The organism is Mycobacterium sp. IDUB_21 (assembly GCF_055419425.1).
On sequence record NZ_JBVAXQ010000021.1, the window covers coordinates 1 to 54740 of the forward strand.

51 protein-coding genes and 1 tRNA gene are annotated in these 54740 nt (G+C 67.5%); 17 read left to right on the top strand and 35 right to left on the bottom strand.

What is annotated here, in order from left to right:
• Window positions 1-199 precede the first annotated feature (199 nt).
• Window positions 200-1453, bottom strand: coding sequence for a UDP-N-acetylglucosamine 1-carboxyvinyltransferase (gene murA, locus ACZYY4_RS22100; RefSeq protein WP_463812198.1), 1254 nt, complete (start codon window positions 1451-1453; stop codon window positions 200-202).
• A gap of 99 nt (window positions 1454-1552) precedes the next feature.
• On the opposite strand from murA, the gene ACZYY4_RS22105 reads away from it, so the two are divergent.
• The gene (locus tag ACZYY4_RS22105; protein WP_463812199.1) at window positions 1553-2143 is read left to right on the top strand and encodes a cob(I)yrinic acid a,c-diamide adenosyltransferase; all 591 of its coding nucleotides are present in this window, start codon (window positions 1553-1555) and stop codon (window positions 2141-2143) included.
• A 24-nt stretch (window positions 2144-2167) separates the two neighbouring features.
• On the opposite strand, the gene ACZYY4_RS22110 is transcribed toward ACZYY4_RS22105, so the two are convergent.
• The 21 genes from ACZYY4_RS22110 to argS form a co-directional block, all read right to left on the bottom strand.
• Complete coding sequence (locus ACZYY4_RS22110) at window positions 2168-2611, bottom strand: DUF2550 domain-containing protein (protein ID WP_463812200.1); 444 nt, start codon at window positions 2609-2611, stop codon at window positions 2168-2170.
• A gap of 13 nt (window positions 2612-2624) precedes the next feature.
• Complete coding sequence (locus ACZYY4_RS22115) at window positions 2625-2990, bottom strand: F0F1 ATP synthase subunit epsilon (protein WP_463812201.1); 366 nt, start codon at window positions 2988-2990, stop codon at window positions 2625-2627.
• Between the two features lie 67 nt (window positions 2991-3057).
• Window positions 3058-4488, bottom strand: a complete 1431-nt coding sequence (atpD, locus tag ACZYY4_RS22120) for a F0F1 ATP synthase subunit beta (protein WP_463812202.1) — start codon at window positions 4486-4488, stop codon at window positions 3058-3060.
• Between the two features lie 33 nt (window positions 4489-4521).
• Window positions 4522-5448 (bottom strand): F0F1 ATP synthase subunit gamma, encoded by a 927-nt coding sequence (locus ACZYY4_RS22125; RefSeq protein WP_463812203.1) that lies wholly within the window; start codon window positions 5446-5448, stop codon window positions 4522-4524.
• A 7-nt stretch (window positions 5449-5455) separates the two neighbouring features.
• The gene (gene atpA / locus ACZYY4_RS22130; protein WP_463812204.1) at window positions 5456-7105 is read right to left on the bottom strand and encodes a F0F1 ATP synthase subunit alpha; all 1650 of its coding nucleotides are present in this window, start codon (window positions 7103-7105) and stop codon (window positions 5456-5458) included.
• Window positions 7106-7165: 60 nt separating this feature from the next.
• Window positions 7166-8503, bottom strand: coding sequence for a F0F1 ATP synthase subunit B/delta (locus tag ACZYY4_RS22135; RefSeq protein WP_463812205.1), 1338 nt, complete (start codon window positions 8501-8503; stop codon window positions 7166-7168).
• An 8-nt stretch (window positions 8504-8511) separates the two neighbouring features.
• Window positions 8512-9045 (bottom strand): F0F1 ATP synthase subunit B, encoded by a 534-nt coding sequence (locus ACZYY4_RS22140; RefSeq protein WP_463812206.1) that lies wholly within the window; start codon window positions 9043-9045, stop codon window positions 8512-8514.
• Between the two features lie 9 nt (window positions 9046-9054).
• Window positions 9055-9300 carry a F0F1 ATP synthase subunit C gene (locus tag ACZYY4_RS22145; protein ID WP_064923065.1) on the bottom strand — a complete coding sequence of 82 codons (246 nt, stop codon included), beginning with the start codon at window positions 9298-9300 and terminating at the stop codon, window positions 9055-9057.
• 62 nt (window positions 9301-9362) lie between these two features.
• Window positions 9363-10127, bottom strand: a complete 765-nt coding sequence (gene atpB / locus ACZYY4_RS22150; protein WP_463812207.1) for a F0F1 ATP synthase subunit A — start codon at window positions 10125-10127, stop codon at window positions 9363-9365.
• A 2-nt stretch (window positions 10128-10129) separates the two neighbouring features.
• Complete coding sequence (locus tag ACZYY4_RS22155) at window positions 10130-10585, bottom strand: ATP synthase subunit I (protein ID WP_463812208.1); 456 nt, start codon at window positions 10583-10585, stop codon at window positions 10130-10132.
• Window positions 10586-10700: 115 nt separating this feature from the next.
• Window positions 10701-11879, bottom strand: coding sequence for a glycosyltransferase family 4 protein (locus tag ACZYY4_RS22160; protein ID WP_463812209.1), 1179 nt, complete (start codon window positions 11877-11879; stop codon window positions 10701-10703).
• A complete protein-coding gene (locus ACZYY4_RS22165; protein WP_463812210.1) occupies window positions 11876-12535 on the bottom strand; it encodes an L-threonylcarbamoyladenylate synthase in 660 nt (219 codons plus the stop codon). Before ACZYY4_RS22165 ends, ACZYY4_RS22160 begins: the two co-directional genes overlap by 4 nt.
• The gene (prmC, locus tag ACZYY4_RS22170) at window positions 12532-13389 is read right to left on the bottom strand and encodes a peptide chain release factor N(5)-glutamine methyltransferase (protein ID WP_463812211.1); all 858 of its coding nucleotides are present in this window, start codon (window positions 13387-13389) and stop codon (window positions 12532-12534) included. The genes ACZYY4_RS22165 and prmC overlap by 4 nt, the downstream gene beginning before the upstream one ends.
• Window positions 13386-14462, bottom strand: a complete 1077-nt coding sequence (prfA, locus tag ACZYY4_RS22175; RefSeq protein ID WP_463812212.1) for a peptide chain release factor 1 — start codon at window positions 14460-14462, stop codon at window positions 13386-13388. Before prfA ends, prmC begins: the two co-directional genes overlap by 4 nt.
• A 72-nt stretch (window positions 14463-14534) precedes the next feature.
• A complete protein-coding gene (gene rpmE, locus ACZYY4_RS22180; RefSeq protein WP_463812213.1) occupies window positions 14535-14783 on the bottom strand; it encodes a 50S ribosomal protein L31 in 249 nt (82 codons plus the stop codon).
• 151 nt (window positions 14784-14934) lie between these two features.
• The gene (rho, locus tag ACZYY4_RS22185; protein ID WP_463812214.1) at window positions 14935-16950 is read right to left on the bottom strand and encodes a transcription termination factor Rho; all 2016 of its coding nucleotides are present in this window, start codon (window positions 16948-16950) and stop codon (window positions 14935-14937) included.
• Between the two features lie 264 nt (window positions 16951-17214).
• The gene (thrB, locus tag ACZYY4_RS22190) at window positions 17215-18174 is read right to left on the bottom strand and encodes a homoserine kinase (RefSeq protein WP_463812215.1); all 960 of its coding nucleotides are present in this window, start codon (window positions 18172-18174) and stop codon (window positions 17215-17217) included.
• Complete coding sequence (thrC, locus tag ACZYY4_RS22195; protein WP_463812216.1) at window positions 18174-19256, bottom strand: threonine synthase; 1083 nt, start codon at window positions 19254-19256, stop codon at window positions 18174-18176. The genes thrB and thrC overlap by 1 nt, the downstream gene beginning before the upstream one ends.
• Complete coding sequence (locus tag ACZYY4_RS22200) at window positions 19253-20587, bottom strand: homoserine dehydrogenase (RefSeq protein WP_463812217.1); 1335 nt, start codon at window positions 20585-20587, stop codon at window positions 19253-19255. The genes thrC and ACZYY4_RS22200 overlap by 4 nt, the downstream gene beginning before the upstream one ends.
• A gap of 2 nt (window positions 20588-20589) precedes the next feature.
• Window positions 20590-21954 (bottom strand): diaminopimelate decarboxylase, encoded by a 1365-nt coding sequence (gene lysA / locus ACZYY4_RS22205; protein WP_463812244.1) that lies wholly within the window; start codon window positions 21952-21954, stop codon window positions 20590-20592.
• Window positions 21955-22004: 50 nt separating this feature from the next.
• Window positions 22005-23657: an arginine--tRNA ligase gene (gene argS, locus ACZYY4_RS22210; RefSeq protein ID WP_463812218.1), complete on the bottom strand. Its 1653-nt coding sequence runs from the start codon at window positions 23655-23657 to the stop codon at window positions 22005-22007.
• Between the two features lie 113 nt (window positions 23658-23770).
• On the opposite strand from argS, the gene ACZYY4_RS22215 reads away from it, so the two are divergent.
• Window positions 23771-23843: transfer RNA gene (locus ACZYY4_RS22215), tRNA-Arg, on the top strand.
• 190 nt (window positions 23844-24033) lie between these two features.
• Here the strand turns inward: ACZYY4_RS22215 and ACZYY4_RS22220 are convergent.
• Window positions 24034-24330 carry a HigA family addiction module antitoxin gene (locus ACZYY4_RS22220; RefSeq protein WP_463812219.1) on the bottom strand — a complete coding sequence of 99 codons (297 nt, stop codon included), beginning with the start codon at window positions 24328-24330 and terminating at the stop codon, window positions 24034-24036.
• A 13-nt stretch (window positions 24331-24343) separates the two neighbouring features.
• The gene (locus ACZYY4_RS22225; RefSeq protein WP_463812220.1) at window positions 24344-24625 is read right to left on the bottom strand and encodes a type II toxin-antitoxin system RelE/ParE family toxin; all 282 of its coding nucleotides are present in this window, start codon (window positions 24623-24625) and stop codon (window positions 24344-24346) included.
• A 160-nt stretch (window positions 24626-24785) separates the two neighbouring features.
• Here ACZYY4_RS22225 and ACZYY4_RS22230 point away from each other — a divergent pair, with 160 nt between their 5' ends.
• From ACZYY4_RS22230 to ACZYY4_RS22245, 4 genes are all read left to right on the top strand, one after another.
• On the top strand, window positions 24786-25556 hold the full coding sequence (locus ACZYY4_RS22230) for an emopamil-binding protein (protein ID WP_463812221.1): 771 nt from the start codon (window positions 24786-24788) through the stop codon (window positions 25554-25556).
• A gap of 94 nt (window positions 25557-25650) precedes the next feature.
• The gene (locus tag ACZYY4_RS22235) at window positions 25651-26568 is read left to right on the top strand and encodes an LLM class F420-dependent oxidoreductase (RefSeq protein ID WP_463812222.1); all 918 of its coding nucleotides are present in this window, start codon (window positions 25651-25653) and stop codon (window positions 26566-26568) included.
• Between the two features lie 446 nt (window positions 26569-27014).
• Window positions 27015-28145 (top strand): PPE family protein, encoded by a 1131-nt coding sequence (locus tag ACZYY4_RS22240; RefSeq protein WP_463812223.1) that lies wholly within the window; start codon window positions 27015-27017, stop codon window positions 28143-28145.
• 15 nt (window positions 28146-28160) lie between these two features.
• Window positions 28161-29255 (top strand): PPE family protein, encoded by a 1095-nt coding sequence (locus ACZYY4_RS22245; protein ID WP_463812224.1) that lies wholly within the window; start codon window positions 28161-28163, stop codon window positions 29253-29255.
• A 13-nt stretch (window positions 29256-29268) separates the two neighbouring features.
• Here ACZYY4_RS22245 and ACZYY4_RS22250 read toward each other — a convergent pair whose 3' ends face one another.
• The gene (locus tag ACZYY4_RS22250; protein WP_463812225.1) at window positions 29269-30714 is read right to left on the bottom strand and encodes a DUF4185 domain-containing protein; all 1446 of its coding nucleotides are present in this window, start codon (window positions 30712-30714) and stop codon (window positions 29269-29271) included.
• A 139-nt stretch (window positions 30715-30853) separates the two neighbouring features.
• Window positions 30854-31750 (bottom strand): LLM class flavin-dependent oxidoreductase, encoded by an 897-nt coding sequence (locus tag ACZYY4_RS22255; RefSeq protein ID WP_463812226.1) that lies wholly within the window; start codon window positions 31748-31750, stop codon window positions 30854-30856.
• 46 nt (window positions 31751-31796) lie between these two features.
• Here ACZYY4_RS22255 and ACZYY4_RS22260 point away from each other — a divergent pair, with 46 nt between their 5' ends.
• Window positions 31797-32186 carry a VOC family protein gene (locus tag ACZYY4_RS22260; RefSeq protein WP_463812227.1) on the top strand — a complete coding sequence of 130 codons (390 nt, stop codon included), beginning with the start codon at window positions 31797-31799 and terminating at the stop codon, window positions 32184-32186.
• 83 nt (window positions 32187-32269) lie between these two features.
• Here ACZYY4_RS22260 and ACZYY4_RS22265 read toward each other — a convergent pair whose 3' ends face one another.
• The 5 genes from ACZYY4_RS22265 to ACZYY4_RS22285 form a co-directional block, all read right to left on the bottom strand.
• On the bottom strand, window positions 32270-32743 hold the full coding sequence (locus tag ACZYY4_RS22265; protein ID WP_463812228.1) for an Rrf2 family transcriptional regulator: 474 nt from the start codon (window positions 32741-32743) through the stop codon (window positions 32270-32272).
• 107 nt (window positions 32744-32850) lie between these two features.
• Window positions 32851-33579, bottom strand: a complete 729-nt coding sequence (locus ACZYY4_RS22270) for a 3'(2'),5'-bisphosphate nucleotidase CysQ (RefSeq protein WP_463812229.1) — start codon at window positions 33577-33579, stop codon at window positions 32851-32853.
• The gene (gene cysC / locus ACZYY4_RS22275) at window positions 33576-35429 is read right to left on the bottom strand and encodes an adenylyl-sulfate kinase (protein ID WP_463812230.1); all 1854 of its coding nucleotides are present in this window, start codon (window positions 35427-35429) and stop codon (window positions 33576-33578) included. Before cysC ends, ACZYY4_RS22270 begins: the two co-directional genes overlap by 4 nt.
• Window positions 35429-36367, bottom strand: coding sequence for a sulfate adenylyltransferase subunit CysD (gene cysD, locus ACZYY4_RS22280; protein ID WP_463812231.1), 939 nt, complete (start codon window positions 36365-36367; stop codon window positions 35429-35431). The genes cysC and cysD overlap by 1 nt, the downstream gene beginning before the upstream one ends.
• Window positions 36368-36501: 134 nt before the next feature.
• Window positions 36502-36993, bottom strand: coding sequence for a beta-class carbonic anhydrase (locus tag ACZYY4_RS22285; RefSeq protein ID WP_463812232.1), 492 nt, complete (start codon window positions 36991-36993; stop codon window positions 36502-36504).
• A 161-nt stretch (window positions 36994-37154) separates the two neighbouring features.
• Here ACZYY4_RS22285 and ACZYY4_RS22290 point away from each other — a divergent pair, with 161 nt between their 5' ends.
• The 7 genes from ACZYY4_RS22290 (at window position 37155) to ACZYY4_RS22320 (ending at window position 44677) form a co-directional block, all read left to right on the top strand.
• Window positions 37155-38132: an ABC transporter permease gene (locus tag ACZYY4_RS22290; RefSeq protein WP_463812233.1), complete on the top strand. Its 978-nt coding sequence runs from the start codon at window positions 37155-37157 to the stop codon at window positions 38130-38132.
• 5 nt (window positions 38133-38137) lie between these two features.
• The gene (locus tag ACZYY4_RS22295) at window positions 38138-39013 is read left to right on the top strand and encodes an ABC transporter permease (protein ID WP_463812245.1); all 876 of its coding nucleotides are present in this window, start codon (window positions 38138-38140) and stop codon (window positions 39011-39013) included.
• Window positions 39010-40839, top strand: a complete 1830-nt coding sequence (locus ACZYY4_RS22300) for a dipeptide ABC transporter ATP-binding protein (RefSeq protein WP_463812234.1) — start codon at window positions 39010-39012, stop codon at window positions 40837-40839. Before ACZYY4_RS22295 ends, ACZYY4_RS22300 begins: the two co-directional genes overlap by 4 nt.
• Window positions 40840-40910: 71 nt before the next feature.
• A complete protein-coding gene (locus tag ACZYY4_RS22305) occupies window positions 40911-42557 on the top strand; it encodes an ABC transporter family substrate-binding protein (RefSeq protein ID WP_463812235.1) in 1647 nt (548 codons plus the stop codon).
• Between the two features lie 162 nt (window positions 42558-42719).
• The gene (locus ACZYY4_RS22310) at window positions 42720-42902 is read left to right on the top strand and encodes a hypothetical protein (protein WP_463812236.1); all 183 of its coding nucleotides are present in this window, start codon (window positions 42720-42722) and stop codon (window positions 42900-42902) included.
• A 10-nt stretch (window positions 42903-42912) separates the two neighbouring features.
• Window positions 42913-43170 carry a hypothetical protein gene (locus ACZYY4_RS22315; RefSeq protein WP_463812237.1) on the top strand — a complete coding sequence of 86 codons (258 nt, stop codon included), beginning with the start codon at window positions 42913-42915 and terminating at the stop codon, window positions 43168-43170.
• 49 nt (window positions 43171-43219) lie between these two features.
• Window positions 43220-44677 carry an FAD-dependent monooxygenase gene (locus ACZYY4_RS22320; protein ID WP_463812238.1) on the top strand — a complete coding sequence of 486 codons (1458 nt, stop codon included), beginning with the start codon at window positions 43220-43222 and terminating at the stop codon, window positions 44675-44677.
• A gap of 284 nt (window positions 44678-44961) precedes the next feature.
• Here ACZYY4_RS22320 and ACZYY4_RS22325 read toward each other — a convergent pair whose 3' ends face one another.
• Window positions 44962-47619: an AAA family ATPase gene (locus ACZYY4_RS22325; protein WP_463812239.1), complete on the bottom strand. Its 2658-nt coding sequence runs from the start codon at window positions 47617-47619 to the stop codon at window positions 44962-44964.
• Complete coding sequence (locus ACZYY4_RS22330) at window positions 47616-48761, bottom strand: metallophosphoesterase family protein (RefSeq protein WP_463812240.1); 1146 nt, start codon at window positions 48759-48761, stop codon at window positions 47616-47618. The genes ACZYY4_RS22325 and ACZYY4_RS22330 overlap by 4 nt, the downstream gene beginning before the upstream one ends.
• A gap of 237 nt (window positions 48762-48998) precedes the next feature.
• Between ACZYY4_RS22330 and ACZYY4_RS22335 the strand changes: the two genes are divergently transcribed.
• Entirely contained in the window at window positions 48999-49505 is a 507-nt protein-coding gene (locus ACZYY4_RS22335) for a SixA phosphatase family protein (protein WP_463812241.1), read from the top strand.
• Window positions 49506-49530: 25 nt separating this feature from the next.
• Here ACZYY4_RS22335 and ACZYY4_RS22340 read toward each other — a convergent pair whose 3' ends face one another.
• Window positions 49531-50076 carry a DUF3558 domain-containing protein gene (locus ACZYY4_RS22340; RefSeq protein WP_463812242.1) on the bottom strand — a complete coding sequence of 182 codons (546 nt, stop codon included), beginning with the start codon at window positions 50074-50076 and terminating at the stop codon, window positions 49531-49533.
• Window positions 50073-50570, bottom strand: coding sequence for a DUF3558 domain-containing protein (locus ACZYY4_RS22345; RefSeq protein ID WP_463812246.1), 498 nt, complete (start codon window positions 50568-50570; stop codon window positions 50073-50075). The genes ACZYY4_RS22340 and ACZYY4_RS22345 overlap by 4 nt, the downstream gene beginning before the upstream one ends.
• 172 nt (window positions 50571-50742) lie before the next feature.
• Here ACZYY4_RS22345 and ACZYY4_RS22350 point away from each other — a divergent pair, with 172 nt between their 5' ends.
• Complete coding sequence (locus ACZYY4_RS22350) at window positions 50743-52482, top strand: ABC transporter ATP-binding protein (RefSeq protein WP_463812243.1); 1740 nt, start codon at window positions 50743-50745, stop codon at window positions 52480-52482.
• Between the two features lie 11 nt (window positions 52483-52493).
• Window positions 52494-54365 (top strand): ABC transporter ATP-binding protein, encoded by a 1872-nt coding sequence (locus ACZYY4_RS22355; protein ID WP_463812247.1) that lies wholly within the window; start codon window positions 52494-52496, stop codon window positions 54363-54365.
• The last annotated feature ends 375 nt before the right edge of the window (window positions 54366-54740 follow it).

Genomic DNA, 54740 nt, shown 5'->3' on the forward strand with positions numbered 1-54740 from the left:
GGGCGCCGAAGGCATGGCAAAAACAACAACAAACAAAAACCACCAAACACACTATTGAGTTCTCAAACAACACGCCCGGTTTTCAGGCAACCCCGCCACTCTACTCGGGCGTCGGAGTTGAGTCAACTCCGACGTTTTCGGGGCTACCGGAAGGTCTTCCAGACTGCTCGGCGATCCGCATGCGGTGCGCCGGCCTGTCCTATCTTACACGCTCGATTTCGGCGCCGAGACCGGCCAGGTACTCCACGAACAGCGGGTAGCCCCGGTCGATGTGATAGACGTCGTGAACCTCGGTCTCACCGTCTGCGACCAGGCCCGCAAGGACCAGACCGGCGCCGGCCCGGATATCGGATGCCCATACCGGCGCGCTCGAGAGCTGCGGCAGACCGCGCACCACCGCATGGTGGCCGTCGGTGCGGGCATCGGCGCCCAACCGGATCATCTCCTCGACGAACCGGAACCTGGCCTCGAAGACGTTCTCGGTGATCATCGAGGTACCGTCGGCGATGGCCGCCAGGCCGATCGCCATCGGCTGCAGATCGGTGGGGAAACCGGGGAACGGCAGGGTCGCGACGTTGACGGCCTTGGGCCGGTCGTACTGCACCACCCGGAAGCCGTTGTCGTGCTGGGTGACGGTAGCCCCCGCGTCGTGCAACTTGTGCAGGACGAGCTGCAGGTGGGCCGGGTCGACACCGGTCACCGAGATGTCGCCGCGGGTCATCACCGCCGCGATGGCCCAGGTCGCCGCGACGATCCGGTCCCCGATCACCTCGTGCTCGGTCGGGTGCAGACGCGGCACCCCGGTGATCTTCAGCGTCGGTGAGCCCGCACCTTCGATCTTGGCGCCCATCTGGTTCAGCATGTGACACAAGTCGGCGACGTCGGGCTCGCGCGCGGCGTTGTGGATGGTCGTGACGCCCTCGGCCAGCACCGCCGCCATCAAGATGTTCTCGGTGGCGCCGACGGAGGGAAATTCCAGCTGGATCTCGGCGCCGCGAAGGGCGTCGGCATGGGCGACTACACAGCCGTGCTCGATATTGCAGGTCGCGCCCAGTTGGCGTAGGCCGGCCTGATGCATGTCGAGAGGGCGGGACCCGATCGCGTCACCACCCGGTAAGGCGACCTTCGCCCGTAGGCAGCGGCCCACCAACGGCCCGAGCACGCACACCGAGGCGCGGAACTGACGCACCGCGGCGAAATCCGCGTCGTACTTGGGTTCGTCCGGCGAGGTGATCCGCACCGTTGTCCCGTCGAGCTCGACGTTGGCGCCCAGTCCGCGCAGCACCTCGGCCATCAATGGCACGTCGAGAATGTCCGGGCAGTTGGTGATGGTGCTGGTGCCCTCGGCCAGCAACGTAGCGGCCATCAGTTTGAGGACGCTGTTCTTAGCGCCCCCGACGGCCACTTCACCGGACAACCGATTGCCGCCGGCAACCACGAAACGCTCACCCACGCGGGTCAGTGTAGTGAGGACCTGACCTGATCCCGACCGAATCCCGACGCTGACCGAAGCCCGGCTCACCCGGCTGGCGCGCCCGGTACGGTTTGGGCCATGGCAGTGCATATCACTCGCGTGTACACACGTACCGGCGACGACGGCACGACGGGTTTGAGCGACTTCTCCCGCGTTCCCAAGACCGACCCCCGCCTGGTGGCTTACGCCGACTGTGAGGAGGCCAACGCCGCGATCGGTGTCGCGATTGCGCTCGGCAAGCCCGGCGACCGGGTCGGTGCGACGCTGCTGCACATCCAGAACGAGCTGTTCGACACCGGCGCCGACCTGGCCACTCCCGTGGCGGAGAACCCCAAATATCCCCCGCTGCGGATCACCCAGGACTACATCGACCGCGTCGAAGCGTGGTGCGACGAATACAACGAGCAACTGCCCGCGCTGAACTCGTTCATCCTGCCGGGTGGTTCAGCGCTCTCGGCGCTGCTGCACGTGGCCCGCACCGCGGTGCGCCGCGCCGAGCGGTCGGCGTGGGCAGCGGTCGACGCGGATCCGACCGGCGTCTCCGTCCTGCCGGCGAAGTACCTGAATCGCTTGTCGGACTTGATGTTCGTGCTGTGCCGGGTGGCCAACGCCGACGGTGACGTGCTTTGGAAGCCCGGTGGTGATCGCACCGATCGTCCCGGAAAATAGTCGACACCAACCGGTTTCGGCTGCTCAGTAACTGTGCCGGCGGGATCGTGGGGAGGGACGCGCCTCCAGCCAGGACAGGAATGCGGTCCGCGCACCGCGGTCCAGGGCTATCTCGAACCCCGCCCGACGGTCCTGGGTGGTGTCCCACAGTTCCAGGACCACGATGGCGTCAGTCATGATGTCGAATTCGTCACCGCGTGGCGCGCGCCGCGAGACCACGTCCACGCCGCGGCGGGACAGCCGGCGGTCCGGCCACAGTCGCACACTCGAGAGCCGGTAGAAGGCGGCTTCACCGCCGCGATAGCGGATCATGCCATGCCGCCAACCGTGCCCGCCTACGGCCGGTAGGTCACGCATGATCGCCGCGGTGCCGCCTTGACGGAGTTTCCACAGCCGGTAGCTCAACGCCATAACGGCGCAGAAGAGCACGGCGACCAGCACGGCCATGCAGATCATGGGCGTGCTCATCGGTTCATGCCCGCTAGTCGATCACACCCAGGGCGCGAAGCCGAGCCCTGCCCTGTGCTGCCATCTTGGGGTCACTGGATTGAGCGTCGTGCCGCGCCGTCGCCTCATCGATCTCCGCGGCGAAGTCGACGGATTCGGCCAGAATGCTGACGCCCTCCTCGGTCACCGACAGGAAACCGCCGTGCACGGCCAGTCGCAGCTCGGCCTCCTCGACACGGTCCACCCGCACCATCGCGTCGTCGACGAGTTCGGCGACCAGGGGGATGTGCCCCGGCATGATGCCGATTTCACCGACGGTGGTCCGGGTGAAGATGAACGTCGCCTTGCCCGACCACACCTTGCGATCGACCGCGACGATGTCGACGTCAAGCTCAGCCATTACCCACCGCCTTTCGCCCTCATAGGACGCTCTTCGCGCAAGCGCTCACCGGCACCAACACCCCGGGTCACAGCTTGGCGCCCAGGCTCTCGGCCTTCTTGGCCAGGTCGTCGAGACCACCGATCAGGAAGAACGCCTGCTCGGGCAGGTGGTCGAAGTCGCCCTTGGTCAACCGGTCGAATGCCTCGATGGTCTCCTTGAGCGGCACCGTCGAGCCGGGCTGGCCGGTGAACTGCTCGGCCGCCATCATGTTCTGGCTCAAGAACCGCTCGATACGCCGGGCCCGACCGACCAGCTGCTTGTCCTCCTCCGACAGCTCGTCGATACCGAGAATCGCGATGATGTCCTGCAGGTCCTTGTACCGCTGCAGGATCCGGATGACCTCCTGGGCGACGCGGTAGTGATCGTCGCCGACGATGGCCGGGTCCAGAATGGTCGAGCTGGACGCCAGCGGGTCCACCGCCGGGAAGATGCCCTTGGAGAACACCGCACGACTCAGCTCGGTGGTCGCGTCCAAGTGCGCGAACGTGGTCGCCGGCGCCGGGTCGGTGTAGTCGTCGGCGGGCACGTACACGGCCTGCATCGAGGTGATGGACCGGCCGCGGGTCGAGGTGATCCGCTCTTGCAGCTCACCCATCTCGTCGGCCAGCGTGGGCTGGTAGCCCACGGCCGAGGGCATCCGGCCCAGCAGGGTCGAGACCTCGGAGCCGGCCTGGGTGAACCGGAAGATGTTGTCGATGAACAGCAGCACGTCCTGGCCCGCCTCGTCACGGAACCACTCGGCCATGGTCAGCGCCGACAGCGCCACCCGCATACGAGTGCCCGGCGGCTCGTCCATCTGGCCGAACACCAGCGCGGTGTCCTTGAGCACGTTGGCGTCTGCGAGCTCGACCCACAGGTCGTTGCCCTCACGGGTGCGCTCACCCACGCCGGCGAACACCGAGGTGCCACCGAAGTTGCGGGCGATGCGGTTGATCATCTCCTGAATCAGCACGGTCTTGCCCACACCGGCGCCACCGAACAGGGCGATCTTGCCACCACGCACGTACGGGGTGAGCAGGTCGACGACCTTCAGCCCGGTCTCGAGCATCTCGGTGCGCGGTTCCAGCTCGTTGAAGGGCGGCGGCTTGCGGTGAATGCCCCAGTGTTCGAAGTCTTCGCCGTAGCCCGGCTTGTCCAGGCAGTGGCCCAGCGCGTTGAACACATGGCCCTTGACGTCGTGACCGACCGGCACCGAGATCGCGGCTCCGGTGTCGGTCACGTCGACACCGCGCACCAGGCCGTCGGTGGGCTGCATCGAGATGCAGCGCACCAGGTTGTCACCCAGGTGCTGGGCAACCTCGAGGGTCAGCGTCTTCGCCAGTTCCTCGAAGGTGATCTCCGCGTGCAGCGCGTTGAACAGCTCGGGCACCGCGCCCCGAGGGAACTCGACGTCGACGACGGGGCCGGTCACGCGCACCACGCGGCCGACGGTTGTCTTGTCAGCGGTAACAGTCATTATCTTCTTCGCTTCCTAGTGCTTAGCGGGGGCTTACCGGGCGGCGTCGGCGAGGGCGTTCGCACCGCCGACGATTTCGCTGATTTCCTGGGTGATCTGGGCCTGGCGCTCGCGGTTGGCCTCCAGCGTCAACGCCTTGATCAGGTCGTCGGCATTGTCGGTGGCCGACTTCATGGCGCGCTGACGCGAAGCCAGTTCCGATGCCGCCGAATCCAGCAGCGCCGCGTACACGCGGGTGGTCAGATACCGCGGCAGCAGCGAGTCGAACAGCGCGGTGGCATCCGGCTCGAAGGAGTACAGGGTCCGGGGACCGCTCTCGTCCTCGCCGACGTATTCCACCAGCATCGGCGCGATCCGCCGGGCCTCGGCCGACTGCGACAGCATCGAACGGAAGTCGGTCGACACGATGTGCAGCTCGTCAACGCCGAGCACCCCGTCGGAACCCGGGTGGTTGCCCTCGTCGTCGACGCCGGACATGAATGCGTTCACCAGTGTCGAGGCGATCGTGGCGGCGTTCTCATACGTCGGCTGCTCGGAGAAACCGGACCACGAGTCGGTGACCGCCCAGTTGCGGAAGCTGTAGTAAGCCAGCGCCTTCCGGCCGACGACGTAGAGAACCGGGTCCTTGCCCTCGGACCGCAACAGCGAGAACAGCTCCTCGGCCCGACGGAAAACGTTGGCGTTGTACCCGCCACACAGACCGCGGTCACTCGACACCACCAGCACACCGGCCCGCTGGGGCTCGGCGCGCTCGACCAGCAACGGGTGGTCCAAGGCCGCCTCGGCAGCCAACGTCGTGAGCATCCGGGTGATCTCATCGGCGTAGGGCCGCGCCGTCTCGAGCCGGGCCTGCGCCCTGCCGATACGCGAGGTGGCGATCAGCTCTTGGGCCTTGGTGATCTTCTTGATCGACCCGGCTGAGCGGATTCGCCCGCGTAGTTCGCGAAGTGTGGCTGCCATGGCGGCGTTACTTCTTCTTCGCCGGCGGGGCCTTGCGGACCTGCACCGCTTCCTTGCCGAGCTTGTCCTCGTCGAGTGCCTCGACATGTTCCTCGGGCACCACCGAGCCGCCACCGGTCGCGGCGAAGCCCTTCTTGAACTGTCCGATGACCGCGACCAACTTCTCGTTGGCCTCATCGGAGAGCTTCTTGGACTCGCGAATCCCGGTCAGGATGTCGTTCTCCGAGGCCCGGATGTGGTCCAGCAGTTCGGCTTCGAAACGACCGACGTCCTCGACAGGCACGGAGTCCAGGTGCCCCTCGGTACCCAGGAAGACCGCGATCACCTGCTCCTCGACCGACATCGGCGCGAACTGCGGCTGCTTGAGCAGCTCAACCAGCCGCGCACCCCGCTCCAGTTGCGCCTTGCTGGTGGCATCCAGGTCGGAGGCGAAGGCGGCGAACGCCTCCAGCTCGCGGTACTGCGACAGGTCCAGACGCAGCGACCCGGCCACCTCTTTCATCGCTTTGATCTGCGCGGCGCCACCGACACGGGACACCGACACGCCGACGTTGATGGCCGGCCGCACACCCTGGTTGAACAGGTCGCTCTCCAGGAAGCACTGGCCATCGGTGATCGAGATGACGTTGGTCGGGATGTAGGCCGAGATGTCGTTGGCCTTGGTCTCGATGATCGGCAGGCCGGTCAGCGAACCGCCGCCGAGCTCGTCGGAGAGCTTCGCGCAGCGCTCCAGCAGCCGGGAGTGCAGGTAGAACACGTCGCCCGGGTAGGCTTCGCGGCCCGGCGGGCGGCGAAGCAGCAGCGAGATGGCGCGGTAGGCCTCGGCCTGCTTGGTGAGGTCGTCGAAAACGATCAGCACGTGCTTGCCCTGGTACATCCAGTGCTGGGCGATCGCCGAGCCGGTGTAGGGGGCCAGCCACTTGAAGCCGGCGGAGTCGGACGCCGGAGCGGCGACGATCGTCGTGTAATCCATGGCGCCGCCCTCGTCCAGCGCGCGGCGCACGCTGGCGATGGTGGTGCCCTTCTGGCCGATCGCGACGTACACGCACCGGACCTGCTGGTTGGGGTCGCCGGTCTCCCAGTTCTTGCGCTGGTTGAGGATGGTGTCAACGCAGAGCGCGGTCTTGCCGGTCTTGCGGTCACCGATGATGAGCTGGCGCTGGCCGCGGCCGATCGGGGTCATGGCGTCGACGGCCTTGACACCGGTCTGCAGCGGCTCGGTGACGCTCTGACGCTCAACCACCGAGGGTGCCTGCATCTCCAACGGACGGCGCGTCTCCGCTTCGATATCGCCGCGGGCGTCGATCGGCTGGGCGAGCGGGTTGACCACGCGACCGAGGAAGCCGTCACCGACCGCTACCGAGAGCACCTCACCGGTGCGCTTTACCTGCTGGCCCTGCTCGATGCTCTCGAAGTTGCCCAGGATCACCACCCCGACGTTGTGCTCATCGAGGTTGAGCGCCACGCCCAGCACGCCGCCGGGGAATTCGAGGAGCTCCTGGGTCATCACCGAAGGCAGGCCTTCGACGTGTGCAATGCCGTCGCCGGCGTCGATAACGGTGCCGACCTCCTCGCGCGCGGTGTCGGCGCTGAAGGAGCTCACGTACTCCTCGATCGCCCCCTGAATGTCGTCAGAGGAGATTGTCAACTCTGCCATGGCGTTTCGTCTTCCTGCCTTCGAAATTGGGTTGTGGGCTCTTGGACCGGTAGGTCTTGGTCAGTCGGGCAATTGCGTCTTTGCGGCCGCAAGGCGCGACGAGAGCGCTCCGTCGATCACCTCGTCGCTGACCGAGATCGACAATCCGCCCAGCAATGCCGGGTCGACACCGACCTGCACACGCACCGGGTGGCTGTAGATCCGGCTCAGCACGGTGTTCAGCCGGGTGCGCTGCGCGTCGGTGAGTTCGGCCGCCGCACCGACATCCGCCACCACCTCGCCGCGACGTGCCACCGCGATCTGGGCGAGCTCGGTGATCGCCTGGTGTGCGGACTGACCGCGCAGCAGTGCGACGGTGTGCTCCAGCAGCGCGGTGGTAATCGAGTTGGCGCCGCTGCCACCGCCAATGACGTTGCGCAGCAGCTCGATCCGGCCTGCGGCCGCCGTCCCGGTGTCACCGAGCAAGGTGTCCAGTCGGGGTTGGGCGTCGAGGATGCGGGAGAACCGGAACAGCTGGTCCTCCACCTCATCGAGCTTGCCCCCGCGCTCGGCAGACAACAGCAGCGCCTGACGGGCGACGTGTTCGACGGCACCGATCAGGTCGGCCTCGTTGGACCACCGGGCCGTGGCGGCACCGGTCACCAGCGTCAGTGCCGGAGTATCGATCTTGCCCGAGAACAGCCGCTGCACCAGGCGAACCTTCGGTGCGGCGTCTTCGTCCGGCACGGTCAGGTGCCGGGTCACCACCCTCTCGCGCTCCAACAACTCCGTGACCGCAGTCAGGTCACCGGCCAGCGCGGACAAGCCCTGCTCGTCCAGGCCGTCCGCCACCTCGCTGAATTTGTCCAGCAGGCCGTTGAGGGCGTCCCGGCTCGCGGAGCGCATACGGGCCAGAATCGGCGATTCGACCTCGACCGCTTTCGGCGCCATCGCGTCAAGCTCGTCGAGGAATCGGTCGACGGTCGCGGCCTGCCGCTGCGGGTCGGCGACGTGCTCGCGAACCAGCTCGGTCGCCCGCTGCACTGCTTCCGCGCCGAGGCCGGACCGCAGCTCGCGAATCAACTGGGCACGCATCAGACCGACCTGCTGACCGCCGGCGGACTTGACGCGCTCGGCCTCGACGCCGGCCTGGCCGCGCAGCTGCTCGGCGATCCGCTCCGCATCGGTGCGCGCTTCGGCGGTGACCCGCTGCGCCTCGGTCTCAGCATTGGCCAGCGCGGTGGAGTGCGCCTGGCCTGCCTCGGTCAGCCGGGCGGCGGCCGCCGCAGCCTCCTCCAGCTGCTTGCGCACCGACTCCTGCTGGTCGGCCATCAGCTTGCGCACCGGCGGAACCACGAACTTGATCAGCAGCCAGACAATGACGGCAAAGCCGACCAGCTGCCCGATGAATGTCGACATCTTGGTTGCTACCGCCCCGTGCTCGCCGCGGTGGGTGCCTCGACCTCGACACCGAGAATCCGACTGGCCAGGGTGGCAGACAGAGCCGCCACCCGGGCCTGCAGCTGTTCATTCACCGCATCGCCTTCCTGCTTGAGTTGGTCGGTGGCAGCCTGCAATGTCGAGGCCACCTCCGCCTCCGCGGCCGATCGCTTCTCGTCGACGACCTTGCGGCCCTCGGCTCGAGCGTCGTCACGCGCTGTCGATGCTTCAAGGCGCGCAGCCGCCATCTGCTTCTCGTAGTCGGCGTCGGCAGCTGCGAACTGCTCGGCTGACTCCCTGTTGTCGGCGAGCGTCTTGGTGACCATGTTGTCGCGCTCCCGCAACACCTTCATGATCGGCGGCACCACGAAGGTGCCGATCACACCGAGCACGATCAAGAAAATGCCCAGCACGACGAAGAAGGTGCCGTTGGGGATGAGGAAGTTGCTGCTTTCGCCTCCCTCGGCTCCCTCGGCGACCTGGCGGGTCGCGGCCAGGACGACGACGCTCATGTCACCCATACGAGCGGACTACTTGACCGGAGTGGCGAAGACGAACAGTGCCATGAACGCCAGGTTGATGAAGTAGGCCGCCTCGACCAGACCGACCGTGATGAAGAACGGGGTGAACAGCCGGCCCTGAGCTTCGGGCTGCCGAGCGATTCCGGAGATCAGCGCGTTACCCGCGATACCGTCACCGATACCGGCACCGATCGCGCCGCCGGCCATGATCAGTCCGCCGCCGATGAGGGCACCCATTGCGATTTGGGGGTCCATTCCTTATTCCTCCTTGCTAGCTGGTAGTTCTCTACCAGGTCTCTGTTTTGGTGTCGGGCTTGCTAGTGCTGCTCTTCGTGGTCTTCCATCTCCATGGCTTGCGAGAAGTACAAGATGGTCAGCAGCGCGAAGATGAACGCCTGGATCAGGCCGACGAACAAGTCGAACGCTTTCCAGATCGCGTTGGGGGCCCAGAGTATGTAGGGCGGGAAGAGCGCGATCAGGCCGACAAGGATGCCGCCGGCGAAGATGTTGCCGAAAAGTCGCAGGGACAGCGAGATCGGCTTGGCGATCTCCTCGACCAGGTTGATCGGCGCCAGGATGGCCACGTGGCCCTTGAGCACCCGCAACGGGTGGCCTACCAGGCCACGACGCCAGAACCCGGCCAGGTGATAACAGAGGAACACGAACAGCGACAGCGCCAGCACGTAGTTGATGTCGGAGGCCGGCGGTGCGAACAGTTCCTTGGCGCCTCCGGCCTCACTGGCGTACTGCACGGGAAACACGCCCAGCCAGTTGGACACCAGAATGAACACGAAGATCGTGACCGCCAGCGGCAACACGAACGGTGCGATCCGCATCCCGATCGCGCCTTCGATCTGGTTGCGCATCTGAACGGTGATCGCCTCGAAGAACAGCTGCACGCCGCCGGGGACCCCGGTCGAGGTGACCTTGACCCGCAGGTAGAGCGCCAGCGCGATGACGATCACGGCAGCGATCGCACTCGACAGGATGGTGTCGACATTGACGGTCCCGAGCAACGGCCAGACGGCCGTTTCATGGTGGCCGACCTCGATGGCGGCCTCAGCCAGGGTGGTCTCGATCATCGCTACTGTGCAGTCCCTTCCGCGCCTTCAGCATCTGAGTCTGTCGCTGCCGCGCTACGCAGCTTCTTCATTACCGGCACTGCGGTCGTGGCGACCAGCAAGACCTCGAACAGCGCCAGCCCGAACAGCACGCCCAATCCCTCGGGCCGGAACAGGTAGGCGATGACCAGGCCGACGACCGTGATGATAAGGAGCCGGGTGGCGGAATTCATTGCCATCTTGGACTTGAGCGGGTGGTCTGCGGCGGTGATCGACTGCACCGAGCGGCGGATCAGCAGCGCATTGAGCAAACCCAGGCCCAGCCCGATCCCGAAGAACGCACCGAACATCACGTGACCCAGCTGCGCCGCGGCGAGCGACGCCACCGCCGTCAGCACCAAACAGGTGACCAGCAGCCGACGTGGCTGAAACACCACCGACGGCAACACCAACGGCGCGTCCTGCGCTGGTGTCGTCACCGCCTCACCCCAATCTTGACTTGCTCTGCGTCACTGTCGTGCAGTCGCCCGCCGAGCGTATCGGATGCCCGATCGCGCTGCGGAACCACCTACAACACCATCCTAGACGGTGCTACTACCGCGCGTCGTAGGGGTCGTCTTCCAGGCTGTCCTCGCGACGCAGCAGCGGGATGAGCGTAACGACAATCGCGATCAGCATCGCACCCAGCATCACCGCGCCGGTGTAGCGCGGGTCGAAGAAGATGGTGCCCGCGGCGCCGAACGCGACGATCGCCACCCACAAGTAGATCAACAACACCACCCGGCGGTGGGAGTGGCCGATCTGCAGCAACCGGTGGTGCAGGTGCATCTTGTCGGGGCTGAACGGGCTGCGCCCTGCTCGTGTCCGACGGATGATCGCCAGCAGCATGTCCAGCGCGGGCACACACACCACGGCCGCCACCAGCAGGAAGGGCGACAGCAGCGCGAAGACGTCGCGGGCGCCGTAGGCGCTCTGCGAGATCGGCCCGGCGGCGGTGGTGGACGCGGCGGCCAGCATCAGACCGATCAACATCGACCCGGAATCGCCCATGAAGATCTTGGCGGGATGGAAGTTGTGCGGCAGGAATCCCAGACAGGCCCCGGCCAGCACCACCGAGATCAGCGCCGGCGGGTAGAACAGCACGTCGCCACCGTGGTCGGACAGCAGGCCGACGGAGAACATGCAGATCGCCAGCGCCGTGATCAGACCCAGCCCGGCCGCGAGCCCGTCCAGCCCGTCGACGAAGTTCATCGCATTGACCACCGATACGGTCAGCGCCAGGGTGAGCAGAATCGACGACACCTGATCGAGCACCACGGTGCCGACACCGCCGATCGGGATGTACAGCACACTCCACGCAACGCCCATGGTCACCAACACGCTGGCCGCGGTGATCTGGCCTGCGAACTTGGTCAAGGCGTCCAGGCCCCACTTGTCGTCGAGCAGGCCGATGCCCATGATCACGCCGCCGGCCAGCACCACCGCCGGCATCCCGGTGGAGTAGACGAAGCCGCGGGTCAGCGCGGGCAGTTGCGATGCCAGGAAGATCGCGGCGACGATGCCGACATACATTGCCAGCCCGCCCATCCGCGGGGTCGGCTGCACATGGACGTCGCGTTCGCGCGGGTAGGCGACCGCGCCCAGCCGGGTGGCCAGCCAACGGACCGGCCCGGTGGCGAAGTAGGTGATGATCGCGGCGGTCAGTCCGACCAGCGCGAGCTCCCGCAGCGGCACACCGGCACCGCGATCGGCGAGGGCGAGCAGGCTGGTCACGACGCCCCTGTCAGCGCTGCCGGATCCTGCCCCAGCACCGCGCCGATCTGCTCGGCCGAGACCGGCCCGGCCCGGACGATGCGGGGTGCGGGTCCGGTCAGATCCACGATCGTGGAGGCCGACCCCTGTTCGGCGGGGCCCGCGTCGAGGTAGACGTCGACGGACTCGCCGAGCTGGCGGCGCGCTTCTGTGGCGTCGACGGCCGGCGAGCCACCGGAGACATTGGCGCTGGACACCGCCATGGGGCCCACGGCTTGGAGTACCTCCAGGGCCACCGGGTGCAGCGGCATACGCACCATGACGGTGCCGCGGGCATCGCCGAGATCCCACTGCAGTGACGGAGCTTGGGTGACGATCAGGCTGATCGCGCCCGGCCAGAACGCACGGATCAGCTCACGGGCGGTATCGGGCACGATCAGGGCCAGTCCGTCGATGGAGTTCCATGACCCGACCAGCACGCCGACGGGCATGTCGCGGCCGCGTCTTTTAGCCGCCAGCAGCGCGGTCACCCCGGCCACATTGAACGCGTCTGCACCGATGCCGTAGACGGTGTCGGTGGGCAGCACCGCCAATCGGCCGCCGCGAACGGCGTCGATCGCCGCCGCGACCCCCGCCGCACGCTGGTCTGCGTCGGCGCAGTCGAAAACCTCTGTCATGGTTGATCGTTCCTGACCGCCGTCACGAACCGGGACCGTCCGGCCAGGTCCGACCTGGATACCACGTCGTCGAAGGCTCCGGTGCCGCGCACGGTTTCGGCCGTTGCCGCCGAGGCGGTGTCGTCGTGTTCGACGGCGAACAGGCCGCCGGGGCGCAGCAGCCGCGCAGCCAGGGCGGCCAGCGGGGTGATCACCGACATGCCGTCCGGTCCGCCGAACAGCGCATGCGCCGGGTCATGCTGGGCCACTTCAGGATCCAGGTCTGCACCGTCAGGGATGTAGGGCGGATTGCTGACCATCAGGTCGACCTGGCCGTCCAGCTCCGACAGTAGGCCCGGCGTGGTGACATCGGCATGGATCAATTCCACCGACGTGCCCGCGCAGTTGCGGCGCGCGTAGCGCAGTGCGGTTTCGGAGTCGTCGAGGGCAAGCACCCGACAGCCGGGAAGACCGCGGGCCAACGCGACCGCCAGTACGCCGGAGCCGGTACAAGCATCGACGATCACTGGGCGAGGCGGACATTGTTGATCCGTGACCTGTTTCAGAGCCCATTCGAGCATGGCCTCGGTTTCCGGACGCGGCACGAACACCCCCGGGCCGACTTGCAGCGTCACCGGACCGAACGCCGCTGTCCCGATCAGATGCTGCAATGGGATTCGGGAGCGGCGCGCCGTGACCAGTTCCCGGTAGCGCCCGTAGAAGGCGTCGCCGGGCGGTTCCAGCAGCGCCAGCCGGCCGCGGTCGGTGCCGGCCGCGTGAGCGGCGAGTTCTTCGGCGTCGTATCGGGCCGAGTCGATTCCGGCATCGGCGAAAATGGCTGCTGCGGAGTCGATCGCGTCCCGGATCCGGCTCACGACGTCCCCTGCAACCGGGATTCCCTGTCGGCAGCGGCCAGCGCGTCCAACATCGCGTCAAGGTCTCCGTCGAGAACCTGGTCGAGATTGTGGGCCTTGAAGCCGATGCGGTGGTCGGTGATCCGGTTCTCCGGGAAGTTGTAGGTGCGGATGCGCTCGCTGCGGTCCACGGTGCGGATCTGGCTGGCCCGATCGGCTGAGGCGTCCGCCTGGGCCTGTTCCTCGGCCAGCGCCTGCAGCCGGGCCGCCAGCACCTGCAGGGCGCGGGCCTTGTTCTGCAGCTGGGACCGCTCGTTCTGGCAGGTGACGACGATCCCGGTCGGCAGGTGGGTGATGCGTACCGCCGAGTCGGTGGTGTTGACGCCCTGACCGCCTTTGCCGGAGGACCGGTAGACGTCGATGCGCAGGTCCGATTCGTCGATGGCCACCTCGGCGACCTCTTCGGGCTCGGGGTAGACCAGCACCCCGGCCGCCGAGGTGTGGACCCGGCCCTGAGATTCGGTCACCGGCACCCGCTGCACCCGGTGCACCCCGCCCTCGAACTTCATCTTCGACCACACGCCGTCGGCGCTGTCGCCCTTGCTCGCGATGGTCAGGGTTGCGTCCTTGTAGCCGCCGAGATCCGAGGTGGTCTCGTCGAGCACCGTCACCTTCCAGCCCTGGCGTTCGGCGAAGCGGATGTACATCCGGGCCAGGTCGGCGGCGAACAGCGCCGATTCCTCACCACCCTCACCAGATTTGACCTCGAGCACGATGTCGTCGGCGTCGTGCGGGTCACGCGGTGCGAGCATGTCGGTGAGCGCGGTGTCCAGTTCGGCGACACGGGCTTCCAGCTCGGGGACCTCGGCGGCGAACGACGCGTCGTCGGCGGCCAGTTCGCGGGCGGCCTCCAAGTCGCCGCGGGCCGACTCGAGCTTGCGGTGAGTGGCCACGATCGGCGCCAACTGGGCGAACCGGCGCCCGGCCCGGCGCGCCTCGACCGGATTGTTGTGCAGTTCGGGGTCGGAGAGCTGAGTTTCCAGCGCGGCGTGTTCGGCCAGCAGGGCATCGATCGCCTGCATGCTGCGAGTCATCTCACCTCCATCCCCGAACGCAAGCCGACGCCCGGGTGACGTGCGGGCACGTTCCGGGCGTCGGTGAGGACGCTACTTGTCGGTGGCTTCTGCTGCGTCGGCTGCGGCACCGACCTTGCGCTTGCCGTAGCGCTTCTCGAAGCGGGCGACGCGGCCGCCGCTGTCGAGGATCTTCTGCTTGCCGGTGTAGAACGGGTGGCACTGCGAGCAGACCTCGACCACGATGTGGCCGCTCTCCTTGGTGCTGCGGGTGGTGAAGCTGTTACCGCAACCGCACACCACGGTGGTCTCGCCGTAGGCAGGGTGAATGCCAGATTTCATGATGTCCTCTTCGATCGTGGGCCGCCGGGTCGCCCGCCCTTGAGGGTGGACGTGAACCGGAACCTGAGGTGTTCGATTATGCCAGCTACGCCAGCCTCCCCCAAAACGCCGGCGGGGTCGTGCGCATTCCGCCGGGTTCAGGCGGGGTCCGTCAGTCGTTGTCCATGCCGGGCGTGGTCTTGGAGACCTGGACCAGGAACTCGTAGTTGTTCTTGGTCTTACGCAGCTGGCTCATCAACAGGTCGATGGCCTGATGCGAATCCAGCCCCGAGAGCAGGCGACGCAGCTTGTGCACGATCGCGAACTCATCCGGCGAGAGCAGCAGCTCGTCCTTGCGGGTGCCCGACGGGTTGACGTCGACCGCCGGGAACACCCGACGCTCAGCGATCTTGCGGTCCAGCTTGAGCTCGGCGTTGCCGGTGCCCTTGAACTCCTCGAAGATCACCGTGTCACCGGTGGACCCGGTCTCCACCATCGCGGTGGCGATGATGGTCAGTGAGCCGCCGTCCTCGATGTTGCGGGCCGCGCCCAGGAAGCGCTTGGGCGGGTAGAGCGCGGTGGAGTCCACACCACCGGACAGGATGCGGCCCGACGCCGGCGAGGCGTTGTTGTAGGCGCGACCCAGCCGGGTGATCGAGTCCAGCAGCACGATGACGTCCTTGCCCTGCTCGACCAGGCGCTTGGCCCGCTCGATGGCCAGCTCGGCGGCCTGCGTGTGGTCCGACGGCGGCCGGTCGAAGGTGGAGGCGATGACCTCACCCTTGACCGAGCGCTGCATGTCGGTGACTTCTTCGGGCCGCTCGTCGACCAGCACCACCATCAGGTGGCATTCGGGGTTGTTGCGGGTGATCGCGTTGGCGATGTCCTGCATGATCGTGGTCTTACCGGCCTTGGGCGGTGACACGATCAGCGCGCGCTGCCCCTTGCCGATCGGCATGATCAGGTCGATGACCCGGGTGGTCAGCTTCTCGCCCGAGGTCTCCAACCGCAGCCGCTGGTTGGGGTACAACGGGGTCAACTTGTTGAAATCGGGACGATTCTTGGCGTCTTCGACCGGACCGCCGTTGACGGAGTCGAGTCGCACCAGCGGGTTGAACTTCTGCCGCGGATTCTTGTCGCCGCCATCTCCCTCTCTGGCCACCCGCACGGCGCCGGTGACCGCATCGCCGCGGCGCAGCCCGTTCTTGCGGACCATGTTCATCGACACGTAGACGTCGTTGGGTCCGGCCAGGTAGCCGGAGGTGCGGACGAACGCGTAGTTGTCGAGCACGTCGAGGATGCCGGCCACCGGCTGCACGACGTCGTCCTCGCGCAGCTCGGCTTCGCCGCCGCCGCTTCCGCCTTCGCCGCCCCGTTCGCCACGGCGGCGCCGGTCGCGGAAGCGTCGGCCGCGCCGGCCCCCGCGTCCGTCATCGTCGTCGGAGTTCTGCTGGCCCTGTTGGCCCCGGTTCTGCTCGTCGCCCTTGGCCGCAGCAGCGTCCTCGGACCTGGCACCGTCGCGGCGACCCCCGGACTGCTCGGCCTTCTCGTCGGGCCGGTCCTGCTTGTCCTGTTTGTCTTGCTTGCGGGCTTCGCCTTGCTTGCCGGGCTCGCCCTTGTCCGGCTCTCCCCCGTCTGCGGCGGGTGCACCGGTTCCGCGGCTGGCGCTGCGCCGTTCGCGACGCGGCGGTGCTTCGGTGGCCCCGGTCTCAGTGGTCCCGGTCTCAGTAGCCCCGGTCTCGGTGGTCCCGGTCTCGGTGGTCTCGGCCCGGGCGGGCTCGGCACCGACGGCCACTCCGTTCGAGGGCGCCTCGGCGTTCGGGGCCTCGGCAGCCTTGCCGCCGTTACCGCCATTGCCGCCGTCGCCGACCTCGCGGATTGCGGCGATCAGCTCACTTTTGCGCATCCCGGAGGCGCCTTTGACGCCGACGCGGTTGGCCAGCGCCCGCAGCTCGGGCAGCACCATCGCTGACAACGAGGGTTCCGGGGTGGTGATTGCGGCACCGTTGTCCGGTGTCGCGGCGGGAGCGGACTCGGTGGTGACTTCGGGGGCCGACGCGGCGGTGTCACCGCCGGTGCCGGAGTCCCCCGGGGCACCCTGACTCGGGGACTCGGGAGCGCTCTGGGGGGTCGACAGCGAATCCTGTCCGGTGCTGCCTTCAGCCGTGAAGAGGTCCGTTTCGGTCACGGATTTCCTTTCTTCCCTCGTCGGTTTTGTCACGCGAGGGGTTGGTTGCATCCAGCGGAATCGCCGAGTGCGTGTCACCGTCGACTGTATTAACGGTGATACCCATATCGACGGCGTCAAATCGCAAGCCGTCAGCTACGGGAAGAATTTGGTGGCATCCCAGTGACATCACAATCTAATTCAGATGCTGATGCCGCGAATGCGGGACGGAACCGAGGATAGCCCGCTTCGGGGCCGTGCGCAACAAATGCGGCGCGGCGTGCCTCAACCGGGCACCACTACCCCGGAGTTCCACTTGACTGCGTCGCCGACACGCATCTCAGCCACACTGAACCCACGCGCCGCCGGGGCCTCAAGCACCTCAGCTGGCAGTTCGGCCGCGGTGCTCAGCGCGATCACCGCCGGCCCGGCACCGGACAGTACGGCTGCGATTCCGTGCCGGCGCAGCAGTTGCAGGTACTGCGCCGACTCGGGCTGCGCGGCGGCGCGTTGCGGCTGGTGCAGCAGGTCCTCGGTCGCCGCCAGCAGCAGGTCGGGCCGCTCGGTCAACGCCACCACCAGCAGCGCGGCGCGACTGACATTGAATCGGGCGTCGCGGTGGCTGACCTGTTCGGGCAGCAGCATGCGCGTCTCCGCGGTCGACGAACGCAGCTGCGGTATCGCCGGGAACAGATGGATGTCGGGGTGCAGCCGCAACGGCACCGCCGAATAGTCGGCCCCGCCGCCGTCGGCCTTGTTCACGGTCCAGGAAACCACCGCCCCGCCCAGCACGGCAGCGGCGGCGTTGTCGGGGTGGCCCTCGAACTCCGAAGCCAGCTGGATCAATTGGGATTCCGACAACCCGGGCCGGTCGAGTTGTGCGACGAGTCCGTTGACCGCGGCCAAGCCACCGACCACCGCGGCCGCGGACGAGCCCAGCCCACGCTGGTGCGGGATGGCGTTGCGGCAGCGCACCACCATTCCGGGGACGTCGACGCCGACTTCCCGAAGTCCACGCCGGATACCTTGGACCACAAGGTGTTCCGACGTCAGCGGAACCTGACCGGCGCCTTCCCCGTCGACCTGCACCACCAGGCCGGACCCAGGAACTTCAGCCGTCTCGACGATGACCTCGTCATAGAGCCCCAACGCCAGACCGAGACTGTCGAAGCCCGGGCCAAGGTTGGCGCTCGATGCCGCCACCGCGACGCTGGCCGTCAACCCGGTCGGCAACAGTTGGACCACTAGGCCAGCCCCAACTCCGCGACCACGGTGGCCGCGTCGACGGGAACCGCGGTGACTTCGGGCAAGTCGCGCAGCGCGGTGTCGGGGTCCTTGAGCCCGTTCCCGGTGACGGTGCACACCACGGTCGAGCCGCGTGGCACCCAGCCGTCCTCCACCGACTTGAGCAGCCCGGCGATACTGGCCGCCGACGCCGGCTCCACGAAGACTCCCTCGGACTGCGCCACCAGGTGGTAGGCGGCCAGAATCTCGTCATCGGTGGCGGCCAGGAAACGGCCACCAGAATCCACCTGCGCTTCGACGGCCTGGGTCCAGGACGCCGGCGAGCCGATGCGGATCGCGGTGGCGATGGTCTCCGGGTTTTTGACCGGCTCACCGAGCACCAGCGGCGCCGCGCCGGCGGCCTGCGTGCCCAGCATCTTCGGCAGCGTCTCTATCAAGCCGTCGGCGTGGTACTCGCGGTAGCCCTTCCAATACGCGGTGATGTTGCCGGCATTGCCGACGGGCAACGAGTGGATGTCGGGTGCGGTGCCCAGTGCGTCGACGATCTCGAACGCCGCGGTCTTCTGGCCTTCGATGCGCACCGGGTTCACCGAGTTCACCAGTGAAATGGTCGGGAAGTCGGTGGCCATCTTGCGGGCCAGCTCCAGACAGTCGTCGAAGTTGCCGTCGATCTGGATGATCTTGGCGCCGTGCATGACCGCCTGCGCCAGCTTGCCCATTGCGATCTTGCCCTGCGGGATCAGCACCGCGCAGGTGATGCCGGCCCGCGCGGCGTAGGCCGCCGCCGATGCCGAGGTGTTTCCGGTCGAGGCGCACAGCACCACCTGCTGGCCGCGGGCCACTGCGTCGGTGACCGCCATCGTCATGCCGCGGTCCTTGAACGAACCGGTCGGGTTGAGTCCCTCCACCTTCAGGTGAACCGTGCACCCGGTCTGTTCGGAGATCCGTTTGGCGTGGATCAGCGGGGTGCCGCCCTCGTGCAACGTGATCGGTGTCCAGTCGTCTCCGATCGGAAGCCGATCGCGGTAGGCGCCGATCAAGCCGGGCCAAGGCTGATGGATCGGTGTCCGGGTGGAGCTCACTGGTCTGTTCCTTCCAGTCGTAGCACGCTGGCGACCTGCTGGACCGCATCCAGTTCAGCCAGCGCCGCAACGGTTTTCGACAGCGCCGATTCGGTGGCCCGGTGGGTGACCACCACGATCCGGGCGCCGATCAGTTGGCCCTCTTCGTCGGTCACGCCTTCCTGGCGCACCTCGGCGATGCTCACCTCGTGGGCGGCGAATTCGGCTGCCACCGTGGCTAACACACCCGGCTTGTCGGCGACGTCCATGCTCACGTAGTAGCGGGTCTGGACATCGCCGATCGGCGCGATGGTCAGCTGAGCGTACTTGGACTCGCGTGGTCCGCGGCCGCCCTGCACCCGGTTGCGGGCGGCCATCACCAGGTCGCCCATGACCGCCGAGGCGGTCGGTGCACCGCCGGCGCCCTGCCCGTAGAACATCAGCCGGCCGGCTGCCTCCGCCTCGACCACCACGGCGTTGAATGCACCGTTCACGGTGGCCAGCGGGTGGGTCAGCGGCACCAGCGCCGGGTAGACCCGCGCCGAAATCCGCTGTTGGCTATCACGGGTGGTGATGCGCTCGCAGATCGCCAGCAGTTTGATCGTGCAACCCAGCGCACGCGCCGCGGTGGAGTCCTCGGGGGTGATGTTGGTGATGCCCTCGCGGTAGACGTCGTCGGCGGTCACCCGGGTGTGGAAGGCGATCGACGCCAGGATCGCGGCCTTGGCGGCGGCGTCGTAGCCCTCCACGTCGGCGGTCGGGTCGGCTTCGGCGTAGCCCAGCGCACTCGCGTCGGCCAGCGCGCTGGCGTAGTCGGCGCCGGTGGAGTCCATTTCGGACAGAATGTAGTTGGTGGTGCCGTTGACGATGCCGGCCACCCGCAGCACGGTGTCGCCGGCCAGGGACTGGGTCAAGGGCCGGATCACCGGGATCGCACCGGCGACACTGGCCTCGAAGTACATATCCACGCGCGCCATCTCGGCGGCCTCGGCCAGCTCACCGGTGGACCGTGACAGCAGGGCCTTGTTGGCGGTGACGACGGACTTGCCGTGCTTGATCGCCGACAGGATCGCCTTGCGGGCCGGCTCGACCGGGCCCATCAACTCCACCACGATGTCGACGTCACTGCGCGACACCAGGCTGTCGATGTCGTCGGTGAGCAGTTCGACCGGCACGCCCCGATCGGCTGCCACCCGGCGCACCCCGATGCCGCGCAGCACCAGTGGAGCACCGATGCGCGCAGCCAGGTCATCGGCGCTGGCCTCGAGGATTCGGACGACTTCGCTGCCGACGTTGCCCAGTCCCAGGACGGCGACACCCACGGGACTCGCAGGAACATTCGCATCGGACATCCTTAAATCACCTCCAGGCTGATCAGGTCATCGACGGTTTCCCGGCGCAGCATAAGGCGAGCCTTCCCGTCACGCACCGCCACCACCGCCGGGCGGGTGACCATGTTGTAGCGGCTCGACATCGAGTAGCAGTAAGCGCCGGTGGCGGCCACGGCGATCAGGTCACCGGGGACCGCGTCCTCGGGTACCCAGGTGTCGCGGACGATGATGTCGCCGGTCTCGCAGTGCTTGCCGACGATGCGGGCCAGCACCGGGGGCGCCTCACCAGTGCGCGAAACCAATCGGACGTCGTAGTGCGCGTCGTAGAGCGCGGGACGGATGTTGTCGCTCATGCCGCCGTCGACGCTGACGTAGCGGCGCTGGGCGGTGGCGCTGACTGCGACGTCTTTGACGGTGCCGACCTCATAGAGCGTGACGGTGCCCGGGCCGGCGATTGCCCGGCCGGGTTCGACGACCAGGGTCGGTGTCGGCAGGCCGACAGCGGCGGACTCGTCGCGCACGATCGCGGTGAGCTTCGCGGCGACCTCGGCCATCGGCGGCGGGTCATCCTGCGGCAGATAGGAGATGCCCAATCCCCCGCCCAGGTCGATGACCGACAGCTGCGCGGTTTTGTCCACACCGAACTCGGCGACCACATCCCGCAGCAGCCCGATGACCCGGTGAGCGGCCAACTCGAAGCCGGCGACGTCGAAGATCTGCGACCCGATGTGGCTGTGCAGGCCCACCAGGCGCAGATGATCGGTCGCGAAAACGCGCCTGATCGCATCGAGCGCCGCACCACTGGCCAGCGACAACCCGAACTTCTGGTCTTCGTGGGCGGTCGAGATGAATTCGTGGGTGTGCGCCTCCACGCCCACGGTGACCCGCACCATTACGTCCTGCACGGTCCCGGCCGCCGCGGCCACCGCATCGAGGCGGTCGATCTCGATCGTCGAGTCCAGCACGATGTGACCGACCCCGGCGTTGACCGCGGTCGTCAGTTCTGCGACCGATTTGTTGTTGCCGTGCAACGTGATCCGTTGCGCGGGGAAACCGGCGCGCAGTGCGACGGCCAGTTCGCCGCCGGTGGCGACATCCAGGCAGAGGCCCTCCTGGTCGATCCAGCGGGCTATCTCGCTGCACAGGAACGCCTTGGCGGCGTAGTGCACGTTCTCGCCCCCGCCGAACGCCTCGGCGATCTCGCGGCAGCGGCCGCGGAAGTCGTCCTCGTCGATGACGAACAGCGGGGTGCCGTACTGCTCCGCCAGGTCGGTGACTGCCACTCCGGCAATCTGCACCACCCCGTCGTCGCCGCGAACGGCGTTGCGCGGCCACACATTCGGCGCCAGCTCCAGCAGTTGCTGCGGGGTTTGCGGCCGCGGCGGCAGGCCGTCGTGGTGGATCTCCTCGGCGTGACGCGGCCCGGCGGGGTGGACGTTCACATCCGCTCCGGTGCGCTCACGCCGAGAATGCTCAGCCCGTTGGCGATCACCTGCCGGGTGGCCTGGCACAGCGCCAGCCGGGCGGTGTTCAGGTCGTTGGGCTGCTCGTCGCCCTGCGGCAGCACCCGACAGCTGTCGTAGAACCGGTGGTAGTCACCGGCGAGGTCTTCCAGATAACGACAGACACGATGCGGTTCACGCAGCGCGGCAGCGGTTTTGAGCACCCTGGGGAACTCCCCCAGGCTGCGGATCAGCGTGCCCTCTTTGTCATGGCTGAGCAGCCCGAGGTTGGTCGTGTCGAGACTCATCCCGAGTTCGGCGGCATTGCGAGCCAGCGCACAGAGCCGGGCGTGGGCGTATTGCACGTAGTAGACCGGGTTTTCGTTGCTCGCCGAGGACCACAGCTCCAAGTCGATGTCGATCGGGGAGTCCACCGAGGAACGGGTCAGGCTGTAGCGGGCGGCGTCCACACCGATGGCCTCGACCAGGTCGTCGAGGGTGATGACGGTGCCGGCGCGCTTGCTCATCTTGACCGGCTGGCCATCGCGCACCAGGTTGACCATCTGGCCGATCAGTACCTCGACGGTAGCCGGATCGTCGCCGAAGGCGGCCGCGGCGGCCTTGAGCCGGGCGATGTAGCCGTGGTGATCGGCGCCGAGCATGTAGATGCACAAGTTGAAGCCGCGCTCACGCTTGTCCAGGTAGTAGGCCAGGTCCCCGGCGATGTAGGCGGGTTTGCCGTCGCTCTTGATCACGACGCGGTCTTTGTCGTCGCCGTAGGCGCTGGTGCGCAGCCAGGTGGCGCCGTCCTTTTCGTAGATGTTGTCTTCTGCGCGCAGCCGCTCGATGGCCTGCTCGACGCGGCCGGAGGTGTGCATCGAGTCTTCGTGGGTGAAGACGTCGAAGTCGGTGCCGAACTCGTGCAGCGAAGCCTTGATGTGGGTGAACATCAGGTCCACGCCGATCTTCCGGAACGTCTCCTGGGCCTGCTCTTTGGGGGCACTCATCACGTCGGGGGCCTTGGCCTGCACCGCCGCGGCGATCTCGGCGATGTAGGCGCCGGCGTAGCCGTCCTCGGGGGCCGGCTCGCCCTTGGCGGCGGCGATCAGCGAATTGGCGAACCGATCGATCTGGGCGCCGTGGTCGTTGAAGTAGTACTCGCGGGTGACCGCGGCCCCCTGGGTGGACAGCAACCGGCCCAGCGCGTCACCGACCGCGGCCCAGCGGGTTCCGCCGATGTGGATGGGGCCGGTGGGGTTGGCCGAGACGAACTCCAGGTTGACGTTGAGGCGAGCGAACTCTTGGGAGTGGCCGTAGTTCTGGCCGGCGTCGATGACGTTGGCGACCACGACGCCCTGCGCCGAGGCGTCGAGGCGGATGTTGACGAAGCCGGGACCGGCGGTGTCGGCCGAGGCGATCCCGTCGGCGTTGGCCAGCGCCTCGGCCAGCCAACCGGCCAGCTCACGCGGGTTGACGCCGACCTTCTTACCCAGCTGCAACGCCAGGTTGGTGGCGTAGTCGCCGTGTTCGGGGTTGCGCGGGCGCTCCACAGCCACCGTCGCGGGCAGCGCGGCGGGGTCCAGGTCGTGCTCGGCCAACACCGCGGCTGCGGTGGTCTTGAGCAATTCGGCCAGATCGGCGGGGGTCACGAGGCCCCATCCTAGGGTCTGACGTGGTCAGGACCCGAATCTGTCCGGTTCTTTAGCCTGGGCCGTGATGCGTTAGTCTGTCGAAGCCCACTTGGCGCAGCATCACTGCATGCGCCCCCGTAGCTCAGGGGATAGAGCGTCTGCCTCCGGAGCAGAAGGCCGCAGGTTCGAATCCTGCCGGGGGCACTCTCTGACCAGGCGATATGCCACTCAACCGAACGTGTCAGATCCCGAATGTGACACAAAGTGACACATCAGCTTTTTAATCGGTGTCACCCGGTCTCAGGTCGCACTCGCAGCGCCTTGAAGGCCTCGATGATGTCGTCCGTCGGGTGCGGTTATCGCGACCGAGATGCCAGCGTGGCCCGCGTGCCGATTAGCCCGCGACCGCGATCGGGTGAATACCGTCCAACTCCGAACCTCTCGCGGCGCGGACCAGATCGGCGTCGTAACGCGCCTGCAGGTTGATCCAGAACATGTCGGACACGCCCAGCGCCCGCGATAGCCGCAGGCCCGTGTCGGCGGTGATGCCCCGCCGCCCACGGATGATCTCGCTCAGACGGGTCTGCGGCACGCCGATCTCCTGGGCCAGCCGGTAGGGGGTGATCCCCATCGGCGCGAGGAACTCTTCGGCGAGAATCTCGCCGGGGTGGGTGGGCTCAAAATCAGCCATGATGTCCTTCCTCTCAGTGGTAGTCGGTCAGCTCGACATCATCGGCACCGCCGTTGCTCCAGGCGAAGCAGATGCGGTACTGGTCGTTGACACGGATGCTGTGCTGACCCGCGCGGGGCGCATGTAGCTTCTCCAGCCGGTTACCCGGTGGAACGCGTAAATCGTTGATGTTCTCCGCCGCGTCGAGAATCTGCATCTTGCGACGCGCCGCCTTGGCAAGCCCGGTGCTGATCCCCTTCGGGCACCGCAACTCCCAAACCTTCTGGGTGTCGCTGTCCCCGAACGAGCGGATCACGCATCCAATACTAACGTTGTACGTTACTATCGTCAATCGGGAGCACGGATGAGCCGTTTTTCGGGGTCGTTGTCCTGTGATGACGGTGGTTTTCACCAGCACGTCGGGATAGGCTGCCGCGGGATAACAAGTAGTTGAGATTGTGCCGCGAAGGGCGACGATGACTGCCGTGCAGGACCATGAGACCGACTTCGCCCGGCCCTGGGCCCCGCACCGGCTGCGCATCTATACCGGCGTAGCCCTGTTCGTCCTGGGCATGTTCGCGCTGCTGACCATCGCGGTCAGTCTGCGCATCATTCCGGCCAGCTTCTCGGTGGACGTGATCGCCAACATGATCTTCGGAATCCCGGTAATGCTGCTGCCGTTCGTGATCCTCTGGGATGCGCCGGACGAGCATCGCACCCGACTGGACCGGGCCGCCGAGCTGACTTTGTTCTACATCCCGTTCACCGCGGCCAGCCAGATCGGCTACGAGCTGATGTTCCTGATCGGTCAGCCGCTGGGCTGGTGGGCTCCCACCGACGATCCGGGCTTCAAGTGGCTGTGGTGGCAGTACGGTCTGGCCGACACCCGCTACGTCAGCGGCAATCCGTGGGTGTTCGCTCTCGAAGTGGTCGGGGTCAGCACCGGCATCACCGTCTTCGTGATGTGGACCAAGCTGCTGCGCTCCACGCTGCCGCTGGAGTCCCGGATCCGCTGCCTCTGGGTGGTGCTGATCGGCATCTCGGTGCTGATGAGCAGTACCGCGGTCTACTTCCTCAGTGAGGTGGGCGCGGGGTTCGCCGACATCGGGCAAGGCAGCTGGGGCTTCTGGTTCAAGTTCATCGGCGAGAACGTGCCGTTCATCGTGCTGCCGCCATTGGTGATCTATGCGACCTATCTGCAGATCGACCACCTGACCCGACGGGCGGGCGTGCACGACGGCGGTTAGCGGCGTCGACACGCATCGTCGAGCCAAATGTTCCCGCTTCGCGCCCAGCGTAAATCGCCACGGTGACGTCCCCGCAGCCCCTAGGGTCGATCGGGTGACAATTCGCCTTGGCTTCCAGATCCCAGACTTCTCTTACGGCACCGACGTTTCAAAGCTGTTCCCCACCGTCATCGCGCAGGCCCAGGAGGCCGAGGCCGCCGGGTTCGACGTGGTGTTCCTGATGGACCACTTCTACCAACTGCCCATGCTGGGCTCCCCCGACCAGCCGATGCTCGAGGCCTACACGGCGTTGGGCGCACTGGCGACCGCGACCGAACGGGTCCAGCTGGGCACGCTGGTCACCGGCAACACCTACCGCAACCCGGCCCTGCTGGCCAAGATCATCACCACCCTGGACGTCATCAGCGCCGGGCGGGCGGTGCTGGGCATCGGCACCGGCTGGTTCGAGCTCGAACACGACCAGTTGGGTTACGAGTTCGGCACCTTCACCGACCGGTTCAACCGGCTCGACGAGGCATTGCAGATCATCCTGCCGATGCTCAAGGGTGAGCGGCCGACCTTCGAGGGCAAGTGGTACCGCTCCAGCGAGGCGATGGCCGAACCCCGCTTCCGCGACCACATTCCGCTGCTGATCGGCGGCAGTGGAGAGAAGAAGACGATCCCGCTCGCGGCGCGCCACTTCGACCACCTCAACCTGATCACCGGTTTCGATGAGCTGCCCGCGAAGATGGATGCCGTGCGGCGCAGTTGCGAAGAAGTCGACCGCGATCCCGCCACCCTGGAAACCACCATGTTGCTCACCGCGCTGGCCGGCCAGAACGTCAGCGCCGATCAGATCCCCGCCGAGATGAGCCAGCGAATGGTGGCCGGCAGCCCCGAATCGATCGCCGAGCAGATCAAAACCAAGGTGCTCGATGCCGGCGTCGGCGGAGTGACCATGAATATCCCCGGCTACACGCCCGGGGTAATCGCTGACGTCGGCGCCGCGTTGCGTTCGGTGATCGACGCCTGACGCTTTTTCGCAGGCTGATTTTTAACCTCGCGGCAGCGCACAAGACCGTCACGCAGGGTTAGTCCATCGACTGCATGTCACAGCATTCATGCAGGTAGCGACGGCTCAGCCGATCAGGCGGAGAGGTTCGGCGGCCCGGCAGGCCGGGCCGCTGGACTGCCTGGGCCGACGCGGTGGCGCAAATGCCGGGCAGGGTTTTGCGCAGTCCGCGTCTAACGTCGTGGCTAACCAGAACGCACTATCGAAAAGCGAGTATCCGAATCCCATGACAACACGGTTGGAATGCGAACTCGGGTCCGCCGGCGGAACCGGGCGATGTCGCCCAGCGCAGAACCGCCACGAATCAATTCGGTAGGCCGCAACCCTTTTCGGTTGCCCACTTAGACCTCGCCTGCCGATCTCAACGGCCGCGCATCGCCTGATGCGATCGAGGAAAGGCTCCGCTGATGCTGGATTTCGGGATTCTGCCACCCGAGGTCATCTCGACGCAGATGTATACCGGCCCCGGTTCCGGCCCGCTGCTGGCGTCGGCCGCGGCGTGGGATGCGTTGAGCGGGCAGCTGAATGCGTTCGCACTCGGCTACTCATCCACGCTCACCGGGTTGCAGGACGAGGGATGGACTGGCGCTTCTTCGCAGGCGATGCTGGCTGCTGCCACCCCGTACATGGCCTGGGTGTCGCAGACGGCAACCCAGGCCGAGCAGGCTGCCACTCAGACCCGGGCCGCTGCGGCCGCATACGAATCTGCCCGCGCCGCAACGGTTCCACCGACCGTCGTCACCACCAACCGCACCCAGTTGCAAAACCTGGTGGCAACCAACCTCTTCGGGCAGAACACCTCACTGATCGCAGCCCTCGAAGCCGCCTACGCCCAGATGTGGGCTCAAGACGCCGCGGCCATGCACGGTTACGCGACCTCGGCATACACCGCCACTCAGCTGGCCCCGTTCCACGAGCCACCGCAGACCACCAACTCCGCTGCGGCTACCAGCCAGGCACTCGCGCCGGCGGCAGCCCTCGGCAATGCCGCGGCCTCGCAGACCGGACAGTCGGTGGCTGACGGTGTGATCGACGGGGCGAGCAACTTCAACACGCTGAGCGGCCCGGTCGGTTTCGCCACCGCCATGAGCCGCACCGTGACCAACGCGGGAAGCTTCTTCACCGCGCTGGCCAAGGCGGTCAGCGGTGCGGCGCCGAAGGCGGCGGCCGCCGCGATTCCCGCCATCCTTCCCGCCGCCGGTATGGCCTCGGCGGTCCAGGCCGGCCCTTCCCTGGTGCGCAGCACCGCGGCGGCGAGCATGGGCAGTGCCTCACCGATCGGTCAGCTGTCCGTGCCGAAAGCCTGGGCCGACACTGCGCCGATCGCTGCAGCCACCGAGGAGCCGCTGTTTCTCTCCGAGACCGAGCTGGCCGAAACCGGCTCCTGGGAAGAGGCTCCGGCCAGCGGCATGATGGGCGCTGCACCGGCTGCTGCCATGGGAGCAGCGGCCGGCGGAGGCGGGCGGTCCACCGTCAGCAGCATGCTGCGGGTCGGCCCGAAACGCTTCGCCATGCCGCGACCGTCCGTCGGCGGATAATCGGCGGGACAATCCATGTTGGATTTCGGGATGCTTCCACCCGAGGTCAATTCGACCCTGATGTATTCGGGCCCTGGATCGGGACCGATGCTGGCCGCGGCGTCGGCATGGGACGCGTTGGCCTGGCAACTGGAATCATTCGCAACCGGTTATTCCTCGACTCTGTCCGAACTGCTGGGCCAGACCTGGTCGGGCGGCTCCGCGGAGGCGATGGTCGCCGCCGCGACACCGTATGTCGCCTGGGCGTCGGCCACCGCGACGCTGGCCGAACAGACCGCCGATCAGGCCCGCGCCGCAGCGGCCGGCTACGAAGCGGCCTTCGCCGCGACCGTGCCGCCGCCGGCCGTCGCCGCCAACCGGATTCAGCTGGCGACCCTGGTCGCCACCAACTTCTTCGGGCAGAACACCGCGGCGATCGCCGCGACGGAAGCCGCCTACGCCACGATGTGGGCCCAGGACGCCACCGCGATGTATGCCTACGCGGCGGTCTCGTCGGCCGCCTCCACGCTGACGCCGTTCCAACAGCCTCAGCAAACCACCAGTGCGACAGGGCAATCCGGCCAGAGTGCTGCCGTCGCCCAAGCAACTGCCACTGCTACGGCGACGCCGTCTGGCCCGTTGACTGGGATGATGTCTTCGACGGTCAGCGGTGTCGGCATCTTCAACACCCTGACCAACCCGGCGCGATTCGCCGCCGATTCCCTCCGCACGGCCGGGCAGATGGGCAACTACATCATGGCGCTGATTCCCGCCGCCAGCTCGGCCGCCGCCAAGGTCCCGGCAGCGGCGGTTGCGGCCGGGGAATTCGGTCCCGCTGCACGTGCGATGGTGCTGGCCGGTGTCGGCGAGGCCGCGCCGGTGGGCGGGTTGTCGGTGCCGCCCAGTTGGCCGGCGTCGCCCGCCGGTTCGACCGTGCAGCAGGCGCAGCTGGCCGCGGCGACACATCCCCTGGCTGCCCAGGAGGAACGCCCCGCGTCGTCCCGGCGAGCGCACCTCGCCCCCGCCGGGGCCGGGCCGGTGCGGGCGTTGGGCGCCGGCCGGAAGGGATACCCGGTGTTGCGGATGCGTGACAGGCGCTACCGGATGCCGCGGCCGGCGGTGGGTGGCTGATGCACCCGGCCGCTCAACCCAGCACGGTGCGCATCAGCATCACGTCGTAGGCGTTCCACAGCGACAACGTGAAGTACACCTCTTTGCCCGTCGACCACGGGTGCAGGTAGGGCGCGTAGATGCCGCCGGGCATCTGCCCGGAGGAGATCAGCGTCTGTTCGCCGCTCCACGGCCCCTGTGGTGTCGGTGCGGTGCGGGCCACGACATCGTTGCCGCCGTTGCCGTACAGGGCCAGGTACTGCCTGAGGTAGGAGTTGTACTGCACCGACATCTCGCCCACCGGTCCGGGGATCACCGGGGTGGCCGCGGCCGGGTTGTTCGGCACCCAGCCCCCGCCGGCCTCCGACGCGCTCCAGTACTGGTACTTGGTGACGTCGGGGACGGCGCGTTCGGGCACCCGCGACAGGAACGCCGGGCCGCCGCGGCCGGCGGGGGTTCCGTAGGAGTACAGGAAGCCGTCGCCCCCGCGCAGGAACGCGCCCTGCTGGAATTTCTCGTTACCGGGGACAAAGTGTGCCCGGGGAACGTTTTCCGGCGACGACGAACGCACCGTCCCCGGATAGACCCCCCAGGATTCGCCGTTGTCGTTGGACACCGCGATCGCCGAGTAGTTGGTGGACCATTCCCCGTCGCGTCCCCAGTTTTTGATCGACATGAAATTCATGTACTGATTGCCGGCGATCCCGATTCCGGCGGTGGGAATCATGCCCTCTTGGGTGGGCGACAGACGCACGGCCGGCAGGATCTGCTTGGAGAAATTCGCTTGCCGCAGTGGTGAACCCGAGTACCTGTTGCCGACCGCACCGGGCCCGACGGTGATCCCGTCGGCCAGATTGTTGTCCTGGGTCCGGAACAGCACGTTTTGACGCCACTGCTTGCCCTGCATCTTGCAGTAACCGAAGGTGTCGCCGAAGGCCATGAGGATCTGCCGGTTGGCGGGATCGCCGTTGTCCCAAGGGATCCCGAGGTCGGTGCCGGAGATGCCGAAGCGCTGCAGAGTTTGGTTGGGGCTGTTGGGACCGGTCACCCATTCCACCAGGGAGGTCTGGGAGCCGGCGATCGCACCGGCGGCGTCGGCGGTCGACAGGCCCGGATCTGCTCCGGCGTTCGGAACGGGCTGAACGGGTTGAGCCGCGTTCGGGACAGCCTGCGCGCCCGGGTTCGGGACGGCCGGCACCACTGCCGCCTGCTGTTTGATCGTGCCGTTCGGGTTGATCAGCGCGGCGATCAGCGGGCCCAGTTTGGGCAGCGGCGCGCTGTCGTTGGCGCCGCGGGGCCGCTGCCCGATCGGCAGCTGGCCGGTACCGGTGCTCGGCGAGCCGGGCGGCGGGTCGATATTGGCCTCGGGCGCGTTGCACGTCGCCGCCATGGCCGGCGGGGCGAACTCGGTCACGAGCACCATCCCGAGAACGACCGCCGGCACCATCGCCGCCGAAACGATTCGACGCGTCGCCGACATGTCACACCTTTCCGGGACCGCCATGGGCCTCGCCTGCTGTGACGATAGTGGCTGGTGAGGCGGTTGTGGCCAGCGAGATGTTGATAGAGACGCTTCCGTAACCGTGTCGCAACGGCTTGCGTCGGGCGGTCGGGACGCCTCAGCGGCTGAACTCGGCGACCACCTCCGCCGCGCGTCGCAGCTGGTCACGGTCGGAACTCGTGGGAATCAGGTGGATTTCGTCGGCCCCCACCGCTTCGAAGCTGCGCAGCACGTCGAGAAGCTCTTCCTCGCTGCCCGCCCAGCCGGTGGTCGGGGCCATCGCCTCGACGTATTCGGCGGGAATCCAGTTCATGTAGCGCAGCAGATGCTCGCGCACCTGGTTGCGCGCGGCGTCGCGCTCACCCAACGCGAACCAGAATGAGGACGCCAGATACGGCTCGGCTTTGCCGGCCTGCCGCCACGCCTGCCGGGCGACGTCGAACAACTCGTTCTGCCTGGCCACATCGAGGTCCATCGTGATGCCGGCCAAACCCTCGGCCCAGGTGGCGGCGCTGCGCACGGTCTTGGGGCCGATGGTGCCGACCACCAGTCGTGGTCCGCCGGGTTGCGTCGGCGCCGGGCCGACCGGCAGCACCGACTCGGTGAGCTTCTCCCCCGCCCACACGCGTTTCATGATCGCGACCCGCTCGGCCATCTCCCGCATGGTCTGTGTCGCCGGATCCGCACCGGCGGCGCGGTAGTCCTCATGCCGGCCACCCACCCCGATGCCGACGGTGAGCCGCCCGCCGCTCAGCAGATCCGCGGTGGCCAGTGCCTTGGCCAGCATGACCGGATCGTGCAGTTGCGGGACGATGACCGTCGTCACCAGGCGCACCCGCTCGGTCCATGCCGCCACCGCCCCCAGCAGCGTCAGGCTGTCGGGGTTGGTGAAGGCGATCCGCTCTCCCCAACTCAGCGACGAGAACGGCCCCTCGTCGACGGCGCGCGCCCAGTCCCGCAGCAGCGTCGCGTCCAGATCGGGCTCCATCACCGGCATGGTCATTCCCACCTGCATGCCCGCGATTGTGGCATGGACGACGGCCGGGACCGACACTGGAGGAATGAGCATCTCCTTCAATCACACGATCGTCGCCGCCCACGACAAGCAGGCGTCAGCGGTATTTCTGGCGGAACTGTTCGACCTGCCTGATCCGCAGCCGTTCGGGCACTTCATGGTCGTCGGGCTCGATCACGAGGCCAGCCTCGATTACGCCGAGGTCCCCGGCGACGAGGAGATCCGGCCGCAGCACTACGCATTCCTGGTCTCCGAGGATGACTTCGACGCCATCTACGGCAAGATCTCCTCGCGGGGGCTGGCGCACTGGGCGGATCCGCGAGGTGGGCACCCCGGCGAGATCAACCACCGCGACGGCGGCCGCGGCGTGTATTTCCGCGATCCCAACGGTCACGCGATGGAGATCCTGACCCGACCGTACGGCTCGGATTCCTAGGGTCAGATTCCGCGCGGGGGTGCCTAAAAACGGGATTCTGCCCGGCGGGTCGACCGGGGACACGCACTCTCGCGGAGGTCGGGTTAGCTGCCGTGGCCGCGCTGGCGTTCCTGGGTGCGGTAATCGGCGGCGAGCTCGGCGACGTGCGCGGGCAAGTCACCAGAGGCCACGTCGGCCAGGCTGGTCTCCTCGAGCACCGAACGCATGCTGGCCCGCAGCGCTCGCCACACGTCGGTCAATGCGGCGGTCGGGCCCGCGTAGGGCAGATCGCCCATGCCGATGTCGCGGACGCTGGCCAGCGGGCCGTCGATGCAGCGCAGCACGTCGGCGACGCTGATCTCGGTGGCCGCCCGCGCCAGCTCGTAGCCCCCGTCGCGGCCGCGCTGACTGCGCACCAGCCGGTCGTTGCGTAGATCAGACAGGATGTCGACGAGGAACTGCGCCGGAATGCCCTGTGCGGCGGCGATGTCGTCGGTTTTGACCAGGGTGCCCGCTTCGGTGGTGGCGAGCTGGACCATCGCCCGCACCGCGTACTCCGCCTTGGCCGACATCCGCATCCTGGGGATTCTGCCATCTGCGCCCGGTGACGATGCACAGCGAAGCGATGAGGTGGGGGCACCTCCCGCTTGCGGGGGAGAGGCGGGCAGTCGATCTTTCGGCGACGTCAGCCGATCGCGGCGAGCACCGCCTGGGCGTATTCGGGGCGGCACACCACCAGGTCGGGCAGCAGCGGGTCGGGCCGGTTGTAGGCCAGCGGCGAGCCATCGATGCGCGAGGTGTGCAGGCCGGCGGCCCGGGCGACGGCCACCGGGGCGGCCGAGTCCCATTCGTATTGCCCGCCGGCGTGCACGTAGACGTCGGCGGTGCCCTGCACGACGGCGGCGACCTTCACCCCGGCCGAACCCATCGGCACCAGCACGCCGTCGAGGCGGTCGCGGACGCTTTCGGCGACCGCGGGTGGGCGGCTGCGAGACACCGCGATGCGCGGCGGGCCGGTGTGCCCGGGCGGGGTGGCAACCGTCGGGGTGGCCAGGGTGATGTCCCGCGCCGGCAGGGCGATCGCCCCGGCGGTCAGTTCTCCGGCTTGCCACAGCGCGACGTGCACGGCCCAGTCGTCGCGGTCCAGCTCGGAGAATTCCCGGGTGCCGTCCAGCGGGTCGACGATCCACACCCGGTCGGCTTGCAGCCGGATGGGATTGTCGGCGCCCTCCTCGGACAGCACCGCATCGTCCGGGCGTTCGGCAGCCAGCGCCGTCATCAGGTAGTCGTGAGAGCGCTTGTCGCCGGCTGCTTTCCGCTCGGCCTGGGTTGCATCGGCCAGTTCCTCACGGACGCTCAGCAGCAGCCGGCCGGCGTCGGCGGCAAGCTGGGCGGCCAGCTGGTGATCGTTCACCTACGGGCGTCCAGCGCGGCGATGACCTGCCGGGCCTGTTTGTCGATGCTGTCTTGCGGGGCCAGCCGCACGTCGGGGTTGCGCGGCCGCTGGTAGGGACTGTCGATCCCGGTGAAGTGGGTGATGAGACCCGCACGCGCTTTTGCGTATAGCCCCTTGGGGTCTCGCTGCTCGCAGGCCTCCAGCGGGGTATCGCAGAACACTTCGACGAAATCGAACCCGGCGTCGGTGTGCACCTGGCGGGCCAACTGACGATGCTCGATCAGTGGACTGATCGCCGGCACCAGCACGATCTGACCGGAATCGGCCAGCAGGGTGGCCACATGCGCCAGCCGGCGCAGGTTCTCGGCGCGGTCGGCCATCGAGAACCCGAGGTCGGCGTTGAGCCCGTGCCGCAGGTTGTCACCGTCGAGAACATAAGCGGGCGTTCCTCTTTCGAGCAGCAGCTGCTCGACCCGCATGGCCACCGACGACTTGCCTGCGCCGGAGAGTCCGGTCAACCACACCGTGCGGCCCTTCGAGAGCCGGTCCGTCGTGGTGACCAGCGACTCGTGGCGCACCGTGTTCGGGCTGGCGGCGCGACCCGACACGTCGCGCAGCACCATGCCGGCCGCCACCGTTCCGTTGGTGGCTTGGTCGATGAGGATGAAGGACCCGGTGGCATCGTTGTGGCTGAATTCGTCGAGCATCAGCGGGACCTGAGCACGCAGCGAGACACGCCCGAGCTCGTTGAGTTCCAACCAGTTCGCTTCCTTGTCCCGGTGCAGGGTGTTGACGTCGAGGCGGTAGTCCAATGCCATCACCTTCACCCGGGTGGTCCGGGTGGTGTGTTTGATGACGTAGTCGTTGCCGGGCTGCAGCGACGCGCCGTCGGCCATCCAGCACACGGTGGCGTCGAAATCTTGGGCGATACGCGGCTGGTTGTTGGTGCGAGCGATCATGTCCCCGCGGGAGATGTCGATGTCGTCAGCCAGGCTCACCGCGACCGCCATCGGCGGAAACGCCTCGTCCACCGCACCATTGGGGCCCTCGATCGAAGCGATCCGGGTCGGTTTCCCCGACGGCAGCACCACCACGTCGTCACCGGGACGAAGTACCCCGCTGGCCACCGTGCCGGCATAGCTTCGGTGGTCGGTGTGCTCGTGGGTCTGTGGGCGGATCACGTACTGCACCGGGAAACGCACGTCGACCAGGTTGCGGTCACCGGCGATGTAGACGTCCTCCAAGTGAGACAGCAGCGCCGGACCCTCGTAGTACGGGGTCTTGTCGGACTTGGTCACCACGTTGTCGCCGAGCAGCGCCGAGATCGGGATGGTCGTCACGTCGTGCACGTCCAGGCGGGTGGCGAACGAATGGAAATCGTCGCGGATCGCCTCGAATTGCTTTGCATCCCAGTCAATCAGGTCCATCTTGTTGACTGCCAGCACAATGTGGCGGATCCCCAGCAGCGACGCCAGGAAGGTGTGCCGGCGGGACTGCTCCTGCAGACCGTGCCGCGCATCGACCAGCACGATCGCCAGCTGGGCGGTCGAGGCGCCGGTCACCATGTTGCGGGTGTACTGGATGTGCCCAGGCGTGTCGGCGATGATGAACTTCCGCTTGGGCGTAGCGAAGTAGCGGTAGGCGACATCGATGGTGATGCCCTGCTCGCGCTCGGCGCGCAAGCCATCGGTGACCAGGGCCAGGTCGGTGTAGTCATGGCCGCGCTCGCGGGAGGTGCGCTCCACCGAGGCCAACTGGTCCTCCATGACGGCCTTGGAGTCGAACAACAGCCGTCCGATCAGGGTGGACTTGCCGTCGTCGACCGAACCGGCCGTCGCGATACGAAGCAGCGTCGTTGCCGCACCCATCAGAAGTACCCCTGCCTCTTACGGTCTTCCATGCCTGCTTCGGAGATCCGGTCGTCAGCGCGGGTGGCACCGCGCTCGGTCAGCCGCGACAACGCGGTCTCATCGATCACCTCGGTGACGGTCGCTGCCGTGGACTCCACACAACCGGTGCAGGTGACGTCGCCGACGGTGCGGAATCGCACCGAGGTCTCGAACACCTCCTCACCGTCGGCGGGCCGCAGGAACTCGTGGTCGGCCAACAGCATGCCGTCGCGCCGAAAGACCTTGCGTTGATGCGCGAAATAGATTGACGGCAAGGTGATTTCCTCAGCGCCGATGTAGGACCAGATGTCGAATTCAGTCCAGTTCGACAGCGGGAACACACGGATGTGCTCACCGCTGCGGTGCCGTCCGTTGTAGAGGTTCCACAGCTCGGGCCGTTGCGCCTTGGGGTCCCACTGGCCGAACTCGTCACGGAAGCTGAACACCCGCTCCTTGGCGCGTGCCTTCTCCTCGTCGCGCCGGGCACCGCCGAACGCCGCGTCGAACTTGTTCTCCCGGATCGCCCGCAACAGGGTGACCGTCTGCAACGGGTTGCGGGACGGCCCGTCATCAACCACCCGCCCGGCGTCGATGTCGTCTTGCACCGAGGCCACCACCAACCGCACCCCGGTCTGGTCGACCAGCTGGTCGCGCGCGGCGATGACCTCGTCGAAGTTGTGGCCGGTGTCGACGTGCATCACCGGGAAGGGCAGCCGGCCCGGCGCGAACGCCTTCACCGCCAGGTGCAGCATGACGATGGAGTCCTTGCCGCCGGAGAACAGCAGCACCGGGCGCTCGAACTCCGCGGCCACCTCCCGGATGATGTGGATGGCCTCGGCCTCCAGCGTCCGTAGCTGCGTCAGCTGATACTGGCCCGCCGTGGACGGCGCCGAGGGCGCGGTGATGTTGCTGGTCATGACTTCCTTGCCAGAGATACCCGATAATCTTGGTGAGACTTACCAGATTTGTTGGTTATAGCCGGGTATGTAACCAGGCCACGTGCGCTGCTGTCAACGTGATCGCAGGCCGCCGGATTCCCCTAGCGGGAACGTCAGGCGGTGATTTCGCCGAGCTTGCCGGTGGCGACGTCGAAGACGAACCCGCGCAGCGACGTGGTCGCCGTGATGAACGGGCTGGCCTTGACCCTCCGCAGCGACTGGCGGACGTCCTCGGCGGGGTCCGGGAACGCCTCGGGCGCCCAGCCCGGCCGGATGCCGGTCTCCTCCAGAATGGAACGCTTGAACTCGTCGTCGGTGAAGGTAAGCATCCCGCAGTCGGTGTGGTGGATCAGGATGATCTCCCGGGTACCCAGCAGCCGCTGGCTGATGGCCAGTGAGCGAATCGCGTCGTCGGTGATCACCCCGCCGGCATTGCGGATGGCGTGCGCTTCACCCTCGTTGATCCCGAGCACCCGGTAGACATCCAGGCGGGCGTCCATGCAGGCCACGATCGCGACGTGCTTGCTCGGCGGCATGGGCAGCGGACCTTCGAAGGTCTTCGCATACTCAGCGTTGTTGGCCAGGTAGTCGTCGGTAACGGTCACAGGCTCCTCCATCTGTCGCAGTCCGCATGCCGAGCCTAATGAAAGAGCTCGCGGAATCCACCGGTAAAAATCATTCCGGTGAACGGGTTGCGGGCAACGCGTCGCCAGGCGGCGACCACCCTCTACCCTGTGCTGATGCCGGACGTCTGCGAGGCCGCGCCGTGATGCGGTTCCTGGCCGGCCGGGCGCTGAACTACCTGGTGCTGCTGGGCCTCGCATCGTTCCTGACGTTCTGCCTGACGTCACTGGCGTTCGCCCCCTTGGACAGCCTGATGCAGCGCAATCCGCGTCCCCCGCAGGCCGTCATCGACGCCAAAGCCGCCGAACTGGGCCTGGACAAGCCGATTCCGCTGCGCTACGCGCACTGGGCCTCGCACGCCGTCCGCGGCGATTTCGGTGTCACCGTCACCGGCCAGCCGGTCTCCGGCGAGCTGGGCCGCCGCATCGGGGTCAGCCTGCGCCTGTTGGTCGTCGGCTCGCTGGTCGGCACGGTCATCGGCGTGGTGGCCGGCGCCTGGGGGGCGGTGCGCCAGTACCGGTTCTCCGATCGGGTCATCACGCTGGCGGCGCTGCTGGTGCTGTCGGTGCCCACCTTCGTGCTGGCCAACCTGGTGATCCTGAGCGCGTTGCGGGTGAACTGGGCGCTGGGGGCGCAACTGTTCGACTACACCGGGGAGACCTCCCCCGGGCTGGTCACCGGCTTCTGGCCCGGCCTGGCCGACCGGCTGCAGCACCTGGTGTTGCCGTCGTTGACCCTGGCGTTGGGCGCAGCGGCCGGCTTCAGCCGCTACCAGCGCAACGCGATGCTCGATGTGCTCGGCCAGGACTTCATCCGCACCGCGCGGGCCAAGGGGCTGACCCGGCGGCGCGCCCTGTTCAAACACGGGCTGCGCACCGCGCTGATACCGATGGCGACGCTGTTCGCCTACGGGGTGGCCGGACTGGTCACCGGTGCGGTGTTCGTGGAGAAGATCTTCGGCTGGCACGGCATGGGTGAATGGGTGGTGCAGGGCGTGGCGACGCAGGACACCAACATCGTCGCGGCGATCACGGTGTTCTCCGGTGCGGTGGTGTTGCTGGCCGGGCTGCTCTCCGACGTCATCTACGCGTTGTTGGACCCGCGGGTGCGGGTGTCATGAGCAGCATGGAGATCGAGTTCGCCTCGCGGCGCACCCTGGTGCTGCGCCGGTTCCTGCGCAGCCGCACCGCGGTGGGCGCGCTGGCATTGCTGGCGGTGATGTTCGTCGGCTGCTACACGCTGCCGGGCCTGCTGCCCTACTCCTACACCGACCTGGACTACGACGCCCTGCTGGTGCCGCCGGGCGCCCGGCACTGGCTGGGTACCAACGCGCTCGGCCAGGATCTGCTGGCCCAGATCCTGCGGGGCATGCAGAAGTCGATGCTGATCGGGGTGTGCGTGGCGCTGATCTCCACGGTGATCGCCGCGACAGTAGGCGCGGTCTCCGGGTATTTCGGCGGCTGGCGCGACCGGGTGCTGATGTGGCTGGTGGATCTGCTGCTGGTGGTACCGGCGTTCATCCTGATCGCGATCATCACGCCGCGCACCAAGAACAGCGGCAACATCGCCTTGCTGGTGCTGCTGCTGGCCGGGTTCAGCTGGATGGTCAGCGCCCGCATGGTGCGCGGGTTGACGATGAGCCTCCGGGAACGTGAATTCATCCGAGCCGCACGGTATATGGGCGTCTCCAGCCGCCGCATCATCATCGACCACATCGTGCCGAACGTGGCGTCGATCCTGATCATCGACACCGCGCTCAACGTCGCCGTCGCGATCCTGGCCGAAACCGGTTTGAGCTACCTGGGTTTCGGCATTCAGCCCCCGGATGTGTCGCTGGGCACCCTGATCGCCGACGGCACCGCCTCGGCGATCACCTTCCCGTGGGTGTTCCTGTTCCCGGCCGGGGTGCTGATCACGATCCTGGTCTGCGCCAACCTCACCGGCGACGGCCTGCGCGATGCGCTGGACCCCGACGCCGCGAGCTTGCGGGGCCGCGGATGAGTTCGCTACTGGAAGTCACCGACCTGGCCGTGACGTTCGGGGCCGGCGGTGATGCGGTGCATGCGGTGCGCGGCATCAGCTACCGGGTCGACCCCGGCGAAGTGGTGGCGATGGTCGGCGAGTCGGGCTCCGGGAAATCCGCGGCGGCGATGGCGGTGATGGGACTGCTGCCCGAGCATGCGCGGGTGTCGGGATCGGTGCGCCTGGGTGGCACGCAGCTGATCGGGCTGGGCGACACCGCGATGTCGAAGTTCCGCGGCGCCTCGATCGGCATGGTGTTCCAGGACCCGATGTCGGCGCTGACGCCGGTCTACACCGTCGGCGATCAGATCGCCGAAGCCATCGAGGTGCACCAGCCCCGGATCGGTCGAGCCGCGGCCCGGCGACGCGCCGTGGAATTGCTGGAGTTGGTCGGTATCTCCCGGCCCGAGCAGCGGGCGCGGGCGTTCCCGCACGAACTGTCCGGCGGGGAACGCCAGCGGGTGGTGATCGCGATCGCCATCTCGTGTGATCCGGACCTGCTGATCTGTGACGAGCCCACCACCGCCCTCGACGTCACCGTGCAGGCCCAGATCCTCGAGGTGCTCAAGACCGCGCGCGATGTCACCGGCGCCGGGGTCCTGATCATCACCCACGATCTCGGGGTGGTCGCCGAGTTCGCCGACCGGGCACTGGTGATGTACGCCGGACGGGTGGTGGAGGCCGCGCCGGTCGCCGCTTTGTACCGCGACCGCCAGATGCCCTACACGGTGGGGCTTTTGGGTTCGGTGCCGCGCCTGGACGCACCGCAGGGCACCCGGCTGGTGCCGATTCCGGGCGCTCCGCCGTCTTCGGCCGGTGTCGAGCCCGGCTGCCCGTTCGCGCCGCGCTGCCCGCTGGTCACCGACGAGTGCCGGACACAGGAACCGGAGCTGTTGATGGTCGGCGCCGATCATTCGGCCGCCTGCATCCACACCGATCAGGTGACCGGACGCAGCGCTGCCGACATATTTCAGGTGCGCACCGCGGTCGCGGTCCCCGCACCCGCGGATTCGACCACGGTGCTACGAGTCCGCGACCTGGTCAAGACGTATCCCTTGACCAAGGGGGTGCTGCGCCGCCGAGTCGGCGAAGTTCGCGCGGTCTCTCGTGTGAGCTTCACGTTGGAGCAGGGCCGCACCCTGGGGATCGTCGGCGAGTCCGGCTCGGGCAAATCCACCACCCTGCACCAGATCCTGGAACTGACCGCCCCGCAGTCGGGTTCCATCGAGGTGCTCGGCACCGACGTCGCCGTGTTGACGCGGCCCGGTCGCCGTGCGCTGCGCCGGGATCTGCAGGTGGTGTTCCAGGATCCGGTGGCGTCCCTGGATCCGCGGCTGCCGGTCTTCGAAGTGCTGGCGGAGCCATTGCGCGCCAACGGTTCCGACAAGGCTTCGACGCACGCCCGGGTCGCCGAACTGCTGGAGCTGGTCGGGCTGCGCCGCGGCGACGCGCTGCGGTACCCCGCGGAGTTCTCCGGCGGGCAGAAGCAGCGGATCGGCATCGCGCGGGCCCTGGCGTTGCAGCCCAAGATCCTGGCACTGGATGAGCCGGTGTCCGCACTGGACGTGTCGATCCAGGCCGGGATCATCAACCTGCTGCTGGATCTGCAGCAGCAGTTCGGGTTGTCGTACCTGTTCGTGTCGCACGACCTGTCGGTGGTCAAACACCTGGCGCACAAGGTGGCGGTGATGTTCGCCGGGGCGATCGTCGAGCAGGGTGATGCGGACCAGGTTTTCGCCCGGCCTGAACACGACTACACCCGCCGACTGCTGGCCGCGGTCCCACAACCGGTGGTGAGCTCATGACCCCCCCGTTGACTCTGCGCTCACCAAGGAGTTTTGCGAGAAGAGGACCTGGTGGACGCAGAGTCAACGGGATGGCGGCGCTCGTGACACTGGTTCTCGCGCTGAGCGGCTGTGCTGCCGTCGATATCACCGCCCCGGAAGGCGCCTCCGCCGTGGGCTCGGCGAGCGACATCAATCCACAGGACCCGGCGACCCTGCGTGATGGCGGAAACCTGCGGCTGTCGATGAGCCAGTTCCCGCCGAACTTCAACCCGCTGCACATCGACGGCAACCTGGCCGAGAACGCCGCCATGCTCAAGGCCACCATGCCGCGGGCGTTCATCATCGGGCCGGACGGTTCGGCGACGGTGGACACCGACTACTTCACCAGTGTGGAGCTGACCGGCACCAACCCCCAGGTGGTCACCTACACGATCAACCCGAAGGCGACATGGTCGGACGGGACTCCGCTGTCCTGGGCGGACATCGCCAGCCAGATCCATGCCACCAGCGGCGCCGACGACGGGTTCGCGATCGCGACCACCAACGGCGCCGAGCGGGTCGCCTCGGTGACCCGTGGCGTCGACGATCGCCAGGCCGTGATGCGCTTCGCCAAGCCCTACGCGGAGTGGCGGGGCATGTTCGCCGGTAACTCGATGCTGTTGCCCCAGAGCATGACCGCCGACCCGGAGACCTTCAACAAGGCGCAGCTGAGTCGACCGGGGCCCTCGGCCGGACCGTTCGTGCTGTCGACGCTGGACCGCACCAGCCAGCGAATCACCTTGACCCGCAACCCCGCCTGGTGGGGCAATGCACCCAAGCTGGACACCATTACCTACCTCGTCCTCGACGAATCCGCCCGGATGCCGGCACTGCAGAACCACACCATCGACGCCACCGGGGTGGCCACCCTGGACCAGTTGACCATCGCGCGGCGCACCGAGGGCATCACGATCCGCCGCGCACCGACCCCGGCGTGGAACCACTTCACCTTCAACGGGGCGCCGGGGGCGATCCTGTCCGACAAGGCGCTGCGGCTGGCGGTGATGCGCGGCATCGACCGGACCACAATCGCCAAGGTGACCCAGCGCGGGCTGACCTCGGATCCGGTGGCGCTGGGCAATCACATCTACGTCGCCGGCCAAGAGGGCTACCAGGACAACTCCGCGGTGGTGGCCTACGACCCGGCGCGCGCGGCGCGTGAACTCGACGAACTCGGCTGGAAGCTGAACGGGAAGTTCCGGGAGAAGGACGGCCGGCCGCTGGTGATCCGCCACCTGTTCTACGACGCGTCGAGCACCCGGCAGTTCGCCCAGGTGGCACAGCACAATCTGGGCCAGATCGGGGTGAAGCTGCAGCTGGACTCCAAGGCCGGCGGCGGCTTCTTCACCGACTACGTCAACGTCGGCGACTTCGACATCGCCCAGTTCAGTTGGGTCGGTGACGCTTTCCCGCTGGCCGGGTTGAACCAGATCTCGGCCTCCTACGGCGAGGCCAACTTCGGCAAGATCGGCAGCCCGGAGATCGACGCCAAGATCGAGGAGACGCTGCAGGCACTGGACCCGGTAGTGGCCCGGGCGCGTGCCAACGAGGTCGATGCGCTGCTGTGGGCGGAGGGCTTCAGCCTGCCGCTGATCCAGACCACCGGCAATGTGGCGGTGCGCAGTTCGCTGGCGAACTTCGGGGCGCCGGGACTGGCCGATCTGGACTACGCGGCGATCGGGTTCATGAAGGATTGATGAGGCTGTCATCGCGCGGGTCGGACTTTGATCCGTGAGCTCGAAAAAACGTCAATATATCGTTGACACGCCCAATACCGTCAAGCTATCATTGACGTTATTGAGTTCGTCGAATCGGCTCGCAAGCATTACACCGAGCATGGGATCTCCGATGCGGATGCCTTGCACGTCATCCGTAATCCCGTCAGGCTTGTCGAGCAGGAGGGGGACTACGAGGGCCGTCTGCTGATCATCGGCGTCGACGCCGGCGTGCGACTGCTCGAGGTCGTGATGGTTCCTGCCGACGACCCCCAACGGATCATCCATGTGAACGTGCTGCAACCGAAGAACTACGACTACCTGTGAGGTGATGACTATGGCGACCAAGATTAACGAGACCACCGCCGCCGAGCAGTGGATCGACAGGCTGGACCCGGCAGACCCGTCGGTGAAGGTGCGCGACGGGCGGTATCTGCGGCATGTCCGTGAGGCGGCTGAGGCGGCCGACGCTGCGACTGACGCGCTGCGTCAGGCAGTGGCAGAAGCCCGTGCGAACGGCGAGAGCTGGGGCACCATTGGCATGGTGTTGGGGGTGTCGCGGCAGGCGGTGCAGCAGCGATTCCGTGACGTGTAAGCACAGCGGCTGATCTGGACTACACGGCGATCGGGTTCATGAAGCATTGATGACCGAACATCAAGTGGTGATCGCCGGCGGAGGGCCAACCGGGCTGATGTTGGCGGGCGAGCTGGCGCTGGCGGGGGTGGACGTCGTCATCATCGAGCGACGCGCCAGCCACGACCTGATCGGCTCCCGCGCGGGCGGTATCACCTCGCGCACCATCGAGGTTCTCGATCAGCGGGGAATCGCCGACCGGTTCCTGGCACAGGGACGGATAGTCCAGGCTTGTCATTACGCGTGGATCATGTTGGATATCAGCGATTTTCCTACCCGGCATCACTACACGTTGGGGCTGCCGCAGTACCACATCGAGCGCACCCTCGCCGACTGGGTCGATGAGCTGGGCGTGCGGACCCATCACGGCCGCGAGGTGACCGGCGTCGACCGGGACGACACCGGCGTCGACGTCGAATTGTCCGATGGCACAACGCTGCGCACGGCATATCTGGTCGGGTGTGACGGCGGACGCAGCCTAGTCCGCAAGAGGGCCGGAATCGGCTTTCCGGGCTGGGACGCGTCGATCAGTTGCCTGCTCGCCGAGGCCGATCTGACCCACGAGCCGCCGTGGGGCTTGCATCGCGACGGCGTCGGCTTCCATTCCTTCTTCCGCCTCGAGACCGGCGGGCCGGTACGGGTGATGGTGACCGAGCCGGAGGTGAGGCGCAGCGGCGAGCCGACCCTGAGCGATGTCGGTGACGTGCTGATCACCAGGCGGGGAACGGATTACGGGCTGCATAATGCTCGCTGGGTTTCCCGGTTCACCGACGTGACCCGGCAGGCCGAACGCTACCGGGATCGGCGGGTGCTGCTGGCCGGCGATGCCGCGCATGTGCATTCCCCGGTGGGCGGGCAGGGCCTGAACACCGGTGTTCAGGATGCGGTGAACCTCGGATGGAAGCTGGCCCAGGTGCTCACCGGAACATCACCGGACAGCCTGCTGGACACCTACCACACCGAGCGCCACCCGGTTGCCGCCCGCGTGCTGCACAACACCATGGCGCAGGGCGCGTTGCTGGAGCCCGGACCGCGCGTCGACGCCTTGCGCGACGCCATGTCCGAGCTGCTGAGCATAGACAAGCCGCGCAGACGGATTGGTGCGATGATGTGCGGCCTGGACATTCATTACGGCCTCGGTGACGGCCACCCGCTGCTGGGCCGCCGGATGCCGGATCTGGAGGTATCGACCCCGGCGGCAACGGTGCGAGTCTTCGCCTTGCTGCATGACGGCCGAGGTGTCTTGTTGAACTTCGGTGCACCATGGGATTTCGAGGTTTCCCCGTGGGCCGATCGGGTCGTAGCGGTTGACGCTGAATGCGACGGCCCGTGGGAGTTGCCGGTCCTGGGCGCCGTCGCGGCACCCGACGCTGTGCTGATCCGGCCGGACGGCCACGTTGCGTGGGTAGGCGCCGGCACGGACGACGGGTTAGGCGAGGCGCTGGAAACCTGGTTCGGCCCCCGCTGACGCGGGGTCGTTTGATTCCAGCGAATTACGTCCTACGTCGGTATGTGAATAGGCTTGCGGCTTCGGATGACAGAATCGTCCTCGGCGCCTGACCAGCGCTGCCATCTCGGATTGCGTGATCTGCGAGTTGACCGTATTGACCAGCAGCCGCCTTCACGCATTCGCCGTCACCAAGTTCAGCGAACGTGTACTGACCGCGATGATCCGGTCGTTTTTTCGCGCTGAGTGCACGTTCGGCGGAGTCCACGGCCCGTCACGTCTGAGCGCGGATCAATCCGGCGGCGTTAAGTCGGTCGACGGGGAACCGGCCACTTCCGACCAAGGACTCGGGCGCTCAGATCGATGCGGTGCGCATCCTTGACACTGCGGTATCGGTCCGGGCTGCAGGTCAACACGATCACCTGGCCCTGGGCGCCGACCGCGTCGAACACCGCGCCCATCTTCTCCAGCCGGTCGGGGTCGGTGAAGCCGAGCGCGTCGTCGATCACCACCGGGACGCTGTCCTCCTTGGCGACCAGCGCCGCCCCGGCCAGCCGGGTCAAGATACCGAGCTGTTCCTTGGCCCCACCCGACAGCGACTCATAGGGCACGGTGCGCCCGTCGAGGGTGCGGGCGCAGATCTTCAGGTCGGTGTCGACATCGACTTCGAAGTCGGTGCCGAACACGTGGGCGCCGAGCCGCTGGATCTCGGCGCGAAACGGTTCGACGTAGCGCCGGCGGGTGTCGTCGCGGTGCCGGTTCATCGTCGAACGCAACAGCGATACCGCACGGGCCCGCCGGCCGATCCGATCATGTTCGGCCTCAGCGTGTTCCCGCGCCGTCTGGGCGGCGTCGAGCTGGCCCCGGCGGCCCTGGGTGCCCAATACGCCGAGTTCGACCTCGACTTCGTGCAGCGCGCGGGCAATCTCGGTCTGCCGGGTACGCAGTCCTTGCGCGGCCGCCTCCGCCTCGGCGAGTTCGGTGTCGACCGCGTCGGGGGCGGCCGCACCCAGCTGCTCCGACAACTCGGTGACCCGCTGCTGCGCGGTCTGGACGGCATCGCGGCTGGATTCGGCCGCGCCCGCCAGGCCGTCGTCGCTGACCGACACCCGCTGCGCGGTCAGGCGCTCGGTGACGGTTTCCAGCTCGATGCGCTGCGCGGCCACCTTGTCCCGCAACAGCGTCACGCGGGTGACGGCCTCGGTGCGCCGGGCTGACGCGTCGGCGGCAGCCCGCCGCCGGGTATCGCAGTCCGTGTCGGCCTGCGCGCGCAGCGCTTCGGCGGCGTCCCGTTCGGCCCGGGCACTCTCGGGCGTGGCCTCGGCGCTCACCTCATCCTGGTCGCCGCGTAGCTGCGCCAGCCGGATGCGCAGCTCCTCCACCACGTCGTCGCCGCGCAACGCCGCCAGCGCAGCGGTCAACTGATCACGGCGGCCCTGCAGCTCGCGGCGCCGCTGGTCGGCGCGACGGGCCGCCGCAAGATCATCGGCTCCAGACCCCGCCAGGGCAGCAGCCAGTTCATCTTGCGCCGCAGTGTGTTTCGCGTTGGCCTCGCGGGCACTGTCGCCCGGTCGAACCCGCACGGTCAACAGGCCGGGCAGCTCGACCTCGGTGCCGTCGGCGACCGGCGCCGACCAGCTCTGGCCGGCCGGCAGCGGCGTGTGTTCGCCGGCGATCACCAGCTCGACGTCAGCGACCGCGGTGACGTCCAGCGTCGCCGACACTGCGGCCAACGACGCCTGGGCCCGGTCGAGGGTGGCCGCGGCGTCCTCGATCCGGCGCAGCACGGGTTCGGTCACGACGATCTGCGTCAGCTCGGCCACTGCCTGCTCGAGGTCACGCTCGGTGGCGTCGATACGGGCGAGCCGGTCGGCCAATCGGTTGGCCTCATCGCGGGCGGAGAGCTGGTCGACGACCCGACGGGCGGTCTCGACGCGTTCGGTGGCGACGGCCAAAGCCTGTATGGCTTCGGCAGCGGCATCCTCTGCAACAGTGGCTTCGGCCTCCGAGCTGGCCTGCCCTTGGTTCGCCTCGGCAATCTCGGTGTCCAGCAAGGTGATCGCGGCCGTCCGGGATTCCAATTCGCCGCACAGTCGCTGCCGCTCGGCGTGAGCGGCCTGGGCCGCGGCACCAGTCGCTTCGGCCGCCGTGGCCACCAGCCGCGCGTCACGCAGTTGGTCACGCAACGCGGCGACGGCCGCGCCCACAGCTTGCGCGCCGCTGTGTCGGGCGTCAGCCGCCGCCTGATCCTGGATCAACCGGGAGAGCTCCTCGGACAGCTCGGCGTGCCGGAGCACCCGGTCGTCGACCTCGGCCAGCAGGACGGTGCAACGCGTCACCTCGGCGCCGGACTCGGCCAGCGCGGCGATAGCAGCGCTCCAGTCCCCGCTGGGACGTCCGGTCGGGGTGAAGTAGCGGCCGTATTCGGCGTCGATCCGCTCGATGAGCACAGGTTCGGTTCCGCTGAGAGTGGCGGTGTCACCGGCGGCGACATCCAGCGCGCGGGACAGTGCGTCGCACCCGGACAGATCCACCGCCGCCGTCGACGCCGCCTGCAGCACCCGCTGGGCCTGCCACAGCCCGGTGTCCATGGTCTCGGCCAGCATGGTGCGGACCCGCTCGTGGGCCTCGTCGCCGGTGAGCTGCTCACGACGCGGCTCCAGCAGTGTCAGCTGCGTCTGAGGCGCTTTGTGGAAGCGTTTGTGGTAGACGAAACGGTAAGGGCCGGTGCTGATCTCAGCGGTAACCTCGGCGCCGACGTCGGCGTGGGTCGGCTTGACCTGCTTGACGTCCTTCTTGGCGGAACGGTCCTTATACTCCAGCAGCAGGTCGAGTGCCTCGATCATCGAGGACTTGCCGATCTCGTTGGCGCCGGACACCACCACTACGCCGTGGTCGGGAAAGTCGATCTCGCGGTGCGTCACACCGCGATAGTTGGTCAAGACCAGCCGGTGCAGTCTCACGCTGCACCCCGGTCGGCCAGGCGCAGCAGCAGTGCCAGCGCAGCGTGGGCGTCATCGGCGCTACCGGTGTCGCCGTTGCGAGCGGCGGCAACCAATTCCTCGACCGCATCGGCGGCGAACCCACCGAGCCCGAGGTCGTTGAACTCACCGTCGGCGGGAACCACCACCAGGTCGGTGTGCCGTTTCCAGGTGCCCACCCAGGCGAACAGCCGCGCATACCGGTCCAGGCAGGCATCAAGTGCGGCCCGGTCGGTGACACTGAGCGAACCCGTCAGCGCCAACTGGACCACGGTGCGTTCCTTATCGGGCAGCTGATCGAGATTGATGTCCAAATCGGTGACGTCACGCGCGGTGTCGAGCTGGCGGTGCAGCGTCACAAACCGCCACCTGCCGATGTGGCGGGACTCGACGTTCACATCGCCGCTGGTCTCATCCACGTCGACCACCAGCACGTGGCCGGGGTCGGACTCGATGTCATCGAAGTTCGTGACTTCCGGTGAGCCGGAGTACCAGATCCGGCCGGTGGCACCGACCTGAGTGCGGGAGTGCTTGTCCCCCAACGCGACATAGCGGACGACGCCGCGATCCAGCGCGTCCTCGAGAGCCGCCAGCCGAATCAGCGCCGGGTTGGCCGGGTCGGGATCCAGCACGTCGACGCCGCCATGGGCGAGAAGAATCCGGGTGGTCCCGTCAGCGGGTAGACCGTCCAGCGCCGCGCCGGCCAGGTCGCAGCTGGGTCGCTTGGAGCGCCACGGCGCGGCCACGATCTCGACGCCGGGGCGCACCTGGTGCACGCCGGCGGCGTCGAGCACGACGACGTTGTCCGGGCACTCGGTGGTGAACAACGCACTGGTGTAGACCGACGCGGCATTCAGCGGGTCATGGTTTCCGGGCAGCAGATACACCGGAATCCCGATGCTGCGCATGGCTTCCATGGACTGGCTGATGACCGCAGGGGCGAGCTGGTTGTCTTCGAACACATCCCCGGCGACGACGACGAACTCCGCTCCAGTCCGCGCCGCGAGCGCGCCGAGGCCGGCCACCGCGTCGCGCCGGGCCGCCGAATAGCGCGGCTGGGCGTCACCGGCCAGGAAGTGCCGGGTCATGCCGAGCTGCCAGTCGGCGGTGTGCACGAAACGCATGTCGGTCCGGTCCTTTCCACCCGGCCGTCAGCCAGGCACCGCGAGTGTATGGCGGCCCACCGACAACTCCTCGGACCCTGATCGGCAGGTCTCGACGCCCGGCGAGCAACCCGATCCCGCACGTCACACCCGCCGCATCCGTAACGCCGTCGACGCACGCGGGTCTTTCCGAAATGGATAGCGCCGGCGATATCGCGCAGCTGCCCACACGGGTTGCACTGCCCTAACCTTGGGCGAATGAACGCTGAACAGCGCACACTGATCCTGCTTCGGCACGCCAAGTCGGACTATCCGTCCGGGATGGTCGACCACGCCCGACCGTTGGCCAAGCGCGGGATACGCGAGGCCGGGCTGGCCGGGGACTGGCTACGTTCCCACACACCCGGTATCGACCAGGTGCTCTGCTCGACGGCCACGCGCACCCGGGAAACCCTGGAACGCACCGGCATAAGCGCTCCGGTGCGCTATCTCGACGAACTCTATGACGCCATGCCCGGGTCCGTTATCGCGACCATCAACACCGTCGACGACGACATCCGCACAGTGCTGGTGATCGGCCATGAGCCGGCCATGTCGAACGTCGCGCTCGGATTGGCCGGTGTCCGCGGTACCGATCCGCGGGTCGAGGCGCGCGTCGCCACTAAATTTCCGACGTCGGGCATCGCGGTGCTCCTCGTCGAGAACACCTGGCGGCGCCTGGAACTCAGCGGCGGCTCGCTGGTCGGCTTCCACGTGCCCCGCTGAGCGACGATTATCGCGTCGAAATCACCTAGGAATTCGTCGCGAGCGTCAGTTCCATCAGCTTGATCGCCTGCTCGCACGCGTCGATGCCGGGCGCCTGCGGATTCACCCACCAGCCGACCACGCCGGCGGCGTCGCTGGCCACCCCGCACGAGCCGTTCGGGTCGGCGGGCCGCATGACGATCGACGGCACGCCCACGATGGACTTGTCCTCGATCTGGTACTGCAGGAACTGGGCGATCTTGCGCTCATTGTCCAGGCTGCCCTGCTCGAACCAGAACCGGGTGATGTCGATCAGCCCGGCCGGGTTGGCTGCCTGCCAGCGGCAGATCGCACCGACGAACGTGCTCTGGATGTCCAGCGGGTCCGCCCCCACCGTCTTGGCCAGGATGTCGGTGGTCAGGACCTCGCACTCCTTGAGCAGGTTCGGGTACTGCCGCTCGGAGTTGTTGTTGCGCTGGGTGTCACCGGAGCCTGCCTTGACCGCGGTACCGCCCACCTCGCGTGAGCAGCCGGTGAGGCTGACCAGCACGGCCAGTACGGTCAGAGCACCTGCCAGCGTCCGCCGGCTCATTTGGAGTTCGCAATCGACTGGCGGGTCAGCTCTTTGGCGACGTCGCAGGGATCCGGGAACGGCTTCTGGGCGAAACTCACCGACCACTCGATGAAGTCATCCTTGAACTGGATACCGATCTCACACAGGTTGTCGCCCATCGTCGGCGCGGTGCCGATCGCGATGAAGCCGCTGTGGCCGTCGATGTTGATGTCCTCCACGGAAGTCCGCGACACCTCCTCGGTCTTGCGTTCGCGCCCGATCGGGCTGCCGCGATACCAGGAGAAGGAGAAGTGCGGGCCCATGATCCCGCCGCGGGCCAGCCACTGGCAGCCCACCGAGTTCTGCGCGGTGTTGACCAGCCCGGACACCCGGGTCAGGTTGGTGACGGTCTCGTCACTGATGCCCCCACACTGGGGGAACGACGGCCCGTGAGTGCCCTGCTCGGACTTCGGCGCCGAGGAGTCGCCGGACTGGGCTTCGGTCGAGCCGGAGTCGGAGCATCCGGCGACCATCGGAATCACGGTAGCGACCACCAGGGCCGGGACCGTCAGTTTGAGCCGCACACGATGCACTGTAGCGGCACCACCGGCCGCCAACCACGACACACCGGTGACCAGTCGGTTTGTGTCGCCGGGCCTCCGGCGCTGCCGCACCCGGCCCGCACCGATGTGCGACAGTAACCCCATGCTCCTGGCGCTGCTGCGCTGCTACATCAGGCCCTACCGCTGGCCGGTCGCGGCGCTGATGACGCTGCAGCTGATCAGCACCCTGGCCTCGCTGTACCTGCCGACCGTCAACGCCTCGATCATCGACGACGGGGTGGTGCGCGGCGACACCGCCGTGATCACCCGGCTGGGCGCGGTGATGCTGGCGGTCACCGGCCTGCAGGTGCTGTGCGCGGTCGCGGCGGTCTACTTCGGCGCGCGGACCGGGACCGGCTTCGGCCGGGACCTGCGGCGGGCGGTGTTCAACCGGGTGATCGGGTTCTCCGAGCGCGAAACAACCCGGTTCGGCACACCGACGCTGCTGACCCGCACCACCAACGACGTCCGCCAGATCCAGCTGGTGGTGCAGTTGGGGGCGACCGTGCTGGTCGCCGCACCGATCATGAGCATCGGCGGGCTGCTGATGGCCATCCACCAGGATGCCGGGCTGTCCTGGCTGCTGGCGGTGGCGGTGCCGGTACTGGCGGGCGCCAACTACGCGATCGTGGTGCGGATGCTGCCGCTGTTTCGCCGGATGCAGATGCTGATCGACAACATCAACCGAGTGCTGCGCGACCAGCTCACCGGGATCCGGGTGATCCGGGCTTTCGCCCGCGAGCCCTTCGAGCAAGACCGGTTCGCCCGCGCCAACCACGCGCTGTCGGACACCTCGATGGCCGTCGGGAATCTGCAGGCGCTGATGCTGCCGGCCACCACCCTGATCATCAACACCTCCAGCGTCGCGCTGATCTGGTTCGGCGGGCTGCGCATCGACGCCGGCCAGATGCAGGTCGGTTCACTGATCGCATTCCTGTCCTATTTCATGCAGATCCTGATGGCGGTGCTGATGGCCACCATGGTGGTGGCGATCCTGCCGCGCGCCTCGGTGTGCGCCGAGCGGATCACCGAGGTGCTGTCCACCGAGCCGACGATCAGCACGCCGACGAATCCGGTATCGCCTTCGCCCACCGGGGAGGTCCGGTTGGCCGGGGTGGGTTTCCGCTATCCCGGCGCCGATCGGGCGGTGCTGCACGACGCGTCGCTTGTTGCGTCGCCCGGCACCACCACCGCGATCGTCGGCTCCACCGGCTCGGGAAAATCCACCCTGGTGTCGCTGATCTGCCGGCTGCGCGACGTGACCGACGGCGCGGTGCTCATCGACGGCGTCGACGTGCGCGACCGCGACCCCGAAGCGCTGTGGGCGGGTATCGGGCTGGTGCCGCAGCGCGGCTACCTGTTCTCGGGCACCGTCGCCGACAACCTGCGCTACGGGGCACCAACGGGGGCCGCGGTCAGCGATGAGCAGATGTGGGAGGCATTGCGGGTGGCTGCCGCCGACGATTTCGTGGCGGCCCACTCTGACGGGCTGGCGATGCCGGTGGCCCAGGGCGGCATCAACCTGTCCGGTGGGCAGCGACAACGGCTGGCGATCGCCCGGGCGGTGATCCGGCGGCCCCCGATCTATCTGTTCGACGACGCGTTCTCCGCACTGGACACCCGCACCGACGCCGCCGTGCGCGCGGCGCTGAGCAGTGTGGCCACCGAAGCGACAGTGATCATTGTGGCGCAACGTATCTCGACCATCATCCAGGCCGATCAGGTGATCGTCATCGACGACGGACGGGTGGTCGGCGCGGGAACACATCAGCAGTTGCTGGCCGAGTGCCCCGCCTACGCCGAGCTCGCCGAATCCCAATCACTGGCGGGTGAGCTGGCGTGACGGCACCGGTAATGGATTCGGCCGCGCGGGCCACTGATTTCTCGGTGACCGCGATGCGTCTGGCGCGCCGGATGGGCCCGCAGCGCCGGTTGATCGCCGCGGTCATCAGCCTGTCGCTGGCCGGTATCGCGATCGGCGTGGCCGGACCGCGAATCCTCGGGCACGCCACCGATCTGGTGTTCAACGGGATGATCGGACGCGGCCTGCCCGCCGGCATGACCAAGCAGCAGGCCATTGATATGGCCCGTGCCGCAGGCCACGGCACGTACGCCGACATGCTGTCCGGGATGGACGTGGTGCCCGGCGCCGGCGTCGACTTCGCCGCGGTGGCACGCACCCTGGCACTGGCGATGGGACTGTATCTGGTTGCCGCCCTGATGGTCTGGACTCAGGCCCGGCTGCTCAACATCATCCTGCAGCGCACCCTGCGCACCCTGCGTCGCGACGTCGAGGACAAGGTGCACCGGCTGCCGTTGCGCTACTTCGACACTCAACGGCGCGGTGAGCTGCTCAGCCGGGTCACCAACGACGTCGACAACACCGCGACGTCGGTGTCGATGACGGTCAGTCAACTGTTCAGCTCCGTGCTTAGCGTGCTGGTGGTGTTGGCGATGATGTTGTCCATCTCGCCGCTGCTGGCCGCGATCACCGTGGCCGGCGTGCCGCTGTCGCTGTTGGCGGTGCGCGCCATCACCCGGCGCTCGCAGCGACTCTTCGCCGCGCAGTGGGCCGCCACCGGGCGCCTCAACGCCCACCTGGAGGAGACCTACAGCGGTTTCACGCTGGTCCGCACCTTCGGCCACCGGGACTGGGCGCAGCAGCGTTTCGACGAGCACAACGACGAGCTGTACCGGGCCGGGTTCGGCGCCCAATTCTTCTCCGGCCTGGTGGCCCCGGCCACCGGACTGGTCGGCAACCTGGGTTACGTCGCGGTCGCGGTGATCGGCGGATTTCAGGTGGCAACCGGGCAGATCACCCTGGGCAGCATCCAGGCGTTCATCGCCTACGTCCGCCAGTTCAACCAGCCGCTGGGCAACCTGGCGTCGATGTACAACACGCTGCAGTCCGGGGCGGCCAGCGCCGAGCGGGTGTTCGACTTTCTCGACGAGCCCGAAGAGTCCCCGAACCCGGCGGCGCCCCTGTCGCTCAACGGTTCCGGACCGCGCGGGCGGGTGGAGTTCCGTGACGTGAGCTTCGGCTACCGGCCCGGCGTGCCGGTGATCGAGGACCTGTCGCTGAGTATCGAGCCCGGCAGCACGGTCGCGATCGTCGGGCCGACCGGGGCCGGCAAGACCACCCTGGTCAACCTGCTGATGCGGTTCTACGACGTGGACCACGGGCAGATCCTGATCGACGGCGTCGACATCACAGGCGTGGACCGCTCGGCATTGCGCTCCTCGATCGGGATGGTGCTGCAGGAAACCTGGCTATTCACCGGCACGATCGCCGACAACATCGGTTACGGCCGGCCCGACGCTTCCGACGACGAGGTGCTTGCGGCGGCGCGCGCCGCGCACGTCGACGGGTTCGTGCGTGCCCTGCCGAACGGCTACGCGACCCGGGTCAGCGACGACGGCGCCGGCATCAGCGCCGGGGAGAAGCAGTTGATCACCATCGCGCGGGCATTTCTGGCCCGCCCGCAACTGCTCATCCTCGACGAGGCGACCAGCTCAGTGGACACCCGCACCGAACTGCTGATCCAGCGGGCGATGCGGGAGCTGCGCGAGGAGCGGACGAGTTTCATTATCGCCCACCGACTTTCGACGATCCGAGACGCGGACGTGATCCTGGTGATGCAGGCCGGCCGGATCGTCGAGCAGGGCACTCACACCGAGCTGCTGGCCCGCCGCGGGGCGTACTGGGCGATGGCCGACAACAGTTGAAACAAGTTGAAATCAGGGGCCGATCAGCCATTGCTGACCAGTGGTCACCGGCGTAGATTCGAGCGCGAAGCAGGCCCGGTTATGACCGATCCGAAGAGCTGGACTCGTGGGTGACATCCAGCCGCGCAGGAAGCGAAGACGCCCCACGTTGTCAAACCGGGCCTGCCCCACTGTCTCGACCAGCCCTTTCAGCTGAAGCCCGTCGGGCCGCAACAGGGGCCGTTAGTCACTGGTCGGCCGGCGTTCGCCTGCCAAGCCGCCTTCGCCGACCGGTCGCCGATTGAGCGCCATGTGGCAGGTGCCCGCCTCACTCGAAAATTCAAGGTGACCAAAGACTGGTGAGCGGTCTCGGTGCTGGTGTTAGGCGGCGTCAGT

Coding starts and splice junctions, on each gene's coding strand:
- ACZYY4_RS22105 (WP_463812199.1), top strand. CDS start 1,553: ATGGCAGTGCATATCACTCGCGTGTACACACGTACCGGCGACGACGGC.
- ACZYY4_RS22110 (WP_463812200.1), bottom strand. CDS start 2,611: ATGAGCACGCCCATGATCTGCATGGCCGTGCTGGTCGCCGTGCTCTTC.
- ACZYY4_RS22115 (WP_463812201.1), bottom strand. CDS start 2,990: ATGGCTGAGCTTGACGTCGACATCGTCGCGGTCGATCGCAAGGTGTGG.
- atpD (WP_463812202.1), bottom strand. CDS start 4,488: ATGACTGTTACCGCTGACAAGACAACCGTCGGCCGCGTGGTGCGCGTG.
- ACZYY4_RS22125 (WP_463812203.1), bottom strand. CDS start 5,448: ATGGCAGCCACACTTCGCGAACTACGCGGGCGAATCCGCTCAGCCGGG.
- atpA (WP_463812204.1), bottom strand. CDS start 7,105: ATGGCAGAGTTGACAATCTCCTCTGACGACATTCAGGGGGCGATCGAG.
- ACZYY4_RS22135 (WP_463812205.1), bottom strand. CDS start 8,503: ATGTCGACATTCATCGGGCAGCTGGTCGGCTTTGCCGTCATTGTCTGG.
- ACZYY4_RS22140 (WP_463812206.1), bottom strand. CDS start 9,045: ATGGGTGACATGAGCGTCGTCGTCCTGGCCGCGACCCGCCAGGTCGCC.
- ACZYY4_RS22145 (WP_064923065.1), bottom strand. CDS start 9,300: ATGGACCCCCAAATCGCAATGGGTGCCCTCATCGGCGGCGGACTGATC.
- atpB (WP_463812207.1), bottom strand. CDS start 10,127: ATGATCGAGACCACCCTGGCTGAGGCCGCCATCGAGGTCGGCCACCAT.
- ACZYY4_RS22165 (WP_463812210.1), bottom strand. CDS start 12,535: ATGACAGAGGTTTTCGACTGCGCCGACGCAGACCAGCGTGCGGCGGGG.
- prfA (WP_463812212.1), bottom strand. CDS start 14,462: ATGACTCGCAGCATGCAGGCGATCGATGCCCTGCTGGCCGAACACGCC.
- rpmE (WP_463812213.1), bottom strand. CDS start 14,783: ATGAAATCTGGCATTCACCCTGCCTACGGCGAGACCACCGTGGTGTGC.
- ACZYY4_RS22200 (WP_463812217.1), bottom strand. CDS start 20,587: ATGTCCGATGCGAATGTTCCTGCGAGTCCCGTGGGTGTCGCCGTCCTG.
- ACZYY4_RS22220 (WP_463812219.1), bottom strand. CDS start 24,330: ATGGCTGATTTTGAGCCCACCCACCCCGGCGAGATTCTCGCCGAAGAG.
- ACZYY4_RS22230 (WP_463812221.1), top strand. CDS start 24,786: ATGACTGCCGTGCAGGACCATGAGACCGACTTCGCCCGGCCCTGGGCC.
- ACZYY4_RS22240 (WP_463812223.1), top strand. CDS start 27,015: ATGCTGGATTTCGGGATTCTGCCACCCGAGGTCATCTCGACGCAGATG.
- ACZYY4_RS22245 (WP_463812224.1), top strand. CDS start 28,161: ATGTTGGATTTCGGGATGCTTCCACCCGAGGTCAATTCGACCCTGATG.
- ACZYY4_RS22250 (WP_463812225.1), bottom strand. CDS start 30,714: ATGTCGGCGACGCGTCGAATCGTTTCGGCGGCGATGGTGCCGGCGGTC.
- ACZYY4_RS22255 (WP_463812226.1), bottom strand. CDS start 31,750: ATGCAGGTGGGAATGACCATGCCGGTGATGGAGCCCGATCTGGACGCG.
- ACZYY4_RS22260 (WP_463812227.1), top strand. CDS start 31,797: ATGAGCATCTCCTTCAATCACACGATCGTCGCCGCCCACGACAAGCAG.
- ACZYY4_RS22265 (WP_463812228.1), bottom strand. CDS start 32,743: ATGCGGATGTCGGCCAAGGCGGAGTACGCGGTGCGGGCGATGGTCCAG.
- cysC (WP_463812230.1), bottom strand. CDS start 35,429: ATGGGTGCGGCAACGACGCTGCTTCGTATCGCGACGGCCGGTTCGGTC.
- cysD (WP_463812231.1), bottom strand. CDS start 36,367: ATGACCAGCAACATCACCGCGCCCTCGGCGCCGTCCACGGCGGGCCAG.
- ACZYY4_RS22295 (WP_463812245.1), top strand. CDS start 38,138: ATGGAGATCGAGTTCGCCTCGCGGCGCACCCTGGTGCTGCGCCGGTTC.
- ACZYY4_RS22300 (WP_463812234.1), top strand. CDS start 39,010: ATGAGTTCGCTACTGGAAGTCACCGACCTGGCCGTGACGTTCGGGGCC.
- ACZYY4_RS22305 (WP_463812235.1), top strand. CDS start 40,911: ATGGCGGCGCTCGTGACACTGGTTCTCGCGCTGAGCGGCTGTGCTGCC.
- ACZYY4_RS22315 (WP_463812237.1), top strand. CDS start 42,913: ATGGCGACCAAGATTAACGAGACCACCGCCGCCGAGCAGTGGATCGAC.
- ACZYY4_RS22320 (WP_463812238.1), top strand. CDS start 43,220: ATGACCGAACATCAAGTGGTGATCGCCGGCGGAGGGCCAACCGGGCTG.
- ACZYY4_RS22330 (WP_463812240.1), bottom strand. CDS start 48,761: ATGCGTTTCGTGCACACCGCCGACTGGCAGCTCGGCATGACCCGGCAC.
- ACZYY4_RS22335 (WP_463812241.1), top strand. CDS start 48,999: ATGAACGCTGAACAGCGCACACTGATCCTGCTTCGGCACGCCAAGTCG.
- ACZYY4_RS22340 (WP_463812242.1), bottom strand. CDS start 50,076: ATGAGCCGGCGGACGCTGGCAGGTGCTCTGACCGTACTGGCCGTGCTG.
- ACZYY4_RS22345 (WP_463812246.1), bottom strand. CDS start 50,570: ATGGTCGCCGGATGCTCCGACTCCGGCTCGACCGAAGCCCAGTCCGGC.
- ACZYY4_RS22350 (WP_463812243.1), top strand. CDS start 50,743: ATGCTCCTGGCGCTGCTGCGCTGCTACATCAGGCCCTACCGCTGGCCG.
- ACZYY4_RS22355 (WP_463812247.1), top strand. CDS start 52,494: ATGGATTCGGCCGCGCGGGCCACTGATTTCTCGGTGACCGCGATGCGT.